Below are 56,337 nucleotides of genomic sequence, written 5' to 3' on the forward strand. Positions count from 1 at the left end.
AGGCCCCAGGTGGCGCGGCGGTCGCGACGGCGCATCTCCAGCACGTCGCGGAATCCGCGGGTGGTGATCAGGCCGACCTTCGCCCCCTTGCGCTCCAGCAGCGCGTTGGTGCCGACGGTGGTGCCGTGGACGATGCTGTCGAGGTCGGCGAGCGCCCCGAAGCCCTTCAGGCCCTCGAGGAAGCCCACGGCCTCGTCGCCGCGGTTCGAGGGGACCTTGCCGGTGCGGAACTCGCGCTTGGCCTCGTCGAAGTAGAACAGGTCGGTGAAGGTGCCGCCGACGTCGACGCCGACGATGGTTCCGACGCGGGGGGGGGATTGGGTCTCGGTCACGGGGTGCACCTTGTTCACGCGGCGGCTCCGGCGCGCAGGGCTCGGGTGGCGGAGGCGTCGACCTCGCCGGTTTCGGTCAGCGCGACGCCGTAGTCGGCGCGGGCCTGCTCAGGCGTGACGAAGCCCAGCGCCACGTCGCGGGCGACGGCCTTCGGGTCCCGGGCGAGGGGATCGCCCCAGCCGCCGCCGCCGGGCGTCTCGAGCCGGATGCGACGGCCGGCCTTCAGGCGAAGGTCGGTGATCTTGGAGACCATGGGCGGGGACTTTTCGCCGTCGTCGGTCTGCCAGAAGAAGGCGTTGACCTCGGCGGGCTTGCCGCCGGCGACGCCGAAGGGCGGGGCCTTGCCGCGCTCGCCCAGCAGCGAGACGTCGGCGTCGGTCAGGAGCTCGACCTCGTAGACGGCGCCCACGCCGCCCCGGTGCTCGCCCGCGCCGGCGGAGCCGTCGCGCAGCGCCCACCGGGTGAAGCAGACCGGGTAGGCGGCCTCCAGGATCTCCACCGGCGGGATGGTGGCGGTGGAGATCGGGTTGTTGGCATGGTTCAGCCCGTCCGAGGCGGGAGAGCCGCCGAGGCCCCCTCCGAAGAACGAGAACATCACCCAGCGCGAGCCGTCCTGACGGTGGCCGGCGATGGAGAGCGCGTTGATCGTGCCGAACGGGCCGCCCAGCGCGCGGTCCGGGTCGGCCTGCGCCAGCGCGCCGAAGACCACGCCGATCAGGCGCAGGATGGTCTCGGTATAGCCCGCCACGGGCTTGGGCGCATTGGCGCCGAGGATGGAGTTGTCGACGATCTCGAAGCTGATCGGGCGCAGGCAGCCGGCGTTGGCGGGCACGTCGGGGAAGACATGCTTCAGCGCCACGTAGCAGGCCGCGACCGTGGTCGAGCGGGAGATGTTGATCGGCCCCTGGCAAGCGGCCGAGGAGCGGGAGAAGTCCAGCCGCATCGTCTCGCCCGCGATGGTCGCGTCGAGGGCGACCGTCAGCGGCACGTCGGTGATGCCGTCGTTGTCCAGCACGTCCTCGAACGAATAGGTCCCGTCGGGGATCTTGGCGATGGAGGCGCGCATCAGCGCCTCGGCCCGGTCGGAGAAGGCCTCGAAGGCGGCGGCGATGGTCGCGTCGCCGTATTCGTCCAGCAGCGTCAGCAGGCGCTTCTCGCCGAGGTCGAGCGCGTTGAGCTGGCCGTTGAGGTCGCCCCAGTTCGACATCGGCAGGCGGGAGTTCGCCTCCAGCATCGCGATGATGTCGGTCTGCACCTCCCCCTTGCGGTAGAGTTTCACGGGAGGAAAGCGAACCCCTTCCTGGAAGCTCTCGACGGCTTTCGGGTTGTAGCCGCCCGGCACGTTGCCGCCGATGTCGAGCCAGTGGCCGACCGAGGCCATCCAGGCGAACAGGCGCCCCTCGCGGAAGATCGGGCGCACCAGCCGGAAATCGTTGAGGTGGGTGCCGCCGTCGTAGGGGTCGTTGAAGATGAAGACGTCGCCCTCGGCGAGGCCGCCTTCCTTCTCCACCTTCGCGATCACCGCGCGCACGGCGAAGGCCATGGCGCCGACGAAGATCGGCAGGCCGTTGGCGCCCTGCACCAGCGTGTCGCCGGTGACGGGGTCGTAGATGCCGTGGCAGGCGTCCTTGGCCTCGGCGATGGTGGGGTTGAAGGCGGAGCGGTAGAGGGTCGCGTCCATCTCGTCCACGATCTGCTCCAGCCGGCCCTTCAGGACGGCGAGGGTGACCGGGTCGAGGGCGATGGCGGCGTCGGTCACGCTTTGCTCTCCTGCGAATTGCGGGCGTCGGCCTCGGCGGCGAGCGCTTCGTAGGCCTCGCCGCGGGCCAGCATGTCGGGGGTGCCGATGACCTCGTTGAGGGCGTCGAAGTCGAACATCCGCTCGCGGAACGGCTGGTTGGAGCCATGGGCGGCGAGCGAGCCGTAGTAGTCGATCATCGTCTTGCCCACGGCGCGGACCACGCCGCCGGGGAAGATGGCGATGGAGAAGCCGATCTCGCCCAGCTCCTGCGCCGAGGAAATCGGGGTCTGGCCGCCCTCGACCATGTTGGCGAGCAGCGGGGCTTTCGCGCCCAGCTCGGCGACGATCTTTTCCAGTTCGGCGCGGGACCGGGGGGCCTCGACGAAGAGGACGTCGGCGCCGGCCTCGGCGTAGCGGGCGGCGCGCTCGATGGCGGCGTCCAGCCCCTCGACGGCGCGGGCGTCGGTGCGGGCGACGATCAGCGTCTCGGGCGAGACGCGGCTGTCCACCGCCGCCTTGATCTTGGAGATCATCTCGCCCGGCGAGGTGACGGACTTGTCGCGCAGGTGGCCGCAGCGTTTCGGAGTCGTCTGATCCTCGAGCTGGATGGCGGTGGCGCCAGCGCGCTCGAACAGGCGCACGGTGCGCTCGACGTTCATGGCGTTGCCGTAGCCGGTGTCGCCGTCCACGATCATCGGGATCGAGACGCGGTCGCGGACCAGCGAAATCACCTCGGCGACCTCGTTCATCGAGACCAGCCCGATGTCCGCCCGGCCCAGCCGCGTGTAGGCGATGCCGGCGCCGGAGAGATAGATCGCCTCGAAGCCTGCGGCCTGCGCGATCGAGGCCGAGAGCGCGTCGTAGACCCCCGGCGCGACGACGGCGCCTGACTGCTGGAGGCGGTCCCTGAGGCTCATGCGTTCGTTCCTCTTGCTTCGCCGCGTCCACGGGAACGCCCCGGGGCGGCGTGTTCGTCGGGGCCTGCCGGCCCCGACCGGCGGCGGGGGCCCGGCCCCCTGCCCGCCCGTCGCAGGCCGCCCTCAGAGTCCGAGGTAGGCCCGCTTCAGTTCCGGATCGTCGCGAAGGTCGGCCGCCGCGCCCGAGAGGACGACGTGGCCGTTCTCCAGGATGTAGGCGCGCGAGGCGACCTCGAGCGACTGCACCACGTTCTGCTCGACCAGCATGATCGGCAGGCCGTCGGCGGCCAGCGTCTGGATCAGGCCGAACATCTCCTCGACCAGCAGGGGCGAGAGGCCGAGCGAGGGCTCGTCCAGGATCAGCAGCTTCGGCTCGCTCATCAGGCCGCGGCCGATGGCCAGCATCTGCTGCTCCCCGCCCGAAAGGGTGCCGGCGGCCTGCTTCATGCGCTCCTTCAGGCGGGGGAAGGTGCGGAACACCCGCTCGATGTTGGTGTTCCGGCCGGTCTTCGAGCGGCGGTAGCCGCCCAGCGCCAGGTTCTCCAGCACCGTGAGGTTCGGGAAGATCTTGCGGCCCTCGGGGACGTGGACGAGGCCGGCCGTGACGATCTCCGACGGCTTGCGGCCGTGCAGGGGCGCGCCCTCGAACAGGATCTCGCCCGACCAGGGCTTCACCAGGCCCGAGAGGGTCATGTTCAGCGTGGTCTTGCCCACGCCATTGGAGCCGAGCACGGCCACCACCTCGCCCGAGCCGACCGAGAGGTTCAGGCCGCGCAGCACCTCGGTGCCGCCGTAGCCGGCGCGCAGATCGCGGACCTCAAGCATCGGCGCCTCCCGCGGCCTGCATCCGGGCGGCGGCGCCGTGGCCGAGATAGGCCTCGACCACCTGCGGATCGCGGGAGACCTGGAGGGGCGGGCCCTCGGCGATCATCTTTCCCTGCGCCAGGACGTAGACGTGTTCGCACAGGTTCATGACGGCCTGCATGATGTGCTCGATCATCAGGATGGTGACGCCCTCGTCCCGGATGGCGCGGATCACGGGCAGGATGTCCCGGATCTCGGAGGGGTTGAGGCCGGCGAGCACCTCGTCCAGCAGCAGCAGCTTCGGCTGGGTCGCCAGCGCCCGGGCGAGCTCCAGACGCTTGCGCCCCGCCACCGTCAGGCCGGCGGCGGCGCGGTCGAGGTCCCGCTCCAGCCCCACGCGGCGCCCGACCGCCTCGGCCTTGGCCATGGCGTCCGCGCGGGAGGGGTGGTGGAGGTGGGCGCCGACGGCGATGTTCTCGCGCACCGTGAGGCCCGCGAAGGGCTGCACGATCTGGAAGGTGCGGGCCATGCCGCGCCGCGCGCGCAGGTGCGGGGCCTCGGCGGTGACGTCCTCTCCGGCGAAGGTCACCGTGCCGGCGTCGGGCTTGAGGAACCCGGCCGCCATGGCGAAGAGCGTGGTCTTGCCCGCGCCGTTGGGGCCGATCAGTCCGGTGATTGCGCCCTCTGGCGCGGTCAGCGAGGCGTCGTCCACCGCCACCAGGCCCGAGAAGCGCTTGGTCAGTCCGTCGACCTTCAGCATCACGCGCCCTCCTCGGAACGAAGTGCCGTCTCGCCCTTGGGGCGGCGGCGGCCGGTCAGCCGCTCGCGCAGGCTCATCAGGCCGCCGGGCACGAAGGCGACGGTCAGGATCAGGATCGCGCCGAAGACCAGCAGGTCCACGCCCGGCACGCCGCCGGAGACCATCTTGGTGATCTCCCCCAGCCCCAGCAGCGCCACCGCGCCGACCAGCGGGCCGAACATGGTGCCCAGCCCCCCGACGATGGCGGCGAACAGCGCCTCGATCGAGATCCAGGCCCCGTAGGCGACATGGGCGTCGATGAAGAGGTAGTTCTGCGCATAGAGCACCCCCGCCAGCGCCGTGCAGCCGGCCGAGAGGGTGATCGCCCCCATCTTCACGCGGAACACGTCCACGCCCAGCGCCTGGGCCGCCTGCTCGTTCTCGCGGATCGCGATCAGGTAGGCGCCGAAGCGGGAGCGCTCGATCCAGCGGGCCAGCACCAGGGCCGCGCCGACGAAGAGGACGGCGAGCAGCGCGAACCAGCGGCGATCCTCGAACTGCAGGTTCAGGAACCCGTAGTCGAGCGGCAGCAGGATGCCCGCCGCGCCGCCGGTGATCTCGGAGGCGTTGGAGGCGATGCGCAGCACCTCGGCGAAGGCCAGCGTGATCAGCGCGAAGTAGGAGCCGCGCAGGCCCGAGCGGAAGCTGAGGAAGCCGATGCCCGCCCCGACCGCCGCGCCCAGCGCCACGCCCGCCAGCAGCCCCAGCCAGGCGTTCACCCCCAGCGAGGTCTGAAGGATCACGGTCGTGTAGGCGCCGGTCCCGAAGAAGGCCGCGTGGCCGAAGGAGCTCAGCCCCCCGAACCCGCCCAGGATGTTCCAGCCCTGGGCCGCCAGCGCGATGATCATCATGAAGATCAGCAGGTTCAGCAGCGTCCCCGGCAGGCCGGCGAAGGCCAGCGCCCCCAGGACGAGAACCGCGATCAGCGGGAGGAGGAGGTCGCGGGCGCTCACGTGCGGGCTCCGAACAGGCCGGTGGGGCGGAACAGCAGGACGAGGATGAAGATCACGAAGATCCCGATCTGCCCGAGGCTGTCGCCGAAGAAGAGGGAGCAGGCGGCCTCGACCACCCCGATCAGCAGGCCGCCCACCAGCGCGCCGACGATCGAGCCCATGCCCCCCAGCACCACGATGGTGAAGGCGACCAGCACGAAGGCGCCCCCGGTGGTGGGCGAGACGTAGAAGACCGGCATCAGAAGGGCCGCCGCGACCGCGAGACAGGCGCAGCCCAGCGCGAAGGTGACGGCGTAGACGTGGGAGACCTCGATCCCCACCAGCGCCGCGCCCAGCTTCTCCTTCGCCACCGCGCGGATGGCGCGGCCGACGTCGGTGCGCTCGAGGATCACCCACAGGACGAGGGCCGCGCCCAGCGCCACGAACAGGCCCACCACGCGGGGGAAGGACAGCAGCAGGGGGCCGAGTTCGACCACCGCGAAGGCGTAGGGCGTGTCGATGGTGCGCGTGTCGGAGGCGAAGGTCGCCAGCAGGCCGTTCTCGATGATGATCGACAGGCCCAGCGTCACCAGCAGGATCGAGTTGTCCGAGCCGTGGGAGGCCGGGCCGATGATCCAGCGCTGCGCGGCGTAGCCGATCAGGAACATCGCCGGCGCCAGGATCAGGATCGAGAGATACGGGTCCACGCCCCCATGCTCGAACAGCAGCCAGACGCCGAACATGGCGACGGTCAGCAGCGCGCCGTGGGCGAAGTTCACGATGTGCAGGACGCCGTAGATCAGCGTCAGGCCCAGCGCGATCAGCGCGTAGACGGCGCCGAGCATCAGACCGTTCAGCAGGGCCTCGGCGACGATGAGGGGCGAATACATGGGCGCTCGCGTCGGAGGAGGACGGGGCGGGCCGCGCGGCCCGGGGCGAATGAGGGCGCCGCCCGGGCCCGGCGGGTCCGGTCCGGCGGCGATCCGCGGCGCCGGCGGGCGGCGCGCGGAGCGGATGGGGGGTCGGGCGGCGCGCGGGCGGGGCCCCGCGCGCCGCGCCTTGCCCCGGGGCCGCCGGCACGCGGCCCCGGCGCGGGGTCAGGTCAGCCGTTGACCGGGAACACCGGCTCGGCCTGGGCCATCCCCTCGGGGTAGATGACCTTGATCTCGCCGTTCTGGACCTGGGTGTTGAGCGGCAGGGCGTTCTCGTTCTGCCCGTCGGCGCCGAACTTGGTCTTGCCGTAGGGCATCACGCCGGAGTCGAACTCCTGGCTCGCCAGCGCCTCGGTCACCGCGGCGCGGTCGGCCTTGCCGGCCATCTCGATGGCCTGGGCCAGCACCTTGATGACCGAGTAGTTGATCGGCGTGTTGTAGGCGTAGAACTTGCCCTGGTCCTCGACCGCCTTCTTCAGCGCGGCGTCGGTGGGGTTCGACGGGTCGCCCCAGTGGTTGCAGTCGAAGACGCCCTCGGCGGCCTCCGGATACTCCGACACGAACTGGTAGGACGAGGCCGCGCCGCCGAACACCGCGTAGATGCCCTTGGGCTTCACGCGCTGCTGCTGCATGGTCCGCGCCATCAGGACGAACTCGTTGTAGTAGTGCGAGGGGATCACCAGGTCCGGCTGCAGCGAGCGCAGGCGCAGCACCACGTTGGACATGTCGCGCGCGGGCGTGGGGTGGGAGATCGTCTCGACGACCTCGAAGCCCAGGCCCGGCAGCTTCTCCTGCATCACCTTGGCGAGGCCCGAGCCGAACAGGCCGTCCTCGTGCACCAGCGCCACGGTTTTGGCGGGCTTGCCGGCGGCGTCGTTCAGCTTCACCAGGTTCGCCAGCGCCACCTCGGTCGCCTGGGTGAAGTTCGGCCCGAGGCGGAAGGTGTTGGCCAACTCGCGCCCGGTGATCGAATCCGCCGTGGCGCTGTCGACCAGGAACGGCAGGTCGTAGCGCGAGGCCGCCTGCGTCGCGGTCAGCGTGATGCCCGAGGCGAAGCCGCCGCCGATGGCGACGACGCCCGCCTCGTTCAGCGCCTCGACCTCCTGCGCGCCGGCCTCGGCGTTCGACTTCGAGTCGCCCACCAGCAGCTCGATCTGGGCGCCGCCCAGCGCCTTGATGCCGCCGGCGGCGTTGATCTCGTCGACGGCGAACTGCGCGCCGATCGAGGCGAGGTCGCCGGCCTGGGCGAGGAAGCCCGACATCGGCTGAAGCAGGCCGATCTTCACGGCCGCGGGCTGCGCGCGCAGCACCGCGGGGGCGCCCAGGGTCGCGGCCGCGGCGGCGGCCACGCCGCCTTTCAGCACCGCGCGGCGGGTTTGTCCGGTCATCTTCGTCATGAGCTCACCTTCCTGCTGGCTTTCGCCATCTCTTGTCGGGGGATGGATCGGGGCGGTTGCGCGCAGGCCCCCCGGCCCGCCCGGTCCGCTTCTTGTTCAGGGTTTCGCGGCCTCGGCCTCGATCTCGGCCTCGGCGTCGGGCGCAGGCGCGGGCGTCGCGGCCGGGCGCCAGCGACCGTCCGCCGCGCCGCCGGTGCGCACCAGGTTCATCGACAGGTGGTAGCGGTCGGGACGGTAGAGCGCCTGGAGATGCTCCAGCGCCTCCTCCCCCGGCCCGAAGACCACGCGGGTCAGCGCCACCAGCGGCGAGCCGACCGAGACGTCGAGCGCCTCGGCCACCTCCGGCCCCGCGAGCACGGCCGAGATCTCCTGCGTCGCGCGCGCGGCGGCGAAGCCCGCCCGCTCGATCAGCGCCAGCAGGGGCTCGCGGTTCATCTCCTCGCGGCTCCAGTCGCGCCCGATCCGCTCGGGCACATGGGCGGTGAGGTGGGAGAAGGGCGCCCCGTCCACCAGGCGCACGCGGACCGAGCGCTGCGCCCGCTCGTCCGCCTCCAGCCCCAGCGCCTCGCGCACCGGCGCGGGCGGGGCCATGTAGTCGAAGGACAGCAGCCGCGCCTCGGTGGTGCGGCCCATCTCGATCAGGTTCGAGAAGACGTTGGAGACGTCGGCGATGGCCGCGCGCACCCGCGGCTCGGCCTCGCGCACGTAGGTGCCGGAGCCGGCGCGCTTGGTGATCAGCCCCTCCTCGGCCAGGCGCCCCAGCGCCCGGCGGATGGTGACCCGGCTGACCGCATGCTCCTCGGCCAGCGTCGGCTCCCCCGGCAGACGCGCGCCCGCCGCCAGCTCGCCCGACACGATCTGGTCGCGCAGCAGCAGGTAGACGCGCTGGGTCTTGAGGGGATCGGTGGCCTGTCGCAACGGGAGCCCTTCGCCTGTCCGAGCGCCTCCGCCGCCGGCCGGATCGGACCTGTCTGGCAGATGAGGCAAATCCTGTATGAAAGAGGTGACAGGTTCCGTCAACACTCTTATTGTCCGGACCCATCGACCGCTTCCGCGGGGCGTCCGCCCCGCCCGCCGTTCCCCGGGGCGCCCGCCCCACCTGCCGTTCCCCAGGGCGCCCGCCCCGCCTGCCAGAGGATCCCCGCCCGATGCCGCAGCCCCGATCCGGCGCGTTCCCCCATGTCCTCGCGCCGCTGGACCTGGGACCGCTGCGCATCCGCAACCGGATCGTCGTGCCCGCCCACACCACCAACTTCGGCGAGCATCACCTGCCCTCGCAGCGCCACCTCGACTACCACGTCGCCCGCGCGCGGGGCGGGGTGGGGGCGATCATCTTCGAATCGATCCGGGTGCACCTGAATTCGCTGGGCCGCCCGCAGGCCGTCCAGGGCTTCGACCCCGCCTGCATCGAGCCGTTCCGCCGGATCACCGCCGCCGTGCAGGCCGAGGGCGCGAAGATCCTGGGCCAGATCATCCACCTGGGCCGGCAGGTGGAGGGGGATTTCGAGCGCACCGTCTCCTGGGGCCCGTCGCCCCTCCCCTGGTCGGCGACGGCCCTGCCCCCGAAGGCCATGGACGAATGGGACATGGCCGAGGCGGTGGAGGCCCACGTGGCGACCGCGCGCAACCTCGTCGCCGCGGGCTTCGACGGGATCGAGCTGCAGATGGCCCACGGACACCTGCTGCCGCAGTTCATGTCTCCGCTGTCGAACCGGCGCACCGACGAATATGGCGGCAGCCTCGAGAACCGCCTGCGCTTCCCGATCCGGGTGCTGCGCGCGGTGCGCGAGGCGGTGGGTCCGGACATGTGCCTGGGCGTCCGCCTGTCGGGCGAGGAATGGCTGCCCGAGGGCCTGCACATCGAGGAGGCCGAGCGCGCCGCCGTCCTGCTCGCGCAGGCCGCGCGGGTGGACTTCTTCAACGTCTCCCACTCGGCCTATCACGCGTCGTATTCGCTCGCGACGCAGATGGCGGACATGGCGATGGATCCCGCCCCGTTCCGCACCCTGCCCGCCCGCATCCGCGCCGCCCTGCGCATCGAGGGCCACGCCGCGCCCGTCTTCGCCGTCTGCCGCTTCACCACGCTCGCCGAGGCGGAGGCCGCGATCGCCGACGGCACGGCCGACGCAGTCGCCATGGCGCGCGCCCACCTCGCCGAGCCCGCCATCGTCAAGAAGACGCTGGAGGGGCGCGAGGACGAGATCCGCCCCTGCATCGCCTGCAACCAGGGCTGCGCCCAGAACCTGGAGCGCAACCTGCCCCTGCGCTGCCTGGTGAACCCGATGGCGGGCCTCGAAGGCGAGTGGGCCGAGCCGGAGGAGCTGCCCGCCCCCACGCCCCGCCGCGTGCTGGTCGTCGGCGGCGGCTCCGCGGGGATGGAGGCCGCCCGCACCGCCGCCGCCCGCGGCCATGCCGTGACGCTGTGGGAGGCGGGCGAGCGCCTCGGCGGCCAGCTCCTGTGGACCGAGGCGATGCCGAAACGCGCCGCCTTCGCCCGCTTCCTCGACCACCAGCGCAAGGCGCTGGAACGGCTGGGCGTGCGGGTGGAGCTCAACCGCCGCGCCGACGCCGACGCGATCCGCGGCTTCGGGGCCGAGGCGATCCTGCTCGCCACCGGCGCGAGCCTCGCCGAGCCCGCCCTGCCCGGCGGCGGCGCCGTCGTCTCGCCCACCCGGGCGCTCTCCGACCCCGAGGCGCTGGGCCCGCGCATCGCCTTCGTGGACCTGACCGGGGAGTGGACGGCGATCTCGGTCATCGAGCGCCTGGCCGACCTCGGCAAGTCCGTCACGGTGCTGACCGCGCCGGCCGCCTTCGCCTGGCGGACCTCGATCTATTCCACCCTCGCCACCACGCAGCGCCTGCGCGAGGCCGGGGTGCGCATCCGCACCCTGCGCCGCGCGACCCGCTGGGACGGGGCGACGCTGACCGTCGAGGACCTGTCCTGCGGCGAGACCGAGACGCTGGAGGGGCTGAGCGCCGTCGTCGTCGCCGACCACGCCGCCTCCGACCCCGCGCTGTGGCGCGCGCTGAAATCCGAAGGCCTGCCCGTCGTCCAGATCGGCGACGCGCTCGCCCCGCGCACCGCGGTCGAGGCCGTCTACGCCGGCCACAAGGCCGCAAGGGAGATCGCATGACCTATCTCGTCACCGGGGCCGGCGGCTTCGTCGGCCTCAACCTGGTGGAGCATCTGCTGACCGAGGGGGCGCATGTCCGCGCCCTCAACGACCGCCCCCTGCCGCAGGCGGCGCTCGCCCGCTTCTGCGCCCTGCCCGGCAAGGTCGAGGTGATCCACGCCGACGTGCGCGACCGCGCGGCGATGGCGAAGGCGGTCGAGGGCGCGGCGGGCGTGGTCCACGCCGCCGCCATCACGCTGGGCCCCGCCGCCGCGTTGACGCCCGCGCGCACGGCGGTGGAGGTCAACACCCTCTCGACCGCGATCCTGCTCGACGAGGCGCGGCGCGCGGGCGTCGCGCGCTTCGTCTACCCCTCCTCGTCCGCCGTCTACGGCCTCGCCCCCTTCGCCGGCGTCCCCGTGACCGAGGACCGCGAGCCCACGCCCGCCGGCCTCTACGGCTTCACCAAGCTCGCCTCCGAGGCGCTGGTCGCCGAGGCCGCCCGCGACGGGCTGACCACGGTGCGCGCCCGCATCACCGCCCTCTTCGGCCCGTGGGAGCATGACACCGGCGTGCGGGAGACGCTCTCGCCCCCGTTCCAGACCGCCCGGCGCATCCTCGCCGGCCTGCCGGTGCGGATGTCGCCGGCGGGCGGTCGGGACTGGACCTCCGCCCGCGACGTGGCCCGGGCGCTCGCGATCCTGCTGCGGGCCGAGGCCCTGCCCCACGACGTCTACAACCTCTCGGCCTCCGCCACCTGGCGCCCCTGCCTTCTGGCCGAGGCGCTGGGGCGGCGGATGCCGGCGGAGTGGTCGATGACCGACGCGCCGACCGACGAGGGCGACCTCGCCTATCACGACGACCTGACCCGGACCCGCGCGCCGATCTCCGGCGCGCGCTTCGCGGCCGACTTCGGCTTCGATTTCATGAGCCCCGAGGCCGCGACCGAGGACTACGCCGAATGGCTCGAGGCGCTTGGCCCCGCCGCCTTCGGGGCGCTGCGCGGCGCTCAGCGGGCGGTGTAGCCGCCGTCGGCGAGCAGGTCGGTCCCGGTGACGAAGGCGGCGCCGGGGCCCACCAGGAACAGGGCGGCGGCCGCGATCTCCTCGGCCGAGCCCAGGCGTCCGAGGGGGTGGAGAGGGGCCAGCGCCGCCTCCGCCGCCTCCGCGCTCCCGGCCTGGGCGATCACCCGCCCGGTCATCACAGCCCCGGGCGACAGGCTGACCGCCCGGATGTTCTCGGCCGCATGGTCCAGCGCCAGCGTCCGGGTCAGCGAGATCAGCCCCGCCTTGGAGGCGGAGTAGACCGCCCGCCCCGGCGTCGCCACATGGCCGAGCTGGGAGGCGATGTTGAGGATCACCCCGCCGCCCCCGCGGCGGAACCACGGAACGACCGAGCGGCACATGAGATACGCCCCCGTCAGGTTCACCTCGAGCGAGCGCGCCCAGTCCGCGGGCGCGATCTGGGTGACGTCGCCCAGCGGCGTCGGCGCGGCGGCGTTGTTCACCAGGATGTCGAGCCGCCCGAAGGCCTCCCCCGCCCGCGCCACGGCCGCCTCCACCGCGCCCGCGTCGGCCACGTCGCAGGCGAGCGGCAGGACGGCGGGATCGTCGAAATCGGGCGCAACGAGGTCCAGCGCCGCCACGCGCGCCCCTGCGCCCACGAGCGCGGCCGTGATCGCCCGCCCGATGTCGCCGCCTGCGCCGGTCGCCACCGCCGCCTTGCCCGCCAGTTCGCCCGTCATCTCCGCCTCGCCTTTTCGTGCCGGACCCCCAATCTCCCCCCTGAGAAGGAGACCGCAATGACTTCCGTCGCCGCCCCCCGCACGTTGTTCGACAAGGTCTGGGATCCCCACGTCGTCGTCGAGCGCGAGGACGGCCAGTCGCTCCTGTGGATCGACCGGCATTTCGTGCACGAAGGCTCCCACCACGCCTTCGCCCGCCTGCGCGAGCGCGGCGCGACGGTGGCGCGGCCGGAGCTGACCATCGGCATCGCCGACCACTACGTGCCCACCCGCACCCGCGACCTCTCCGCCGCCCAGCCGCAGATCGCCGACATGGTCCGCAGGCTGGAGCGCAACGCCGCCGAACAGGGCGTGCGCCTGTTCGGCCTGAACGACCCCCGCCAGGGCATCGTCCACGTGATGGGCCCCGAGCAGGGGTTCACGTTGCCCGGCCTGACCATGGTCTGCGGCGACTCGCATACCTCCACCCACGGCGCCTTCGGCGCCATCGCCTTCGGCATCGGCGCCTCCGAGGTCGCGCATGTGCTGATGACCCAGACGCTGTGGCAGCGCCGCCCGAAGCGGATGCGGGTGCGCTTCGACGGCCGGCTCGCCCCCGGCATCACCGCCAAGGACATGGCGCTCGCCTTCATCGCGACCGTCGGGGCGGACGGCGCGCGGGGCCACGCCATCGAATACGCGGGCGAGGCGGTGCGGGCCCTGTCGATGGAAGGCCGGCTGACGCTGTGCAACCTGTCGATCGAATCCGGCGGCCGCTGCGGGATGGTGGCGCCGGACGAGACCACCTTCGCCTTCGTGAAGGGCCGCCCGCACGCCCCCTCGGGCACGCTGTTCGAGCAGGCGGTCGAGGCGTGGTCGGCGCTCCCCTCCGACGCCGACGCCGCCTTCGACCGGGAGGTCGCGATCGACGCCGCCGCCATCGCCCCCACCGTGACCTGGGGCGTCTCGCCCGAGGACGCGCTGCCTATCGACGGGGCGGTGCCGGACCCGGCGCGGATCGCGGACCCCTCCCGCGCCGCCCATGCGCGCGAGGCCATCGACTACATGGGCCTGCGGCCCGGCCAGCGGCTGCAGGAGGTGACGGTGGACCGGGTCTTCATCGGCTCATGCACCAACGCGCGGATCGAGGATCTGCGCGCCGCCGCCGCGGTGCTCGCGGGGCGGCGGGCGAAGGTGCCGGGGCTGGTCTCGCCCGGCTCGATGATCGTGAAGGCGCAGGCGGAGCAGGAGGGGCTGGACCGGATCTTCACCGACGCGGGGCTCGAGTGGGTCGCCTCGGGCTGCTCGATGTGCGTGGGCATGAACGGCGACGTCGCGGCGCCGGGGGAGCGCTGCGCCTCGACCACCAACCGCAACTTCAAGGGCCGGCAGGGGCCGGGTGCGCGCACCCACCTGATGAGCCCGGCCATGGTCGCCGCCGCCGCCGTCGCCGGCCGGCTGGCCGACGTGCGCGAGATCCTGGGGGAGACCGCCCTGTGACGCCCTTCACGACCCTGACCGCCCCCGCCTGCCCGCTGCCCCTGTCGAACGTGGACACCGACCAGCTGATCCCGGCCCGCTTCATGTCGCGGCCCCGCAGCGAGGGCTATGGAGATTTCCTCCTGCACGACCTGCGCCGGGACGAGGCCGGCGCGCTCGACCCCGCCTTTCCGCTCAACGCCCATCCGGGCGCGCGGGCGCTGGTGGCGCGGCGCAATTTCGGCTGCGGCTCCTCGCGCGAGGCGGCGGTCTACGCGCTGGTCGACTTCGGCTTCGCCTGCGTGATCGCGCCCAGCTTCGGGGACATCTTCGCCTCGAACGCCGTCAACAACGGCCTGGTCCCCGCCACGGTCAGCGAGGCGGAGGCCGAGGCGCTGCTGGCCGCCGCGGCGGCCGGGGCCGAGCTGACCGTCGACCTCGAAGCCCAGCAGATCCGCGGCGCGGGCGACCCCATCGCCTTCGCCATCGACCCGGTCTGGCGCACCAAGCTGCTGAACGGCTGGGACGACGTGGACCTGACCCTGTCGCGCGCCGCCGAGATCGCGGCCTTCGCCAGGGCCGACGCCGCCGCCCGCCCCTGGGCGCAGCTTTCGCCCGACTGAGCGGGCGGGCGCCCCGGCCCGCCTCCCGGCCCGGGCCGCCGCCCTGACCCGGGCCCCGGTCTCGGCCTGCGTCTCAGACCCCGGAGCCGGCGCCCCGCCGCCCTGCGGACCGGGCGGGCGAGGCCGATGCGCGCCTGTCGCCCTGTCCCGGTCGCCGCCCCCCGCCGAGGCGGCGGGATCGGCCCCCCCCGGCCATCGCGACCGGCGCCGGCCCGCGGCGCTCGGGCTCAGGCCTTCGGATAGAGCGGCGAGTCCGTCGCCGCGGCCGCGTCGACCAGCGCGCGCAGGGCGGGCAGGTCGCGCAGAACCTCGTCGTCGGTCCAGGGGGGCGTTGCGCAGGCCGGGGCCCCGCCCTCGAGGACGCCGGCCGCGCGCAGGTCGATGCGGCGGGCGACGGCCGCGATCTCGACGAAGCCGAAGGAGGCGCCGCTGCCCGAGATCCGGTGGGCGACCGCGCGCAGCACGTCCCAGACCTCGGCGGCCGGACGCGCGCCCTGGCGGCCGTCCTCGACCGCCGCCTCGATCTCGGCGGTCATCGCGCGCATGTTGACCACGAAGGATTCGATCAGCTTGCGCAGCTCCTGCCTCAGGCCCGCGTCGATCATGCGCCCTCCAGCTCCCTCCAGATGCCCCGCACCCGGTCCGGCAGGCACAGCGGGTCGAAGGGCTTCACGATCACGTCGCAGGCGCCGAGCGCGCGGAACCGCGCGACCTCCGCCGCCTGCGCCTTCGCCGTCATGAACACGACCGGGATCGCGGCCAGCGCCGGCGTCGCCTGCAGCCGCGCCAGCACCGCGGGCCCGTCGAGCCCCGGCATCATCACGTCGAGCAGCACGAGGTCGGGGGCGAACCCCTCCAGCCTCGCCAGCGCGGTGGGGCCGTCGGGGAAGACCTGCACCTCGAACCCGCCCAGGCGCACGAGCGTCAACTCGCAGATCCGGCGCAGGTCGGGCTCGTCCTCGACGCAGGCGATGCGCCGCAGGTCACGGGCGATCATCGGCGGCCTCCTCCAGCGGGCGGTCGGGGGCGGGCGGACCCGCGCGGCGGGCGGCCCGGCGCTGCAGCAGGCGGGTCAGCGCGGCGGTCAGCGCCGAGGGGTCGATCGCCGACTTCAGGAAGGCCGCGTCCACCCGCGCGCGCAGGGCGGCGCGGGCCTCCTCGACGGAATAGACCAGCACCAGCGGCGCCTCGGGCCGGGCGCTGCGGATCGTGGCCACCAGGCTCTCCCCCCGGCCGTCGGGCATGCGCAGGTCGAGGATCACCGCGTCGTAGACCGAGCGCTCGAGCATCGCGCGCGCCGCGGTGCAGCTCGCCGCCCGCTCGGTCGCGGCCACGCCCTCCAGCGCGCGGGCGAGCAGGCGCGCCTGGTCGTCGTCGTCCTCGACCACCAGCACCCGCGCCCCCTCCCCCAGACGGTCGGCGATGGCGCGGCGCAGGCGCACGGGATCGACCCGGCCCGCGGGCCATTCCAGCACCTCCACCGGCCGGGGCAGCGCCGGGCCGCCGGCCTGCGGGTCGAGCGGGGCGGGCGCGAACAGGATCGCGGGGATCGCGGCGCCGGGGTCGAGCGCGCGCAGCGCCTCGACGATGCGCCGGCAGTCCTCCCCCGCCGCCGTCCCGTCGAGGACCACCGCGGCGGGATCGAGACGGGAGAGGCGCGCGATCGCCGCCTCCGCGTCGTCGGTCGGCTCGGGGCGCAGGCCCATCGCCTCGACCGCGGCGACCAGGGCCGCGCGGTGGTCGGGGTCGCGCGCGAAGATCATCGCCGGCTGCGGCGGCGCGGCGGGCGCGCCCTGCCCCTCCGCCTCGGCGTCGAGCGCCGGCAGGCGGAAGGCGAAGATCGAGCCGCCCCCGGGCGGGCACTCGAAGCCGATCTCGCCGCCATGCGCCTCGACGATGGCGCGCGCGATGCTGAGCCCGAGGCCCGTGCCCCCGCGCGCCCGGCTGTCGGAGCCGTCGGCCTGGGCGAAGCGGCTGAAGATGCGGTCGCGGAAATGGGGCGGCACGCCGGGCCCCTCGTCGGCCACCGCCACGCGCCAGGCGCCGTCCTCGCGCGCCACCGAGACGCGCACCGCGCCGCCGGCGTCGGAGTGCTTGATCGCGTTGGAGATCAGGTTGGCCAGCACCTGCGAGATGCGCCCCGGATCGGCCAGCGCCTCGGCCGGGCCGGGGGGCTCGGCGGGCTCGGCGACCAGGCGCACGCCCCGCTCGGCGGCCATCGAGGCGGTCTCGGCGACCGTCGCCTCGACCAGCGCGCGCAGGTCCAGGCGGCGACGGTCGTAGGGCATGCCGCCGGCGGCGATCTTCTCGATGTCGAGGATGTCGTTGATCAGGCGGATCAGCCGCTCCCCGTTGGCCTGGGCCATGTCGAGCATCTCGGTCGCGGCCTCGGGCAGCTCCCCCGCCACGCCGGCACGCAGCAGCGACAGCGAGCCCTTGATCGAGGCGAGCGGGGTGCGCAGCTCATGGCTGACGGTGGAGATGAACTCGGCCTTCATCCGCTCGGTCCGCCGCTCCTCGGAGAGGTCGGCGATCTGGCCGGTGAAGGTCGGCTCCCCGTCCACGCGATGGGCGGTGACGACCAGGCGCACGGGGAACCGCTCCCCGTCCGCGCGCACCGCCTCGCGCTCCTGCGAGCGGCCCAGGATCCGCCCCGCCCCGGTCAGGGCGTAGGCCCTGAGATAGGCGTCGTGGGCGGAGCGGTGCGGCTCGGGCGCGAGGATCGAGACGTTGCGGCCCAGGAGCTCCTCCCGCCGGTAGCGGAACATCTCCAGCAGGGCGCGGTTCGCGTAGCGGACCCGGCCGCGGGCGTCGATCGAGACGATGCCGTTCGCCGCCCCGTCCATCACCGCGGCGAGGCGCGCCTCGCGGGCGCGCAGCTCCTCCTGCCGGTCGCGGGCGCGGATCGCCATCTCGCGGAAGGCCGCGGCGGTGAGGCGCACCTCCTGCACGCCCTCGGCGGGCCAGTCCACGGCCTCGGGGTCGACGCCGGCCGTCATCGCCTCCCCCGCGGCGGCGAGCCGGCGCAGCGGCCGGGCGAGGCGCCGGCCCAGCGCCAGCGCCAGGGCCCCGGCCAGCGCGGTCGCGCCCAGGCCCGCCAGCAGCGCGTCGCGCCGCGCGGCGGCCATCAACGCCTCCACCGGCTCGGACGACCGCTCCCACGCCAGCATGTAGTCGCGCGGGGGGGCCATGTCGGCGATGCGCAGGGGCGCGGCGACGACCAGCGTGCGGCGGCCGGCGGCTTCGAGGGCGTAGGTCGGCGGGAAGGCGGCGGCCTCGGCCAGGCTCTCGGCGATGCCGGGAAGATCCTTCCAGGCTGCGCCCGGCGTCTCGGCGGCCATCGCGTCCTCTCGGGCGGGATCGAGGGTCGCCGCGTAGCGGCCCTGGGCGTCCACGATCCGGGGGGCGGACGCCGGCGCCTCGGCCGCGCTGATCGCGAGCAGGGTTCGGCGCAGGTCGACGTTGAGCACGATCCAGCCCTGCACCCGCCCGTCGGGGTCCAGCGCCGGGGCGACGGCGCGCAGCGTGGGGATGCGGCGCGGGTCGATCGCCCCATGCTCCCGGTTCATCTCGATCGGCGTGGCGAAGGGAGGGGCCGCGCCGCGCGCGCCGGCGGTCAGCATGTAGCCCCGCGCGCTCTTGGCCTGCAGCTCTTCGGGCGGGGTGCGGCGCAGCTCCCCGTCGATGCGGTCGAGGCGCACGACCTCCCGCCGCTCGGGCCCGCCGTCGATGTAGCGGACCTGGAACACGTCCCGCTCCGCCCGCAGGGTCGATTCGAAGATCGTGGCCAGCCGGTCGATCCATTGCCGGCGGGTGGAGCCGTCCTGCAGGTCGACGCCCGTGGCGCCCGACCGCTGCAGCCCCGCCAGCGGCGGCATCCGCGAGAGCGCGTCGGCCAGGCGCAGATAGGCCGCGACGCGCGACGACAGCAAGCGGGACTGCACCTCCAGCTCCGCCGCGCTGCGCTCCAGCGCCTGGTCGCGCAGGCGGGTCTGAAGACCCGCCGACAGCAGCACGGCGGCGAAGATCACCGACAGGCTGACCGCGGCCATCACGATGACCGCGAGGCGAGGTTCGCTGCGCGAGGCGAGACGCATTCCGTTCTCCGTCCGGTCCCCGCGGCGCGGGCGCGTCCGGGGCGGCGGCGATCCTTTCCCAACAAGGCGAAGAGATCGTAAACGCGCGCCCCCCTCGCGCCGGAATTCCGCACGCCCCCGCGCCCGCCGCCGGCTTGCGGCCGGGGCCCGGCCCTGCGAGCGTGGCGCGACGCCGGCGCGCGGCGCGACGAAGGCGGAGGCCCCCATGAAGATCCCCCTGCTCGGAGGCGTCGGCCTGTTCGTCCTGCCGCTGATGCTGGGGCTGGCGTTCTTCGCCGCCTCGCTGACGCCCTCGCTGATACCGCGGGACTGGGCGTTCCAGGGGGCGCTGGGGGGGCTGCTGACCGGGGTGGGCTACCTGCTGGGACGCGCTCTGCAGCTGCTATGGCTGGGCCTGGGCCTGCCGCCGGCGCGCGGGCGCGCCGGGCGCGCGGGGGCCTGGGCGGCGACGCTCGTGACCCTCGGCGGCTGGCTCTTCGCGGTGGGGCGCAGCACGGCCTGGCAGAACTCGATCCGCGAGCGGCTGGCGATGGACCCCGTCGAGGCGACCCAGTGGGCGCCGATGCTGGCGCTGGCGGCGGGGGTCTTCGCGCTGTGCTTCGTGCTGGGGCTGGTCGCGCTGTGGCTGTTCACGCTGCTGCGCGCGCGGCTCGACCGGGTGATGCCCCGGCGCACGGCCAACCTGCTGGGCGCGCTGGGGGCGGGCGGGCTGCTGTTCGTGCTGACCATCGACGGGCTGGTGCCCGAGGCGATCCGCACGCTCGACGACGCCTATGCCGACGCGCAGTTCCTGTTCGCCGACGCGCCCCCCGGCCCGCAGGATCCGAACAAGGCGGGGGGCTCCGGCTCGCTGGTCGACTGGCGGCTGATGGGCCAGCCCGGGCGCAACTTCGTGCTCGACGGGCCGGACGCCGCGGCGATCTCGGCGCTGACCGGGCGCCCCGCGCGCGAGCCGATCCGCGTCTACGTCGGCCGCGCCCAGGACGACGACCCGGAGGCGCGCGCCCGCCTCGCGCTCGCCGAACTGGAGCGGCTGGGCGCCTTCGAGCGCGAGGTGCTGGTGGTGGCCTCCCCGACCGGCACCGGCTGGCTCGACCCCGCCTCCCACGACCCGATGGAGTATCTGCTGGACGGGGACGTGGCGACGGTGGCGGTGCAGTATTCCTACATGCAGTCCCCCATGGCCCTGATCTTCGAGACCGAGACCGGGCTCGACCAGGCCGACGCGACGGTGCGCACGATCTACCGCTACTGGCGCGAGCTGCCGAAGGAGACGCGCCCGCGCCTCTACATCCACGGGCTGAGCCTGGGGGCCTGGTCCTCGATGCACGCCGTCGACCTGTTCGAGATCTTCGGCGACCCGATCCAGGGCGCCTTCTGGGCCGGCCCGCCGTTCCTGTCGCGGATGTGGCGGCAGGTGGTGGCGCGGCGCGACCCGGCCTCGCCCTACGTCTCGCCGGTGGTGGCGGACGGGGCGCTGGTGAGGTTCTTCTCGCAATACGGCGGGCTCGAGCGGGCGAGCGCGCCGTGGTCGCCGATCCGCATCGTCTACCTCCAGCACGCCTCGGACGCGATCGTGTTCTACGAGCCCGCCTCGCTGTGGCGCCCGCCGCAGTGGATGCGCGAGCCGCCGGCGCCGGACGTCTCGCCCAAGATGCGCTTCCTGCCCATCGTCACCCAGTTCCAGCTCGCGCTCGACATGATGCTGGCGCTGGGGACGCCCTCGGGCTTCGGGCACAACTACGCCGCGGCCGAATACATCGACGGATGGCGCGCCCTGACCGCGCCCGAGGGCTGGAGCGAGGCGCAGGTCGAGGCGCTGAAGGCCCTGTGCCGGGGCGAGCCGGGCGAGGGCTGCGCGAACTGAGCGCCGGCGCGGCGCGCGGGCCATGGCGCCCCTCGCCCCCCGCCCCTATCCTCCCGCCAAAGACCATAAGGGAGGGAAAGCATGTCCCACGTGATCGTGGCGGGCGGAGCGGGCGTGGTGGGCGCCGCCGCCGTCGAGGCCTTCGCGCGCGCCGGCTGGCGGGTGACCGCGCTGTGCCGCCGACCGCCGCCGGCCCTGCCGGGGGTGGAGCACCTGGCCCTCGACCTGACCGACCGCGCGGCCTGCGAGGCGGCGCTCGCGCGCCTGGGCGACGTCACCCATGCCGTCTACGCCGCCCTGCACGAGCTGCCGGGACTGGTGGCGGGCTGGCTCGACCCCGGCCAGATCGAGACCAACCGGGCGATGTTCGCGAACTTCCTCGATCCGCTGACCGCCGCCGCGGGCGGGCTGCGCCACGTCTCGGTCCTGCAGGGGGCGAAGGCCTACGGCGGCCACGTCCACCCGCCCGTGCCGGTCCCCGCGAAGGAGCGCTGGCCCCGCGACGACCATCCCAACTTCTACTGGGAGCAGGAGGATCACCTGCGCGCCGCCGCCGCCCGGGCGCGCGCGAAGGGCGGCGGCGCGCCCTGGACCTTCACCATCCTGCGCCCGCAGGTGGTGTTCGGGGGCGCCGTGGGCTCGGCCATGAACATCGCCCCGGTGCTGGGCGCCTACGCCGCGATCTGCGCCGAGGAGGGGCGCCCCTTCGCCTATCCCGGCGGCCCCGCCTGGCTGTGGGAGGCCGCGGACGCCCGCCTCGTCGCCAAGGCGCTGCTCTGGGCGGCCGAGGCCCCCTCGGCCGCGGACGAGACCTTCAACGTCGCGAACGGGGACGTCGCGGACTGGACCGCGCTCTGGCCCTCGATCGCCCGCGCGCTGGGCCAGGCGCCGGCCGAGCCCGAGCCCCTGTCGCTGGCCGCGTGGCTGCCGACGAAGGCGGAGGTCTGGGACCGGATCCGCGCCCGCCACGACCTGCGCGCCCCCGCCCTGCCCGCGCTGCTGGGGGAGTCGCATCACTACGCCGACCGCATCCTGGCCCATGGCGCGGCCGCGCCCCGCGCCCCGAACCTCCTGAGCACCATCAAGATCCGCCAGGCCGGCTTCGCCGAGTGCCAGGACACCGAGGACATGTTCGCCGACTGGTTCGAGCGGCTGCGCGCCGACCGCATCCTGCCGCCCCTGCCCTGAGCGGCGCCCGGAACGAGACCCGGAACGAAACCGGCCCCGCGGCGCGCGCCGCGGGGCCGGTGATCGGTCGAAGAGGCGTCGGAGGCGCAGGGCCCCGCCCGGCCCCCTCACTCGGCGGCGGCGAGCTCCATGGCCATGCCGTAGCTCGAGCCGCCCTGGTGGTAGACGTCGGGATGGGTCTGCAGCTCGCCGTCCTCGTCCGGGAAGCGGGTGAAGTAGCGCATCATCACCGGGACTCCCCAAGCGTCCATGTCGAAGGTGCGCGAGCCGTTGGCGTGTTCGTGCACCTCGGTCACGTCGACGCCCAGCACCCAGGCCGCGACCTCGTCCCAGCGCTCGACCCGCACGCAGCCGCTGCTCAGCGCGCGCATCTCGCGCTCGAACAGCTTGGGCTGGTTGGTGCCGTGGAGGTAGATGATCATCCCCGGCTCCAGCCGGATCGCCAGCAGGCCCAGCGGGTTGTTGCGCCCCGGCGGCCAGGTGCGGTCCTCGTACTTGCCGGTGGCGATCATCGAGGGGGTCGGCCGCCAGGTAGGCCGGAAGCGGACCACCGAGGTCTCGGTCGTCATCTCCGGCGTGCGGTCGCCGGCGTGGTCGCGGCCCACGATCACGCGGCTGCGCATCACCGGCTCGCCGTCCTCGAAGGCGATCAGCTCGAACGAGGGGATGTTGACCAGGATCGCCTTGCCCTGCGCGGGCACCTGCAGGGGGATGCCGTGGCGGTCCATCAGCTGCTGGTAGGTCTCGGGCGCCTGCTTGGCGGCGACCTCGGAGACGGTCTCCTCGGGCTGGACCACCGCGTCCTGCGCGGGAACGGGCGCGTCCTGCGCGGGAACGGACGCGGCGGAGGCGATCGGCGCGGGGCCGTTCGCCGAGGCGGTGGCGCCGGGCTGCGGTCCGGCGCAGCCGGCGAGCGCGCCGACGACGACAAGCAGGCCGAGCGCGCGGGCCGCGGCGCGGCTCCACGTCCCAGCGGCGCGCGGCGCGCCGCCGCGCGGGGCGCGGGGCCGGTTCAGGCTCGTGCGGGCGAAGACCATTCGGGAAATCCTCGTCTTGATCCAGAAGTCAGGGCGGAGTTTTCCCTCCGGCATCTTGCTGCTGTGCAACAATGATAGCTCGCGCCCCGGCGTTCGGCCCGTCATTCTTCCACGTCCCGGAAGGACTTCCGCAAGCCGGAAGCCGACGCCGATCCGCTCCGCCCCGATCAGCTCTGCGTGAACCCGTCGCGAGCGGCCGCATGGATCGACCGAAGCGCGTCCATCATAGCGCGCCCGGCGTTAGTTTTCGAGGCGGCGATCCGGAAAAGGCCGCGCACCGGACGCGGCCCCCGCTCAGCGCCCCAGCGCGGTTCGCCAGGCCGAGAGGAAATCCTTGCGCTTGAGCTCGTCGAGGTAGGTCAGCAGGCCGGGCGTCAGGCGGATCGGCAGGAACGTGCCCAGGCGGTTCTGGATCTGGCGCTCGACCTGGGAGGACGGCGACGGCGACCGGATCACGGGCAGCAGGATCGTGCGCTCGGCGATGATCCGCTGGCCCTCCTCCGAGAGCAGGAAGCCGATGAACCGGGTCGCCGGCTCCACCTGCCGCGCGCCCTTGGGCACGAAGGCGGTGCGGGTCATCACCAGGTTGTAGTCGTCGAAGAAGTGCAGGCCGAGGTGGGGCTCCGTCTCCGCCTGCGCGGCGGCGTAGGAGCCGATGGCGTTGAAGGCGAAGGCCAGCTCCCCCCGCGCCGTCGCCTCGACCATCTCGGAGGTGCAGCAGAAGGTGCGCACGTCGGCCCGGCCCAGGATCTCGAACAGCCGCAGCAGCTGGGGGCCCTGGAGGCTGTCCTGCGCGGCGTAGAGATAGCCCACGCCCGAGAGGGCGATGTCGTAGGCGCCGATGCGGCCGCGGAACCGCGCCTCGTTCTCGCGCACGAAGGTCGCCAGGTCCCGGTGGCTCGACGGCAGCTCCGCCTTCGAGATGGCGGTCGTGTCGTAGATCATCACCGCCGGCTCGAAGGTGAAGCCGAAGAGCTCCGAGCGCCACTCCGCCCAGGCGGGCGGCGCCGCCTGCGGGGGAAGCTGGATGCGCCGCGCGAGCCCGCGGTTGACCAGGTCGACCTGCAGATCCATCGCCGAGGAGATCACCACGTCCGGCGGAACCTTCGCGCCGAGGCTCAGCATCGAGCGGTGGAGCGAGAGGGTCTGGAACTCCACGTAGTCCACCGTCACGCCGGGGTTGCGCGCCTCGAACGCCTCGATCAGCGGGCGCATGGCCGGGGCGTCGGTGGCGCTGTGGACGGTCAGCGTCTGGGCCCGCGCGGGGCCCGCCGCGGGCCACGCCGCCAGCGCCAGCAGCAGCGCCGCGAGCACGCGCCTGAAGATCAGGGTCACGTCCAGCCCTCCCAGCTTCGAGCGGCCCAGCCGCAGCTCCGCCCCGTGGCCGTCGGCCACCGCCTTGACGATCGAGAGGCCCAGGCCCGAGCCCGTGCTCGTCTCCGACAGCGAGGTGAAGCGCTCGGTGGCCCGGTGCAGGTCCGCCTCGGCGATGCCGGGGCCGGCGTCCTCGACGCTGAGGCGCAGGTCGGGGCCCGCCCCCTCCAGCGTGATGGCGATGGCGTTGTCGGGCGGACCGTGGCGCACGGCGTTCTCGATCAGGTTGCGCAGCGCCTCGCGGATCGAGACGCCGTCCCCCTCGATCACGTCCTCGCCCTCGGCGATGCCGTCGCCGACGAAGGACAGCGAGATCCGCCGCATCCGGCTGTCGCGCAGGCTTTCGGCGAGGATGTCGCGCACCAGCGGCTTCAGCGCCAGCGGCCGCAGGCTGGAGCGGTCGGAGCGGTGGATGACCATGGCGTTGGCCAGCAGCTGGTTGGTCAGCCGCACCGTGCGCGCCGCCTGCCGGTCGGCCTTCAGCACGCGCGAGCGCATCTGCTCGGGATCCGCCGCGTCCACCGCGAGCGAGAGGTGCCCCTGCAGGGCCGAGAGCGAGGTGCGCGTCTGGTGGGCGACGTCGGCGATGAAGGTCTCGGTCAGGGTGCGGGAACGGCGCAGGCTGCGGATGAAGTCGTTGATCGCGTCGAACAACCCGCGGATCTCCCGCGGGGGGGCGCCCTTCACCAGGCTCAGGTCCGACGGGTCGCGCTGGGCGAGGTCGGAGGCGATCCGGCGCAGCGGCGACAGCGAGGTGCGGATCGCCACCCACACGAAGCCGAGCCCGATCAGCGACAGCACCCCCAGCCCCGCCAGCCCGACGCCGAAGAACGAGAGCTGCTGTGCGCGCCGCCATTCCACGGTCTGCCCGATCTGCACCGCCACCCACTGCCGCCCGTCCGAGCCGGCGAGCTGGCGGCCCTGGATCACGAAGCGGAACGCCGCGCCGCGATAGTCCCGGTCGAAGAAGACCGGGCTCGCGGAGGGCGAGAGCGCGGGAGGCGCGGGCAGGTCGTGGGCGCCGGTGATCTCGCGCCGGCCGGGGATGTAGATGCGGTACTGCACCCGGTCGACGGGGTTGAGCGACAGGATCTCCATCGCCGAGGTCGGCAGGTCCACCGTCACCCCGTCCGGCCCCTCCGACACCCGCTCGAGGATCGAGAGCGCGGCGCCGGCCAGCAGCAGGTCGTGGGTGCGGTTGGCGGCGTTGCGCGAATAGCTCCACAGCAGCGCCGAGATCAGGACCAGGAGGATCGCGAAGCCCGCCGCCATCGACACCAGCAGCCGGCGCTGGAGCGAATGGCCCGCCGCCTCGATCCCCGCCGGGCCGGGCCCCTCCGGCCCGGTCCCCGTCGCCTCGGACCCCGCCGCGTCGGTCCCCGCCGCTTCAGTCATCGTCCGAGAGATAGGCGATGTAGCCCAGCCCCCGCGCGGTCTTGATGACCAGCGGCGTGCCCTCGAGCTTGCGGCGCAGGCGGGTGACGAGCTGCTCGACCGCGTTCAGGCTCGGCGCCTCCTCGAAGGTGTAGAGGCGGTCGGCCACGTCCTCCTTGGTCAGCATCCGGCCCATGTTGTCGATCATGATCTCGAGGAGCTGGATCTCGCGGGCGCGCATCTGGGCGTCGCGGCCGTCGATGGTGGCGCGCTTGGCCGCCCGGTCGAAGACCAGCGGGCCGGCGGCGAAGACGTTGCTCGCCGCCCCCGCCCGGCGCCGCGCCAGCACCCGGCAGCGGGCCGACAGCTCGCGGAAGTCGACGGGCTTGATCATGTAGTCGTCGGCCCCCGCATCCAGCCCGATCACCCGGTCGTCGATCTGGCTGCGCGCGGTCAGGATGATCACCGGCGTCTCGTCCGCGCGGTTGCGCAGCGAGCGCAGGACCTCGTAGCCGCTGCGCCCCGGCAGGTTCACGTCCAGCAGGACGATGTCGAACTTGAAGTGGCGCAGAAGCTCGTTCGCCTCGTCGCCGTCGCGCTCGCGGTCGACGGAATGCCCCTCGGCGCGGAGGCGATCGATGATCGTCTCGGCCAGGTCGTCGTTGTCTTCCACCAGCAGCATTCTCATGCGCCGAAATTAGCAGCGGGGGGGCGCCCCGGAAAGCGGAGGGTGACGTCGGCGCCCCCGAGTCAGCGTCCGGTCAGCTTCACGTCAGGGAACGATCAGCCTGCGCGGCGATACACGGGAACGCCGGGGGAGGACCCGGAGAAAATCCGCTTGGGAGGATATCCATGTCGTTCGCACGCCTCGGCGCGGCCGCTTTCGCCGCCGCCGCCGTCTTCGCCGCGCCCGCCGTCGCCCAGAGCCAGATCGACGATCCCGAATGCGTCGCGCCCGCCAACCCCGGCGGCGGCTTCGACCTGACCTGCCGCGTCGCGCAGACCGGCCTCGCGCCCCACGTGTCCGAGCCGATCCAGGTGACCTTCATGCCCGGCGGCATCGGGGCCGTGGCCTACAACATGTTCAACACCACCCGCACCGACGACGGCTCGGCCATCGTGGCCTTCTCGACCGGGTCGCTGCTCAACATCATCACCGGCAAGTACGGCTCCTTCACCGAGAAGGACGTGCGCTGGGTGGGCACCGCGGGCGCCGACTTCGGCGCGGTGGTGGTGCGCGCGGACAGCGAGTACCAGGACCTCAAGCAGCTGATGGACGACTTCTCGGCCGACCCGGCCTCGGTCGTCGTCGGCGCGGGCGGCTCGGTCGGCTCGCAGGACTGGATGAAGGGCGCGCTGCTGCTGCGCGAGGCCGGCGCCTCGCCGATGGCCATGCGCTACGTGGCCTTCGACGGCGGCGGCGACGCCATCGCGGCCCTGCTGGGCGGCTCGATCGAGGTCTACATGGGCGACGTGGGCGAGATGGTCTCGCATCTCGAGTCCGGCCAGATGCGCATCCTCGCGGTGATGTCGCCCGAGCGCCTGGAGCCCCCCTTCGCCGAGATCCCCACCGCGATCGAGCTGGGCTACGACGTCGAGTGGACGATCCTGCGCGGCTTCTACATGGGCGGCGGGGTCTCGGACGCCGAGTACCAGACCTGGGTCGACGCCTTCCAGGCCGCCTACGCGACCCCCGAGTTCGCCGCCGTCCAGAAGGAGCGGGGCCTGCTGCCGCTCAACCTCGCGGGCGCCGAGCTCCAGGCCTCGATCGAAGAGCGGGTCCAGACCCTGCGCGAGATCGCGGCCGAGGCGGGCCTGATCAGCAACTGATCCCGGCCGCCCGCCTCCCGGCCCGTCTCCGCCCCAGGGAGACGGGCCGGTTCCCTCTCGACGCCGCCCCATGTAACGAGGAGACCGTCATGGTCGACCGCCTGTTCGCGGGGGTGCTGCTGATCGCGACGCTGGCCTATGCGGTCATCGCCTTCACCGCCATCAAAGCCCCCTTCCAATACGATCCGCTCGGCCCCGAAAGCTGGCCGCGGATCCTGTCGCTGGTCGCGATCGCCTGCCTGCTGGTGATCCTGTGGAAGCCCGACGCCACCGAGATGGGCGTCGCGAAGCGGACCTGGTTCCGTCTCGCCGCCACGGTGATCCTGCTGACCGCCTACTCCGAGCTCTACGAGCCGCTGGGCTTCGTGCTCTCCACCTTCCTGTTCGGCGCGGCGCTGTGCGCGATGCTGGGCGGCGGCGTCGTGCGCTCGCTCGCCTTCGGCGCGGCCGCGGGGGTCGCGGGCTACCTGCTGTGCGCGGTCGTGCTCGATCTCAACCTGCCCGAGGGCGAGCTGATCGAGATGCTGACCGAGCCCTCCGTCGAAAAAGGAGCGTCGTGATGGACGCCGTGCTTTCCGGCCTCGCGACGGGCTTCGGCGTCGCGCTCGATCCGTTCAACCTGTTCCTGGTCCTCGCGGGCTGCTTCGCGGGCACGCTGATCGGCGCCCTGCCGGGCCTGGGCCCGATCAACGGCGTCGCGATCCTGCTGCCCATCGCCTACGGCCTGGGCTTCGGGCCCGAGTCCGCGCTGATCCTGCTGGCCGGCATCTACTACGGCGCCGAGTACGGCGGGCGCATCTCCTCGATCCTGCTCAACGTGCCGGGCGACGCGGGCGCGGTGATGACCACGCTCGACGGCAACCCGATGGCGCGCGCGGGGCTGGCGGGACGGGCGCTGTCGCTCTCGGCCGTCGCCTCCTTCGTGGGCGGCACCTTCGCGGTGGTGCTGATGTCGCTGTTCGCGCCGATGCTGGCGAGCTTCGCGGTCACCTTCTCGCCCGCCGACTACGTGGCGCTGATGGTCTTCGCCTTCGCCTCCCTCGCCTCGCTTGTGGGCAAGAGCACGGTGAAGACGCTGCTGGGCGCCGCCATCGGCCTGATGCTGGCCACCATCGGCATCGACGCCAACACCGGCGTCGCGCGCTACACCTTCGGCGTGCCCGACCTGCTGGCGGGGATCGACTTCCTGATCGTCGTGGTGGGCCTGTTCGGCATGGCCGAGCTGCTGACGCTGGTCGAGCACCAGGTCTCGGGCAAGCTCAAGTCCCTGCCCGTGGACAAGAGCTTCGTGCGCATGGCCGACCTCGCGAAGTGCAAGTGGACCATCGCGCGGGCCTCGGTGATCGGCTTCTTCATCGGCATCCTGCCGGGCACCGGCGCCTCGGTCGCCTCGGCCGTGGCCTACGGGACCGAGAAGCGGATCTCGGACACGGAGAAGACTTTCGGGACCGGCGACGTGCGCGGGCTGGCCGCGCCCGAGGCCGCCAACAACGCCGCCGCGGGCGGGGCGATGGTGCCGATGCTGACGCTGGGCATCCCGGGGTCGGGGACCACCGCGATCCTGCTGGGCGCGCTGCTGATGTTCAACATCCAGCCCGGCCCGATGATGTTCACCCAGCGGCCCGAGGTGGCCTGGGGCCTGATCGCGTCGATGTACATCGGCAACGTCGCGCTGCTGGTCATCAACCTGCCGCTGGTGGGCCTGTTCGCCCGGATGCTGACGATCCCGCAGCACTACCTGACGCCGCTGATCGCGATCCTGGCCTTCATCGGCATCTACACGATCGTGGGCAACCCGTTCGACCTGCTGCTGATCACCGGCCTCGGCGTCTTCGGGTGGTTCCTGCGCAAGCTCGACTTCTCGCTCGCGCCCGTGATCCTGGGCTTCGTGCTGGGCAGCCTGTTCGAGAACAACCTGCGCCGGGCGCTGTCGATCTCCGGCGGCGACTGGGGGATCCTGGTCGCCGACTGGAAGAGCCTGATCCTCTACGCGCTGGCCGTGGCGGTGGTGGCCGCCCCGATCTGGCTGGCCCGCCGGGCGCGCCGGATGGAAGGCGACGCCGCCGACGGCCGGGGCTGAGGCGATGGCGAGCGACCTTCGGACGCCGGCGTCGACGCTGGCGGCCGGACTGGCGGGGGCGGCTCTGGCCGCCCTCGCCGGCGTTCCGGCCGGCGCGCTGATCGGAAGCACGCTCGCCGTCGTCGCGCTGGCGGCGAGCGGGCGCTCCGTCGGCCTGCCGAACCGCCTGCGCGACGTGGCCTTCGCGACCATCGGCGTCTCGCTCGGCTCGGGCGTGGACGAGCGGCTGGTCGACCAGTTCGGCGCCTGGGCCGTCAGCCTCTCGATCCTGACGATCTCGCTGGTCGCGACGCTGGCCGCGGGCCGGCTGATCCTGACCCGCGGCTTCGGGCTGGATGCGCGCACCGCGACGCTCGCGAGCTCCCCCGGCACGATGTCGAACGCCATCGCCATGGCGGCCGAGGGGCATGGCGACGCGACGGCGGTGATGTTCCTGCAGGTGATGCGCCTGCTGGTCCTGGTGCTGGCGGTGCCGCCGCTGGCGGTGGCGCTGGGCGGATCGGCGCAGGGCGCGGACCTGGCCGGCGCGACGATGCCGCCCGCGGCCTTCGCGCTGCTGCTGGCCGCGGCGCTGGCGCTCGGCTTCGTGGGCGCGCGCGCGGGCCTGCCGGCGGCGTGCCTCCTCGCCGGCATGGTCGTCAGCGCCGCCGGCCACGCCACCGGGCTGGTCCACGGGGCGGCGCCGGCCTGGGCGATCTTCGCGGCCTTCGCGACGACGGGCGCGGCGCTGAGCGCGAGGATGAGCAAGGTGACCGCCGCCCAGGCCCGGCGCCATGCGCTGGCGGGCCTGGCGATCGTGACGGCGACGCTGGTCCTGTCGCTGGGCTTCGCTCTGCTCGCGCAGGCGGCGACCGGCCTCGCCTTCGCGCAGGTCTGGATCGCCTACGCTCCCGGCGGGGTCGAGGCGATGGCCGCCATCGGCCTGTCGCTGGGCTACGACCCCGCCTACGTCGCCGTGCACCATTTCGTGCGGATCTTCGTGCTGGTCCTGATCGTCCCGGTCGCGCTGCGCCTCTGACGCCCCCCTGCCCTGCCGGCGCCGCGCCCGAGCGCGCGGCGCCGGTCCCCGCGAATGCGCCCCCGCGAATGTTCCATTGCTTTGCCGCCCCGCAAGCGTCAGCGTCTCCTCCACCGTTCAGCCGCCGAGGGAGATGCGCATGACCGCCGAGACCAAGCCGATCGCCGGCCTGAACGCGGCGATCTTCGGCGGCTGCATGATCGCGTTCCTGGGGTTCGGCTTCGCCGCCACCTTCGGCGTGTTCCTCGGCCCGATGTCCGCCGACCTCGGCTGGGGGCGCGAGACCTTCTCGCTCTCGGTGGCGGTGCAGGCCCTGGTCTGGGGCTTCTCGCAGCCCGTGGCGGGGGCGGTCGCCGACCGCTACGGCACCGCCCGGGTGCTCGCCTTCGGCGCGGTCTGCGCCGGCGTCGGCTTCGCGCTGCGCGGGCTGACGACCGATCCCACGGCCTTCATCCTGACCGGCGTTCTCGTCGGCGCGGGCACCGGCGCGGCCTCCTTCCCCATCGTGATCGGCGCGCTGGGCAAGATCGTGCGGGCCGAGCGCCGCAGCTTCATCCTGGGCCTGGGCACCGCGGCGGCCTCGCTGGGGATGTTCGTGGCGGCGCCCTCGGCCACGGCGATGATCGCCTCGGCCGGATGGCAGACCGCGCTGATCGCCATCGGCGCGAGCTTCGCGCTGATCCTGCCCTTCCTGTTCCTGATCGCCCGCGTCTCCCGCCCCACCGCCTCGGGGTCGAGCGCCGGCGACTTCGGCCAGGCGCTTTCGGCCGCGTTCACCGACCGCAGCTACCTGTGCCTGTTCTTCGGCTTCTTCGTCTGCGGCTTCCACGTGGCCTTCATCCAGACCCACCTGCCCGCCTACGTGGTCGACCTGGGGCTGGCCGCCTCGATCGGCGCCTGGTCGCTGTCGCTGATCGGCCTGTTCAACATCGCCGGGTCGTTCCTGTCGGGCTGGTCCGGGCAGGCCTATTCCAAGCGCGCGGTGCTGAGCGGCATCTACGTCGCGCGGGCCATCGTGATCACGATCTTCATCCTCGTCCCGATCTCGGAGACGAGCGTGCTGGTCTTCTCGGCGGTGATGGGCCTGCTGTGGCTGTCGACCGTGCCCCTGACCATGGGCCTGGTGGCGCAGACGCAGGGTCTGAAGTTCCTCTCGACGCTCGCGGGCCTGGTGTTCCTGAGCCACCAGACCGGCAGCTTCCTCGGCGCCTGGCTGGGCGGCCGCATCTACGACGCCGCCCAGGACTACACCCCGATGTGGTGGACCGCCGTGGCCCTCGGCCTGCTCGCCGCGCTGATCCACCTGCCGATCCGCGAGGAGCCCGGCCCGCTGGCGCGGGCGGAGATGGCGTCGGAGGCGTGACGGGACATCGAACCCTCCCTCACTCGGCGAGCCCGTCGAACGCACGCCGCCAAGGGAACCCCGGTCCCGGGGACAGGCCCAGGGCGCCAGAGCCGAACTCTGGCTCATTCGCGCCTTTCGATCCGCGCGGAATGCAACCGGTCGGAGGAGGCGCGATCCGCCTTGCGGACATCAGGGCCGCGCGCCCTGCGGAGGCTCGCCCAGCCCGGCCGCCGACGAGCGGCGGCCGGAATGGAGAGGGCGAGCGGGCGGATCAGGCCCAGCCGAGGGCCGCGAGGGACTCGGCGTCGTTCCAGATCTTGGTCATGTGGGTGATCTTCCCGCCCGCGAATTCCATCGCGTAGACGTAGTCGGCCGCCGCCGCGCGGCCCGTCGGGGGAACCGGGCCGCCCTCGCCGGTGTGGGTCCCGTGGAACACCGCGAAGGCCAGGACCACGTCCCGGTCCGCGTCCGCCGCAAAGCCCTTCAGCTCGTAGCGGCCGTCCGGCAGCGGGACCAGGAGGCCCTTCATCCACTCCGCATAGGCCTCGAGCGTATGGGTGTCGGCCAGCGCCCGAGACTGGCAGGAGAAGCTCGCCTCCGGGCTGCAGAACGGCGCGCAGGCCGCCCAGCCTCCGCCGGTCTCGCAGGCTTCGAAAAAGGCGCGGGCGGTCTCGGTCATGGTCATCTGCAGGGTCATCGGAAAAAGCCTCCTGTGTGAGGCCGGCCTCCGGGTCGTGGGCCCGGGTCCGGCGCCGCCCGATCCCCGGGCCGCAGAAACAAGGTAGGCTCCCCGCTTTCCCCAACGTATCCTCCAGATGCAGCACGAGATGCAGGGGCGCGGCCTCCTGCATCTGCAGGAGGGGGAGTCATGGCGGACGACGAGGCGAGGGACGTCGCGCTGACGCGGCGCGAGGAGGAGGTCGCGCGCGCCTATGCCCTGGGCGCCAGCTACAAGGAGATCGCCCGCGATCTCGGCGTCTCGCCCACCACGGTGCGCTCCCACCTGCGCACGGTCTATGGAAAGCTCGGCGTCACCTCGAAGATCGAGCTGGCCCGCTCGCTGGACGACGACGCCGCGCGGGGACCCCGGGACGCCAGCGACATGGCCGCCGAACTGGCGCTGGAGCTCGACGAGGCCGCCCGGCGCGAGCGCAGCCTGGCGCGGGTCCTGCGCATCATCAGCGAACAGGACGACTCCCCCGACCACGTCATCGACGCCGTGCTCGACCACGCGCTGGAGATCTGCGAGGCGGAGTTCGGGATCCTGTTCGAACACTTGGGCGGGACCCGCTTCCGGGAGCTGCGCTCGCGCAACATCCCCCGGCCCTTCGCCGACTGGCTGGCCGAGCAGGGCGTCTTCGAGGTCGGGCCCGAGACCGGGATCGGCCGCGTCGCCACGGGCCTGCAGGCGATCAACCTGCCCGACGTGCGCGCCGACGACGCCTATCGCGAGGGCGCCCCGCTGCGGATCGCGACCGCCGAGCTGGGCCGCGCCCGCTCCTTCGCGGCGATCCCGATGCTCTCGCGCGGGCGGCTGATCGGGGTGTTCTCGGTCTACCGCACCCGGATCCACCCCTTCGGCGACCGCACGCTGGAGCTGGCCCAGGTCTTCGCCGACCAGGCCGCCATCGCCATCGAGACCGCGAACCGCTTCCGCGAGCTGGAGATCCGCCTCGCGCGCGAGCGGACCAACCGCGAGATCCTGGAGATCATCCGCCGCACCCGCGACGACGAGCGGCCGGTGTTCGAGGCGATCGTGCGCAGCGCCGTGGCGCTGTGCGGGGTGCGCTTCTGCATGTTCTGGCGCTACGACGGCGCGCAGGTCCACTACTGCGCCAGCGCCGGCTTCTCGGCCGAGTTCATGGCCGACTACACGGCCGACTATCCGATGCCCCCGCGCCCCGGCGGCCTGGTCGCCGAGACGATCCGCACCGGGCGCACCGTGCGCCTGCCGCATGCGCAGGACGCCGCGGTCTATTACGACGCCGAGGTCGCCGCGCAGCACGACTACGACCACATGATCGGCGTGCCGGTCGAGACCGAGGACGGCCTGTGGGGCGTCCTCGTGCTGGCCTGGCCGACCGGCGCCGTGCCCCAGGACGGCCAGGTCGAGCAGCTCGAGACCTTCGCCACCCAGGCGGTCATCGCCATCGAGAACGCGGCCCGCGCGCGCGAGCTGGCGCGCCTGAACGCCGAGCTGGGCGACCGCGTCGAGGCGCAGGGCGGCGAGATCGCGCGGATGGCGCGCCTGAAGCGCTTCCTGTCCCCGGCGGTGGCCGAGGCGCTGGCCCGCTCGGGCGGCGAGGACCTGCCGGCCAGCCACCGCTCGCTGATCGCGACGCTGTTCTGCGACATCCGCGGCTTCACCGCCTTCTGCGAGCGGGCCGAGCCCGAGGAGACGATCGAGGTCCTGCAGACCTACCACCGGGAGATGGGCCGCCTGATCTCGGCCCATCGCGCGGGCGTCGACAAGCGGATGGGCGACGGCATCATGGTGGTGTTCAACGACCCCTTCCCGACCGAGGATCCCGCCGGCGCCGCGGTGCGGCTGGCGCTGGCGATGCGCGAACGGATGACGGAGCTGTGCGGCGGCTGGAAGCGCCTGGGCCACCGGCTGGGCTTCGGGGTGGGCGTCTCGCTGGGCTACGCCACGATCGGGGTCGTCGGCTCCGAGGGCCGCTATGACTACACGGCCTCGGGCACGGCGGTGAACCTCGCCGCGCGCCTGTGCGACCGCGCCGAGGACGGCGAGATCCTGCTCAGCCCCCGCGCCGCCACCGCCGTCGAGGACGCCTTCGCCGTCGAGTCGAGCGGCGAGCTGACCCTCAAGGGCATCCGCGAACCTGTCGAGGTCTTCCGACTGGTCGGCGCCTGACGGCCGCGCGCCGGACGCCCCCTCCCGCATCCCGCCGTCCGCCAAGCGCACCGGCGACGGCCCGGTCCAGGGGCTCCGCTCCGGTCGATCGACCGAGGCGGTCGGGCGACCGCGCCGAGGGCCGCTCCTGGCGGGGGTCGCGCATGGGACGGAGAGGGAGGCCGGGTCTAGACGTCTGCGGCTCGCGGAGGCGTCGCGGTCCGGACGAAGACCGCCAGCGCCGCGATCGCCAGCGCCATCATGCCGCCGCCGAGGATGAAGGACACGCCGACGCCGTCGACGCGATCCGCGATCGTCCCGGCCAGCGGGGGCGCCAGCATCATCTGCACGTAGTAGATGGAATAGAACACGCCCGTGCCGAACGCCCGCGACTCGGGCGGCAGGATCCGGCCGGGCATCGCCACGACCGGCCCAGGCGCCAGCCCCACGATCACGCCCCCGACCAGGAGCGCGCCGAGCATCAGCGGGATCGGCAGCACCAGAAGCGCGGGGTACAGCACGGTCCCGACCCCGAGACTGACGAGGATGATCGTGCCGGGCCGCCCCGTCCGGTCCGCGAGCCAACCGCCCAGCGGAACCCCCACCGTCGCGGCCAGGATGTAGAGGCTGGTGGCCGATCCGGCCGCCGGCAGGGCAAAGCCCCGCTCGACGAGCACCAGCGTGCCGAAGCCGAACAGCATCGCGAAGGCGGCGTTGTAGAGCCCCCAGACCAGCGCCGCGCAGACCAGCGGCCCCCAGGGCAGCGCCGCCACGACGATCTTCGCCCCGCCCGGCGCCGCATCCGGCGACCGGCGATAGACCGCCGCGAACAGCGCCAGCGCCGCGACCGTCAGCGCCGTCAGCGCATTCCACGCGAGGCTCAGCCCGCCGACCGTCGCCAGCGCGGGCAGGATCAGCAGGCTCAGCGCGATCCCCAGCGGCCAGGAGCTGATGAAGATCGCCAGCGCCGTCGAAAGGCCGCTCTTGGCGAACCAGTCGACCACCAGCTTGGTCATCACGACGTTGATCACCACGCCCCCGACGCCGGAGACGACGCGCCCGGCGATCGCCGCCTCGAGCGTCGTGGCCTGCGCGACCATCACGCCGCCCGCGATCATCAGCGCGAGGCTCGCGATCACCGTGCGCTTGTCCCCGAAGCGCGTCGCCACCGCGCCGCCGCCCACGGCGACCACGATCCCCGGCCCGAGGTAGAGGCCGATCAGCAGGCCCACGTCCGCCAGCGTGACGGCGAGGCTCTCGATGATCAGGGGCGAGAGCGCCGCGACCGACTGGAACTGGAAGGCCATGACGGTCCGCGCGAAGAACAGCACGAACAGGATGATCCAGCGGATCTGCATGTCAGGGCCCCCCGGCCTGCGTGCGCCGGCCATCCGCTTCATCGCGCGCCGACGACGTCGCATGCGCAAGCTTGAACACTTCCTTAACGTAAGCGCAAACGGAAACCGGCGGGCGCGCCCGCCGGGCTGCGCCGGGCACGGGCCGCGCCGCCGAAGCGCCTCCATCGCTTGCCGCGGCGCCGGACAAGGCCGCCCGCCGCCTTCGCGGCGCCCTCGACGCCTCGCGGGCGCGCGAGGGATTTCCCTTGCGGCAGAGCCTCGGCTGACGAAACTGTTTCCACATCGTGGAAGGACCTCCATGCGCCGCAAGACCCTGACGGACCGTTTCCGCGCCCTGCACGTCCCGGGGCGCCCGCTGGTGATGCCCAACCCCTGGGACCTGGGCTCGGCGAAGCTGATGGCCGGGCTCGGCGCGCAGGCGCTGGCGACCACCTCGGCCGGGCACGGGTTCACGCTGGGGCTCGGCGACGGCGGGCAGGTCACGCGCGACATGGCCCTCCAGCACGCCGCGGCGCTGTGCGCCGCCGTCGACCTGCCCGTGAACGGCGACTTCGAGAACGGCTACGGCGACGATCCCGACACCGTCGCCGAGACGGTGCGGCTGGCGGCCGAGGCCGGGCTCGCCGGCGTCTCGATCGAGGACACCGCCGTCCCCGCGACGACCGCCTACCCGTTCGACCTGGCCCTCGCGCGGATCGAGGCCGCGGTCGCCGCGGCCCGCGAGGTCGGGATCGTGCTGACCGCCCGCGCCGACGGCTGCATCTTCGGCAGCTACGATCCCGCCGAGGCCCTGCGCCGCTGCGAGGCCTTCGCCCGCGCCGGCGCCGACGTGCTCTACGCGCCGCTGCTCGACGCCGAGGCGACCCGCGCGCTGGTCGCGACCGGCGTCCCGGTCAACCTGCTGGCCGCCGGCGCCATGCGCGACCTGACCGCCGCGCAGATGGCCGCGCTCGGCGTCGCGCGCATCTCCATCGGCGGCGGGCTCGCGCGGGTCGCTCAGCAGGCGATCCTCGATGGAACCCGAGCCATGCTCGAGCGAGGCGACTTCACGCTCCTGAAAGGCGGGGCGAAGGCGACGGAGGTCGAGGCCCTGCTGAAGACTTGACGGAGGCGCGGACGCCGCGGCTTTGGGCGACGCGATCGGCCGGCTGTTGGGCTACGGCGGGGGCGTGAGGCGCGAAGCAGACACTCGCCCCGGGATGGCCGTTCGACGGCCTCGGAACGCCTGCGGCCGGTGAAGCGTGGGGGACGCGCCTCCGACCTTCGCTCGCCTATGGGCCTCGGTCGTTTCACGCGGCCGTCGGCACCATTCGCCGAGCATCGTATGAATCCGGCTCGATTCCGGTTGCGGTCGAATGCCAGGCGCGCGCTGGACCGGCGCCGAACGAAAAAAGCGCGCCGACGGCGCGCTCTTCGTAACCCCTTGGGATTTTTGGTGAGCCGTGCAGGATTCGAACCTGCGACCCGCTGATTAAAAGTCAGACATACCTAGCATCACCCCATATCCTCCAGATTCCTACACGCTACCAGGGTACCCCATATATGTCTGATATCGCGTCATTTCTTCCAGGTTCATCGCCACCCTGCCCTCCCATCGGCTCCCCTCTCCTTCTCTGCAGTGTGGTTGCTGCGTGGTTGCTGTTTGAGCCAGGCCGCAATATGCTTCTACGCATTGCCGGGAAAGCCAGATGCCGAAACTGACCAAAAAAGTAGTGGAAACCCTGGAGCCGATCGAGGGGCGTCCGACGTTCGCTTGGGACAGCCAGCTGAGCGGCTTCGGCGTGAAAGCGCTGCCGAGCGGCGGCCGAAAGTACGTCGTCAAATACCGTGCGGGAGGCGGTGGGCGCGGTGCGCAGCAGCGCTGGCTTACGCTCGGGACGCACGGCGTCATCACGTGCGAGCAGGCTCGCGCGATGGCGCAGCAGGCACTGGCCGCGGTCTCGCGAGGCGAAGACCCCCAGGCTGAAAAGGCGAAGCGGCGAGCGACGCCGACGATGCGCGATCTGTGGGCGCGCTTCGCGGCCGAGCAGCTGCCGCGCAAGAAACCGTCCACGGCGCTCGAGTACGAAAGCCAGTGGCGGGACATCATCGAGCCTGCCTTCGGCTCGCACCGCGTCGACGCCCTGACCCGCAGCGAAGTCGACCGGCTGCACAAGCGCATGAGCGACACGCCCTACCGCGCCAACCGCACCCTGGCCCTCATGTCCCGGCTGATGAACCTAGCGGAAGCCTGGGAATGGCGCCCTGCCGGCGACAACCCATGCCGGCACGTCGAAAAGTTCAAGGAAGAGGCGCGCGAGCGCTACCTGACCGCCGAGGAGCTGTCGCGGCTTGGCTCGGCGCTGAGCAGCATGGTCGCGGAAGGGGATATCTGGCCGGAAGTCGCGGCCGCCGTGCGGCTTCTGCTGCTGACCGGAGCCAGGCTTAACGAGATCCTGACTGCGCGGTGGGAATGGGTGAACATCGAACGGCGGGTGATCGAGTTGCCGGACAGCAAGACCGGTCGAAAGCCGCTTTACCTCAGCGCAGCGGCGTTGGCCGAGCTCGAAGCGCTGAAGGCCGCGACCCGCGACACGGACAGCCCGTTCCTTCTTCCGGGGCGAACCAAGGGCAAGCCGCTCAACAACCTGTCGAAACCTTGGAAGCGCATTTGCGAACGCGCCGCAATATCGGGGGTCAGGTTGCACGACCTCCGACACACCGCCGCCAGCATCGCGGTTGGGAGCGGCGCCACGCTGCCCGTCATCGGGAGACTGCTTGGGCACCGGCAAGCCCAGACGACGCAGCGCTACGCGCATGTCGATGCAGATCCGACCCTTGCAGTGGCAGACCAGCTTGGCGAAGTCCTGACGTCTGCCTTGCGGACCAGGCAAGATGCTGGCTGGCGGCCGTGAGGACTGTTTAGCGGCCGCGCCAACATCTACCACTTGAATGCCAGAATGATGCACGCAGCGTGATAAGCAAACCCGAGAACGCGCGAGACCCCTGTTGCGCGCCGATAGGGGGTCCTGGCACCACGCCGTTTGACAGTCGCACATCCCGAGCCGCCTAGGGTTTCGAGCCGCCCATGATCAGAGCTGGATTAACTGCGCGAGTTGCATTCCAATAGAGATCGTCGAGTCAGCAATGATTTCGCAGACTTCACATTGAGGCGTGCGCCATGCGATCATTCGGGCTCTGGAGCATCATGGCCTTAGAGCGTGACCCCGAAAGAGTTGAACGGCTTCAGTAGTTTGTGATTCCGCCTGGTTGCCAGACGAGACGGGAGCCCGAATGCCTTGGACCGAAGCTGCTCGCCGGGGGCATGACCGGCGACGTCCGCGCTACGCAAGCGATGAGAGCGACAGGGAATGAGCGCTGATCGCGCCGCTCCTGCCTCCGGACCGACCGCAGGGTCGCCCCCGCAAGACGGACCTGCGCGAGGTGGTGAACGCGACCCCCTACATGGCCTCGACGGGCTGCCAGTGGCGCATGCTGCCCAGCGACCTGCCGCCGCCCTCGACGGTGCAGCGATACTTCTATGACTGGCGGGACCGCGGCCTGTGGCGGGGGATCAGCAACACCCCGGTCATGGCCGCGCGCGAGTTGGGGGGCCGCGAGGCCAGTCCCACCACCGCGGTGATCGACAGCCAGTCTGTGAAAACCACAGAGAGCGGAGGAGCTTGCGGCTTCGACGCCGGCAAGCGGATCAAGGGCCGCAAGCGCCATGCGATGACCGACACGCTGGGCCCGCTGGTCGGGCTGGTCGTCCATCACGCCGGGGTGCAGGGCCGCGACGGCGCGCCCGAAGTGCTAAGGTCCATCCGTACCCGCTGCCCCTGCCCGCGCCATGTCTACGCCGATGGCGGCTACGCCGGCCCGAAGCTCCGCGCCGCCCTGCGCGGAGCCGGCGAGTGGACGATCAAGGTCGTCAAGCGGTCCGATGCTGCCAAGGGCTTCGAGGCCTTCCCGCGTCGCTGGGTGATCGAGCGCACCTTCGCCTGGCTTGGACGATGCCGCCGATTGGCCAAGGACTGGGAGCGCGACACCGCATCCGCCGAGGCTTGGGTCTTCGTCGCCAACATCCGCCTGCTCACCCGACGCCTCGCAAGATACTGCCTTGCCTCGTAGACTTCTGAGTCCGGCACTTAGCAAGCGCCAATCTATTAATGCCGACTACGTCGGCCAGACATTCTCTGCTTTGCCGCTCGGCCTTTTGAAGGTGCTAAGTTCGCGGTTACTGCTGTCGTTTATACATGCATCGTAGACGCTACGGCGTTTGGCGTCGCCCCAGCGATACGGTCGCGCATTGAAGTGCTTTCCTTCAGAATGATACTCCCAGGTAAGGACACGAACGCGCGCGCCTCTCGTATCGACCCGAGGCTCTGGTTTGAATGTTAAGAGCGTATCAGACCTTTTATTCTTCGCATTTAGATAGTGATAATGATACCCCCAATGGCCGTGGATCTCTCTCATAAGCTTGTCTTTAAGGCCAGGAATGGTGACGAATAGCGTATAGAGCACCCGCCCGAGGCGAGGTGCCAGGACAAACACCTTCACCGGCTGCAGGCTTCCCCGAAGGACCGGTATGGGCCGATAGTATATGCGCTCTGTACCAAGGCAATAGCTGAGGTTCTGATCAGCGCTTTCCAGAGGCTCTGGTTCGTCTTGTAGGCCGAGCTCTCTAAGTTGACCCAGGAGGGCCGAGATGTTTGCGTCAAGCGCTCTCCGAAGTAGGATCGTTTCCGCTTCCTGGCGCTCCGGAGTATTATTTTCAGGCTCTACGGAATCTTCGTGCCGAAACCGTGCGGCCGCAGCGAAGCGCAATTCGGCAATTTCCTGAACAAGCAGTTTGATGTACTGATCAGACAGCGCATCATGGATCCTATTAGTTGATGACGATTCGCGATCAATCACGCACTTCTCCAAGATGGCTCATTCGACTCCGCTCACCTCCCAAGGCCATGGTTTGCTTGTGCCACCCGAGCCGATCTCAGTTTGAGCTTGCAGCCCGCAAGAACTGGCGCAGGTCAGTAACGCGGAGCCATGGTCGCCGCACATGTACCATTCGGTGACAGTTCGCGCAGAGCAGCACCAGGTCGCTTAGCTTCGTCGTATCGCCAGGGCGTAGCTTGCTGACGGGAACCGTGTGGTGGCACTCGATGAAGCCCTCGCCGCGCTCGCCGTAGATCGCGGCAAAATCGAAGCCGCAGGCCTCGCAAAACAGCCGTCCGTGCTTCTTCTCAAAGTCAGCCTTCTTGCGTGCCACGATCTTGCGATTGCGCTCGCGGCTGCGGTGCATCCGCGTGACGACACGCCCCTCCTCGGCCTCGGCTATGTCGGGCTCGACCTCGACTAAGCTTCGCGAGGTTTCCGGGTCGCTCGCGGCGATGCCGGCGCGGATCGCCGCGGCCGTCTCGGCGAGCCGTTTCGGGTCGCCCGCGAATTCCACCCAGAGCTCAGCTTCCAACTTGTTGCCCCGCTTGAGGCCGCTTTGCCCGCGGCTCGTGTAGTCCGGGTCATGCGCGCGAAAGTTGAGCAGCTTCATCGACACGCCATTGGCGTTCCGGAACGTGTCAGACCCCGCGAGCCCCAGCGCAGTTGCAATCGCGCTTATGTCCTTCGCCAGCTGCATGATCTCGGGCTTGCCGGGGTCATGGCTCACGGAGGGATGTTGGACGTAGTGGTCCAGCGCGAGGATCAGCTCGTCACGGGTCCAGGTCGGATTGCGCTTTGTTTCCTGAGCCATTGGGCCAAGATGGCGCAGTCAGCGCGCTCCGATCAAGCGCTTGTTAAGCTACATGAGCGGTGCCGCAAGGCGCTCTGCTTAGGATGCGCGCTGCGAAGTCTCGCGATCATCACCCCGCAGTGCTCCTGGACTGCCGCTTCGACCTCCGCCCGGCTCCATCCGCCGCTCTGGCCGAACTGACCTAGCGAGCCGTCGCGAAGGACCACAACGGCGAGGTCATCGCCCCAGACGAGAATATGGGATGGCGCGTCAGAGAACACCTCAGGAGGCTTGCTGACGATGGCTCGAAGGTCTGCGGGCATGGCGAGGCGTCCAGTCTGCCACAAGGAAGCATGCCGCTATCAGAGTCGGAAAAGGTTAACATAAGGTTGAACTTATCAGCAGATGGTATTGTTGGAGAGGGACCGAGACCGCTGCCGCAGCTGCCGGCATCCGCGCTCCCATCGCGATATCTACACCTTGACATTGAGCGTGCGCAGTTCTGAACTGCCTCCATGGGGACATTCACGAATATCAAGTCATTGCGAGGGATGGGGATTTTCGCCGACAGGGGCATGCAATCGCCTCCCCTTGCATTTCGGCGATACAACCTCGTCTACGGTTTCAACGGATCAGGCAAAAGTACGCTATCGCGTCTGTTCTCCAGCCTCCAAGCGGGTGAAGTGCACTCGAAGCTGCCAGAAGGCGGGACGTTCGAAGTCACGCTAGGCGATGGCAAGGTCTATGGGTTGCCGTCAAACCTGACAGGCCTCGAGCAGCGCGTGCTCGTCTTCAACTCCGACTACATCGAGAGAAACCTCCAGTGGGCAGCGGGGCGAGCCGAGCCGGTCTTCTACATCGGGGCCGAGCAGGCAGATGCCGCCAGGAAGCTGACAGAGGTAGAGGGCGATATAGCGAAGGCGGAAACATCCAGAGAAATTGCAGACGCCTACGCGAAAGCCTCCGCAAAGGCCTTCGCCACATTCAAAAGAGACCGCGCCAAGGACGTCGCACGACATCTCCATCTAGGTGGTCGAAGGTACGAGGCACCCGCATTCGCTAGCGACTATGAGACGTGGAAGGATGACACCAATCCCAAGTTGTCCGACGACGAGCTAAAGGCGGCAGAAGATACGTGCCGGCTGGACGAGCCGATGGCACGCCTTGTCCCAATAGAGTTCGACACCGTGTCAGTCGGGGCCATTTATCAGGAAATTGCCGAGTTGTGCGTCCAGTCGTTAGCGACGATTACGCTCGACGAGGTGAACCGCTTTCCGGACATTCTGCTCTGGTTGAAGCATGGGCGCGAGTTCCACGAAGCCCACGGGCTGACCGACTGCCTCTTTTGCGGGAACGAAATTTCCCCTGACCGGCGGGCACTACTCGCCGCCGCGATGGACGACCGAGTCGACCGATTCATCGCGCGGCTTGCTGCGGCCGACGAGCGTATGAGAGTCCTCACTGAAACCGCGGTGCGGTTGCAAACAATCCTCCCTGATACCGGAGAACTGGCGGCGGAATATCAGGCGGCCTACAAAGCCGCCCGCGACAGCGTTGCGAAGAATGCGCACAATCTCGTGCAGCAACTGGAGCCACTGTGGAAAGTCCTTTCGTCAAAGCGTGAACGTCCTGCGGCGCCAGCCGATATGACCACAATTGTTCCAAGAGAGGCGGTACTTGTAGCTGCGAACGATCTCAATAGACGGCTTGAGGAACTCAACGGCCTCATCGCCGCGCACAACGATGCAGCGTCGGAGTTCGCCGAGCGCAAGAAAGCGGCGGAAACCTCAATCCGCCGTCATTTTGTTGCAGACTGCCGTGACGATTATGTCAAGATCGCGAAGGAAGCCAACGACGCCGCGGCAAACCTCGTTGCCGCTACGGAAACACTGGCAGATCGGAAGGAAGCCGCTCGTGAACTGCGCCATCAGATAAGGGCTCATGGGCCGGCCGCGAGCGCAATAAACAAGCTCATTGCTGCGTACCTCGGGCACAACGAGCTAGCGATAAATCCCGTCGAGGAGGGGTATGAGCTTCATAGGCATGGGACGCCCATCGAGGGGGTTCCGAGCGAAGGCGAAAAGACTGCTATCGCAATCTCCTACTTCCTCTCCTCGATCGAAGCAGACAATCGAAAGCTTAAGGACGTCATTGTCGTCGTCGACGACCCAGTCTCAAGTCTCGATTCCAAAGCGCTGAACTTCGCCTGCTCCCTTGTGCGAAGCCGATTAGACAAGGCCGCGCAAGTCTTTGTCATGACCCACAACCTACAGTGCATGAATGAGTTTCGGAAGGGCTGGAAGTCGAGGGCGCGACCTCGCGACGGCAAAGATCCGACAGCGACATATTTGTTCATCGACGTGGCGATCCCAGAGGGGCAAGCGCGACGATCCTCGCAGATCGTAGAGATGTCGAAGTTGCTTCGGGAGTACGATTCCGAGTACCATTTCCTATTCAGCCATGTAATTCGCTTCGTCGGCCAAGGAGATGCCTACGATGATCATGGCTACATGATGCCAAATGTGCTCCGGCGAGTGCTGGATGTCTTTCTGGCCTTCAGGTGCCCGGGAGGGTCCGGCTTGACCAGCCAACTTGAAAAACTCTGCAAGGACCATCCGGATTTAGACAAGGATCGCCTATCCGCACTGGAGCGGCTCGCCCAAACAGAATCCCATTCTGACAACTTGGACGACCTTTTGTCCTTTTCAACAATGACCCTCGAAGAGACGCGCGATGCAGCGCGCGCCTTATTGGCGATGATGGAGCAGGTGGACCCGAAGCACCTCAAGAACTTGACGCGCGTTTGCAGTTAACTGCCGATGCGATCAGGGCCACTCAAACCAAAGCTCGTTGATCAGAACTCATGGGCCCAGGCTTGGCGTCCCAGGGTCATGATGCGCCATTGCTGCTCGGCGAGCTGGGGACCTCGTGACGTGAACCGCCCCGCCTTTCCCGGAGGCCCGAACTGTCAAGGATCGAAAGGCTCGAGCGCCCGCACTGCACCGCGGCATACCGCACCACTGATGCTCGACCAGGCAGGCTGGCACATGTCCGCCCGGCTCGTCGTGCCGGACAACATCACCTTGCTGCCCCTGCCGCCCCGCTCGCCCGAGCTGAACCCGGTCGAGAACGTCTGGCAGTTCATCGGCGACAACTGGCTGTCGAACCGGATCTTCTGCTCCTACGAGGACATCCTCGATCACTGCTGCGAAGCGTGGAACAAGCTCGCCGACCAGCCATGGCGCATCTTGACCCTGGGACGCCGAGCCTGGGCCCATGAGTTCTGATCAACGAGCTTTGGTATCACGCGGCTGAAACTCGCCGCAGGCCTCGTGCTCCTGCACCAGCGGCCAGCGATCGCGGTCACGGTCGGTGAGCGGGCGCGGACCGGGTGCTGGGGGGTAGCGATGGCACGGGGCAACATCTAGGCCGTCGGCATCTTCAAAAATGATGCCTAGGAACTTGCACCGTCCGCAGGTGTTCGCCGCGATCATCTCCCCGCCCTCCTACCTTTTCCTGCTCCGCGCCTCTTTCGCGTTCTCCCTCCAGAACTCGGTCTTCTGGTCCCAATGCGCACGAAACCTCTCGACTTCTAGCTTCATGCTCCGGAACTCCACCTGGGCGTCAGCCAAAGCGTCTTCACCCAGCGTGCCGAGGTCTTCGGGGAGTCGAGCAACCCGATCTCGGATTTCAATCCACTCTTCTCGCCCAGCCTCGGCTTCCTTCTTCGCCCCGTCCATTATGCTGCTAGTCAACATTCCCCGTTCCGCGCACGCAAACGTGGCTTCCCGCTCAGCCAAATCGACCAATTCCGGAGCGCCGAGCATGGATACGTTCAGCTCTTCGCGCGCCAGCTTTGTGCTCATGGAAAGCTCTCGCCCCACGGCCAACGCGGATTGCCTGCGAGCACGAGAGGCGTTCCATGCGGCCCAAGCCGACACGATCAAAGCTAATACGGCGATAATCGGGCTTAGAACATACACCCAGCTTGGCACCATTCCCCGTCCTCCTATTTGGGCCGTCGCGCGCGCTCCTTCTCTGGACCAAGTCAGGCCCCGGGAATATCCGTTGTTTCAGGGACCGCGCACAGTTCGAGGATCCGGTCGCAAAGCACGCTGAGCGGTCCGAATACGGGAACCATCCCAAGGTCACTCGTTTCTCCGTACCTGAGGTGGAGAAGGCCCGCATCGCGTCATCAGGGCAGCATGGCGAAGAGAACGCTTGTGAAATGGGCGTTCCGGAGATCATTTTTCGCGTGAGAGCAGCTGATCAAGTTCTACCCCTTCGAGTGGAGGATATACGGGCACAGTGCCGGCTAAAGAGCGCTTCACTGGAAAATCCCATTGCTCAAGTTCGTCTCTTCCGGCGGCACCTGATTTCTTCCAGCCAACCGTTCTGAAAGGCCCTTCCCTTGCATTAGCGGCCAGCGCGACAGAGCGCCGGAAAGTTTCGGACTCCAGTAGATGATCTGGGTCGATCAGCGTTTCTACGACTTTATCGGAGCTCGCGGTGTCTTCTTGGAGAAGCGCGCGCACGATGTGCATGCCCTCCATGTAGTCGCGCCACACAGTCGAAACAAAATCCCGATCTTTCAGGCCGCCCAAATTCTCTAGTCGAATTCGCGCAAGCGCCTGTACATGAGTGGCTCCGCATTTGACAGGCGCGTCGCCTCCTCCTGCTCGCTCATACTCGTAAAGTGAAAGAAGTGCACCTTGTAGATGGAAGGCGCAAAATAGTGCGTCTCGTTTACTACGAATAATCGTCTCGATATTATCTATCTCTGATAGAATAATCTCGCGCTCACTATAATCCTTGATGAATTCGCTGCACGCTGAAATCGCGGTGCTGATCTCCTTCACCTCTTTCGATTTGCCGTCGTCTCTGGCCTCCCGTCGCATCCGTTTCAGCTTGCCGAGCGCACGAACAGCCTGCAGCAGTCGGCACGCCTCCAACTGCTCGTCGTCTTTAGCGCTGGGGAACAGGGCGTACGGCACTAAGAGGTAAGCCACGAGCAACCGGTGGCCGTCGCTCCTCTCCGCATTCAGCGCGGCTGAGAACTGCGGGATGTCCACCGTCATCTTACTGTGTGGACCCGGTGAGCGCGTGTACCTCTTCGCCACGGCGAATCACTCCTTAAGTCATTGAAGATATTCAGTTGCGACTCTGCGCCAGTGAAAAGCCCCGGAACTGGGTCCGGGATACGTGCTCTTACGACCCCTCCTAATGCCCTTTCGGCTGCCTCGTAGACGAACTGCCCCCGGAGAAGTTTCCCCGCTTTTCTGCGAAGAAGTCAACTTCAATAATGGCCCATGTTCCAACGCATGGAGGCAGAAATGACGGGACGCATTCGGATTATTAAGAGACGGTCGAGCCATAATGGCTCACAGGGTCGCGGTGAGCTCGAATATATGGGTGCCCATATTGCGCGAAATGTCGAGCGGAGGTGGAGGAGCATTGCGAGAGCGATGGATCGGGATAGTAGCTGTCACGATAAGTTCTATTCGGTGGCGGCCTGCCGCGATAACAGCCCTTGCGGCAACCTAGGTTGCCCGAAGTGCCGCCAAGGCGACCAGCTCAAGATGTTGGCGCGCTACGCCCCGTGCTTCGTCAGCGCATGCGACAAGGGTGATCTGATTGGGTCGCCGTTGGGCTACGCGGTCACGGTCGTGCCGGGATACGGGCTCGTGCCGATCGGCGACCTGGAGCACATCGACCTGGTGAACTTCCGGAACCGCATCGCGCGACAGGTTCGCACCCACGCCTCTCCCGGGGCGGTCGGCCTGTTCGTCGTGGACGTCAGCAAGAACATCCAGTCCGAGGTGGATGCCGAAGACCATTGGCAGCTGCATGTCCACGGCATCCTCATGGAGGAACCCGATGAATGAGCGCAAGCTGAAGGCGACACTGAAACGCCACCCTCGTTGCGGTTCACGACCTCTGGTGGTGCAGCCGCTCGTCGAGCCCATCGGGTACCTGGCTTACATGGCCAAACCCAACTTCAGCCGGCGCACCAGCTACATAGACGGGAAGGGGCGACGGAACACGCGTATCGAGCCCCTATCCATCTTGGAAGAGCTGGAGCTCGCTCGGTGGCTATGCCGGTATCGGGTGGAGCAGCGTGTGTTCAGCATCGGAAACCTGAACGGCTTCATGTCGTAGCTCGGCTGAAAAAAGTGCTGTGTGGCAACGGTTTGGCTTGAATGAATGGCCGAACTGCACATGGCCGCCAACCACCTCTGATCGAAAAAACTGAAAGCAGTCAGGCCGTTAGCATGTAGGCGCGGCGACGGCCTGACTGTGCCTGAATTCCTGCCACAAGGAGAAGGTCCATGACCGACCGGTCAAGCTGGGCAACCATGCCCGGCGCGGAAACAGCGGCCAACGTCCGGCACCTCGAGACGGACGAATGGTTCCTCAGAATGAAGATCCCTCAGCCGAACGACGAGTGGCGCGAGGTGATGATCCCCTTTAGTCTTCTGCACGACCAGCGAGCGCTCGGCGGATTCCTTTCGAAACATGGCTGGCGCCTTCCTGCCGACAAGGAGGCGCGGCGCGCGATCCTCGACGAAGTGCAGTCCACCACCCCCTCCGTCACCATCGGGCTGACGGAGAAGCCCGGCTGGCACGGCCCGACCTACGTCACTGACGGCGGCTCCATCGGGCCCGAGGAGGAGGACCAGATCATCCTGATCCGAGACCAGGGGCGCGCTGCGGAATCGGCGCAGCTCGGCTCCCGGGAAGAGTGGCGGCGCGATGTCGCCGAGCTGGCGGCAGCCTCGACACTCGCGATCCTCGCGGTAAGCCTGTCGCTGGCGCCGCCGATCCTGCGCTTCACCGAGGTCGAGAGCGGCATGCTCCACATCTTCGGACCCTCTGGCACGGGCAAGACCACGATCGCCAAGGTGGCCGCCAGCGTGTGGCGTGGCGGCAGGGATGCGCTGGACACCTGGAACACCACTCAGGCCGGCTTCGAGGAGCTCCTGCTCCAGCACAACGACGGCTTCGCCTGCCTGGACGAGATCACGTTAGGGTCCTCGGATCGGCGCGCGCTCCGTCAATTGATCCAGGGGAGCTCTTACAGACTGACGGCCGGCAGGACACGAAGGCGTTCGCGTGACTACACCGGCGGCGGGAGCCAGGCCTCGTATCGATTTCTCGGCCTGAGCACAGGGGAGGCGTCTGCGGCTGAAATCGCCGCCGCGGTCGGCGAAGAGCGGTTGCAAGGCGAGGAGGCGCGCTTCATCGATCTGCCGATCGGCGACGACGAGATGGGGGTCTTCGACCGCCTCGGAGCCATTGAGCAGGAGCAGACGCCAGAGGCGGCGGCCAGGGTCGCGGCGGTGCTCAACGAAGCGGTCTGCACGCGCTTCGGCACGGCCGGACCCGCATTCGTCCGGCATATCGTCGATGACATCGAACAAGCGGAAGCGGAGACGCGCCGGCTGGTCGAAAAATTCATGACCAAGATGGACATCCCGGCCAGCGGCTGGGAGCGGCGGATCGGGTTGAAGTTCGCGCTGGCATATGCAGCAGGCATCATTGCCATCGAAGCCGGCGTCTTGCCTTGGTCGAACCAGGACGTTGGGTTCGCCGTCCGCAAGGGCTATCGCCGCGCCCGAGCCTCGATCGAGACCGAGGACGACCGCCTCGCCCGCGCACTGGAAGGCCTCCGGGCGTTGGTCAGAAGCGGAGGGGTGATCGACCTCAGCAAGCGAAAGAGCCGCCCCGGTATCGAGGAGGTGAACGCGGCCTTGGTTCTCCGTCGCAAAGTCGACGGCGAGATCCAGATCCTGATCGCGGCGCCCGCCTTCAGTGAACTGGCCGATCGGCACACGACCCGAGCGCTGCTCCAGCGGCTCTGCGCGGCGGGGATCTACGAGAAGCCGACGGGACCGGAGCGGCTCCGGACCAAGCAGGTGACGCCGCTCAAGGGCGCAGAGCGCAGATCCTTCGTGATCTTCACGGGCGCCCTCCTCAGGTTCGAGCTCTCATGAAGCGCAACACGACGGAGCAGCCGGTCCACCGGCCCGACCAACACGCGCGTCGTGAGAGCCGACGTGCCGCACGAAACAACAAGCAGCGAGATATGAACATGCCCAATTCAGATGAAGGCGACCCCGAGACACCGCCGTTCTTCACAGAAAAGGAGGTGGCGTGGCGCTGGAACATGTCGGTCAAGAAGGTACAGGCGTGGCGCGTACACGGCGGCGGGCCCGACTACCACAAGTTCGGCACTCTGGTCCGATATTCAGAGGCCGACTTGGTGAAGTTCGAGGCGTCGTGCGCCCGGTCGCACACCTCTGACTCTTCGTGACGCCGCCGACGCGTTTCGCCCGCCGCGAGTTCTCTTCGCGGCGGGCAAGCTATGTCATCTGTCGCGTCACCCGCAGGACCGCCTTCTTCTCAATGGCATGTTCCGTGGGATACGGGCGGGCGGGCTCGCTGCGGAACCGACACCGCGCCACGGTCCAATGGCCCATGCCGGCGCTGTCGAACAGCCGGATCTGACAGGCGCTGACCGACCGGATCACCGTCCAGTGCTCGACGGTGCCGATGATGTAAGCGGCGTGCCCCTGTTCTCCAGCGAGCTCGGACCGCATCGTTGCGGCGGCCTCCGCAAAGAGCAGAGACCGGTTGCCGGCGAACGGGCGGTCGGTCGAGATGGAAAGACCCAGCTCGGAGTCGACCCACTCGCAAGCCGCCGCCGCCAGCTTGCGCAACCTCTTCGGCGGAACTCCATCGGTCATCGCCTTCTGCAGTTTGCCGTCGTCGGCCAGGATGTCGATGAGCGTGCCGAACAGGTCTTGGCTCGCCGGAAGCGTCATGCGGGACCGCCCGTCTACGATCAGGCGCACCGCGTTGACGATGGCGTAGACGCCGCACAGCCCATCGAGCCGCCCTTGCTGGAGTGGGCGTAGGGGCGGGACCATCCTGGGCCCCGCAGCCGGTCAATATTCCTCCGCGCGCATCACGGTCAGCACGCGGAGGGTGAGAAGGGGATCCGACGGATCGGGGGAGCCGGCGGTCATGGTCCGATCATAGTAATCAATCTTCCAGATCACCCGGATGCCGTCGACCTCGATGGCGGCGCAGTCGTGCTCGCCCCAGGGGTCGTTGTCTTCGGTGAAGTCGTTGAACGCGCCGACGGCCTCAAAGATGCGCGCGACCAGAGGGGCCGGCAGCATGCCGATGCCGCGGGTGGCGAGAACCTGGCCGCCGACGCAGCGCTTGCGGAGGGCGTCGTTCAGTTCGCGCACACGCAAGCGCTTCGCGTCCTCGCTCTCGATATTCTTGTTTTGTTCCAGATCTGGCAAATGGGGTCCCTTCGCTGCCGACATGGCTGCGGTCCTTTCGTGTTGATGCTGATGGGTGGGGTGGCCGGATGGCCTGGGTCAGAGGAGCTGAATGAGGCGGCGCTGAGCGTCGCGGTCGCCCTCGATGTAGCCCTCGGTCGTCTTGATGGAGCGGTGCCCTGCCAGCTCCTGCACGTCGCGCAGGGAGCCGCCGGCTCGGTGCACGGTGCGCGCCGCTCGCGTGACGAAGGTTCGCCGGCCCGAGTGCGAGGAGCAGCCGGTCAGCCCGGCGTCGTCATAGAGGCGGCGGAACCAGTTCACGACCGACTTGGGGGTCATGGCGTCGCCGCGCTCCGACGCGATGACCGGCCCGTGTCTGGGCTTGCCCTGCTCCGCGTGGAGGTCGACGAGGGCGCGTTTGAGCTCTCGGTGCAGCGGCACGCGCCGGCCGCTGCCCATTTTGGCCGCCGAGGGCGGCAGTTCGAGCGCGTCCCCGACCTTGCCGGTCGGCGACAGCACCATGCGCCAGGTCAGCGATGCGATCTCGCAAGCCCTCAGGCCGGCATGAACGCTGAGCAGGACCATGGCTTCATCTCGCACGGCGTGTCGTCGCTTGCGCGCGACGCGCAACGCCGCGCGCACATCCTCCTTTCGGAGAACCTTCGCGGGTTGTCCTTGCATTGAAGTGGCTTTCGATTTTTGTGAAGTTTCAGCCAGGCTGTCGCTACACAATACTAAAAAGCAAGCGATTAGTCAATATTATGATTTCTTGCCTGAAATAATCTAATGATAAGCGCGGCCCTTCATTGTCATTTTGAGAGATTGGTGCACCTTTTATAGACGTGACGATCTGGCGCCCTCGGGAAGCGAGGCGGGGTAGGTGCCGTTCGTTGCGCTCGGTCCCAAGTTCGGCTCCGCGGACCAAAGCTGCCGAACCGCCAACGGCCGCTTCCGAGCACGTTCCAGAAATGGTCGTTTTTGACCGCGCCAGAAACCCCATCCTAAAATCGGGACAGCGCGTTAGAGGATGATCCGCTCGACCTCATCGAGCGTGACCTCATCCCCGGTGCGGTCGTAGAGCTTCGTCGTCCGCGGGCTTTCGTGGGCGGCGATGGCCTGGGCCATCTCCAGGGTTCCGCCGTTGGCGAGATAGGCGGTGATGCCGGTGGCCCGGAAGGTGTGGTTGCAGATCGCCTGTCCGATCCCGGCGTCCTTCGCCCGCCGCCGCACCAGGTCGAGCGCATTGCGCGCCAGCAGCGGGCGGTCCGAGAGCCGCCCTGTCCGCCCGACCGCCGCGCGGAACAACGGCGTGCGGGGCTCATCCGCGATCCCGGCCACCTCGACGTATCCGTGCAGCCAGGCTTCGAGGTTGTGGTGCGCCGGCAGCTCGTGGTGCTTGCCGCCCTTCTCGTGCAGCCGCACCCACCACCGCCGCCCGACCGGGTGGAAGTCGCGCACTTGCATCGCCACCGCCGCGCCGACACGGGCGAAGCTGTAGATCAGCAGCCCGATGAAGGCCCGGTCCCGCAACCCGACGAGCGTCGTGGCGTCGATGCTCTCCAGCAGCAGCCGCGCGTCCGCGCGCTCCAGCACCGGCGTCTTGCCGCGCTTCACGACATGCTTCGGCCCGCGCACGGAGGCGGCCGGGTTGACCGGCACTACCTGCCCCACCACCAGCCAGTCGAAGAGCATCCGTACGGCCGCCAGACGCTGCTTCGCCGTCGCCGGCGCATGAGATCGCCCGAGGGCCTCCATCCAGGCCGCCACATGAACCGGCTGCACCTCGCGTAGAGAGACGACGCCGCCAGCCTCCAGAAAGCCGCAGAACTCGGCCGCAGCGCGCGCATAGGCCTTGCGGGTGTTGGGGTTGCGAATCGTGACCGTGAAGAAGTCCAGGAAGCGCTGCTCGGCCGTCGGACCGGCGGCGGCGACCAGAGCAGGCGAGCGGTCGGAAAGCAGGATCAGCTCCGTCATTTCGCCCTCGCCTCGATCGCGGGACGACACATCTCTTCCATGTCGGCCACGGCAGCATCAAGACGTCGGTTGATGTCGTCGTCCGGCTCGCCCGCATCCCAGATGCGCGCTTCGCGTACTTGTCGGCGGTGGTCTTCTTCACGGACAACCTCCTCACGCAACGCGCGGGCGGGCACTGCTCCCCTGGCACGACGTGCTTCGTTCTGGGCCAATCGGGCCAGCACGTTAGCCGCTGAGACGATTTCGGCCTCAACGTCACGGAACGTTTGGAAAGGGTTGTCGGCGTCCGCGCCGAAAAGCGCGCGAAACCGATATCTCTTGGCGTGGAGGCCCGACAGCAGCGCGCGATTATCTTGCAACCGCGCGAGCGGAACGAAGTAGGCGTCGAGCTGACGTGCGAGGTCTTCTTCCTCCCCCTCCTCCCGCGGCCGTGCATCGGCTTCGCCTCCGAAGCCGCCCGGGTTGCGCACCCAATGAAAGACGTCCCGAGTCTCGTAGAAGGCCGCCAGGACTTCCTCAGCGAGTTCTGCCTTGCGGCGACCGCGCATCTCGTCTCGCCACGCGCCCAAGCCACGATAGGCGATCCACGCGACGATGATCGCGGCGCCAGCCGTCGCGATATCGGTCAGGATCGAAAAGACGTCGGCGGCGATGCCGACAATGGCAAGCGTTCGTTCCATTCGCAAATAATATCATATAAAGGACATTATCAGATAGTATTTTGTCGCGTTGAGCAGATGGCGCTGTGTCCTCCCAAGGATGCTACAGTTCCGACATGTGCAGGGAAGCGATCGAACGCGAGGTGGCCAGGTTCAGGGCCGCGATGGACGAAGTCCATGCCGACCTCGGCGACTTCTTCCAGACATTTCCTCGCGGCTGCTGCGGCGACGTTGCAGAGCTTCTCGCCGCGCACCTGAAGGACGCCGGCTTGGGAACCTTCGCTTACGTCTCGGGCAGGCGAGAGGGAGGCTCTCATGCCTGGCTGGAACGCGACGGCCTGATCGCCGACGCCACGCCCGACCAGTTCGAAGACGGCCTGCGCCGACCGTTGGTCACGACCGACTCCACATGGCACGACAGCTTTTCGGACAGAAACCCAATCATTGAGGACGGAGATTTTCGCGTGCTGTGCGGCGAAGAAAATCTGATACGCTTGGAGTCCGCCTATGATCAGCTTCGGAAGTTCATGGATCAGCTACAGAAGTAGTAGTCGTTCGCTTCCGCAGGCAGGACAAACGCACGAATTTGGTGCACCAATGATGTAGAGAGGGTCGGCCTGAAGCCCAAATTCGCAATTGACTTTCTGCGACGAGCGGCGGTTTTCACAGCCGTGTGCAATTTGAGTGCCGGAACCCTGTGACTATTTCACTCATTTTTTAAGATCAATGCTCAGAAAGCTCGTAGCACTGCCATCGCGCGACGCGTGTCTTTCAAAACGACCTTCTATGACCGAGAAACCGCCAGGTTAGCACGGTCAACGACTAACGCACCCGTGGTAAACAAAGGTCGCGACATGCGTATCACAGAGCTCGTGATCGCCCCTAAACACCTTCATTTCATCCGGGCTAGCCTCCCACATCCAAAATATTACCTCTTTGTACTCCACCCCCATGGATGACATATATTTGGCTAGCTCGACATATAACTCGTCGGACAATGGGACCGCGCTTCCATCGGCCAAGGATATTTGATGGAATCCTAATTCTGCCTGAGAATCCCAAACCGTCCTCGCGACGCCACCCATGAAAACGAGCGGGCAGGCGGAGTAACAATTGGCATATATTGTTGTTTCAAACCCTCTTTCGCGAATTAGCATTCCTGCCCGCAGAGCATCGAGCACAGATCCCCCAGCAGAGCCCAAAGCAATTTGATTAAGCTCCTTGTTTTCCTCTACTGCATTCCTAAATTTCTCAAAAAAACCATTCTCTATGTCTCCTATCACATACAGCGTCTCTCCATCGTCGGATATTTTGTAGATTGACGATTTATCGTCTCTATTTTTATCTATAAAATAAGTATCTTGAAGTCCCGGTTCAATTGCGCACTCTAAATTCCATATCGCCCTTTTCGCGTCCGGCAGTGTTGCCCGCATCTGATTGGCGGTGGTAATCCAGTTTTGCAATGACACCGCCGACCACCATAGCTCATCGTCGCTTGCACTACTTATTGTCGGATAGGGCGGCTCGAAGACGCTTACCCGGCCTTTCAACCCCAGCATTCGGCCGACTATGGCGCAGCGATGCATCCTTATGTCCGCGTTATTTAGGGCTGTGCCTCCACTGATCCAGCCGGTCCGCTCTTTCGCGGCTTCATAGTATTTGTCCGCCAGACGGCCAACGCGCTCAATAGCTATCGGCCACGAAGTCGCAATTGCACCTTCGACACTTGATATAACAAATATAAATGCGAGTAGCGATTCTGGAATAAACTTCATTGATTCTGTTCTCTATTTTGAGCACGCCTATTGCTGCGTCCAGGTGACAGTTGCCTTGTCTGCCGCTTTCAGCCTTGAAGCTCCTCGCCGGACACAAGGCTTGTACACAGCAGCCCCCTTCATCGGGTCCGACCCAGCCCATCAAATGCCGAGAATGCGGAGCTAGTAAAGATGCCATGGTTCGTTGATGCTCATGCATCCAGCTCGCATTATTCAGAAAATTTAATCCTTGTGCGCCCCAAAGTTAGGGGCGCAGGTTGTGTGCCCTCCCTCGCCTCAGGGAGAACTGAATCAGGCCGCGGCGGTTACTTCAATGCCGGGTTCTTCAACGGCATTCGCCCTGAGCAGTCAAATTGCCATCTCAAAGCGTGCGTCCGCTTCGCGCCCCAAGTCTGCCGTTCCCGTACTCTCATGAGCACCACGAAACCTACCGCAAACCTTAATCCCATTGCAGGTCCGGGGTGCGCAGAAACCCGCATTAAGAATGACCTGTGTTATGTCGTTTGGCTCGTGCACCTGTTCGGGCGTCTTTATTTAACAAATTCTGAACGTGCTGCTGCAATGTCCTCCGCTCAACAGCACGGATGTTTTCTTCTAATTTCACGACATACTGATGCCAATCGCGCATAAACGCCTTCCGTGGGGACTCGATAAGCGCCTCTATTGCCTCGGCCAATAGATCGTGTCCGCGGATCCATGAACTGATTTGGACAA

General features: G+C 69.2%; 49 protein-coding genes, 1 tRNA gene and 2 pseudogenes (2 of these 52 running past the window's edge). 22 read left to right on the top strand and 30 right to left on the bottom strand.

Annotated features, from left to right (window positions below):
- From P2H44_RS07325 to P2H44_RS07365, 9 genes are all read right to left on the bottom strand, one after another.
- Positions 1-350: the beginning of a hydantoinase/oxoprolinase family protein gene (locus tag P2H44_RS07325; RefSeq protein WP_275762818.1), read on the bottom strand. It extends 1,744 nt beyond the left edge of the window; only the first 350 of its 2,094 coding nucleotides appear in the window; it begins with the start codon at positions 348-350; the stop codon falls past the left edge of the window.
- Positions 347-2,092, bottom strand: coding sequence for a hydantoinase B/oxoprolinase family protein (locus P2H44_RS07330; protein ID WP_275762819.1), 1,746 nt, complete (start codon positions 2,090-2,092; stop codon positions 347-349). The genes P2H44_RS07325 and P2H44_RS07330 overlap by 4 nt, the downstream gene beginning before the upstream one ends.
- Positions 2,089-2,991 (bottom strand): isocitrate lyase/PEP mutase family protein, encoded by a 903-nt coding sequence (locus P2H44_RS07335; protein WP_275762820.1) that lies wholly within the window; start codon positions 2,989-2,991, stop codon positions 2,089-2,091. The genes P2H44_RS07330 and P2H44_RS07335 overlap by 4 nt, the downstream gene beginning before the upstream one ends.
- Positions 2,992-3,114: 123 nt before the next feature.
- On the bottom strand, positions 3,115-3,816 hold the full coding sequence (locus tag P2H44_RS07340; protein WP_275762821.1) for an ABC transporter ATP-binding protein: 702 nt from the start codon (positions 3,814-3,816) through the stop codon (positions 3,115-3,117).
- Positions 3,809-4,555 (bottom strand): ABC transporter ATP-binding protein, encoded by a 747-nt coding sequence (locus tag P2H44_RS07345; protein ID WP_275762822.1) that lies wholly within the window; start codon positions 4,553-4,555, stop codon positions 3,809-3,811. The genes P2H44_RS07340 and P2H44_RS07345 overlap by 8 nt, the downstream gene beginning before the upstream one ends.
- Positions 4,555-5,547: a branched-chain amino acid ABC transporter permease gene (locus P2H44_RS07350; RefSeq protein WP_275762823.1), complete on the bottom strand. Its 993-nt coding sequence runs from the start codon at positions 5,545-5,547 to the stop codon at positions 4,555-4,557. Before P2H44_RS07350 ends, P2H44_RS07345 begins: the two co-directional genes overlap by 1 nt.
- On the bottom strand, positions 5,544-6,416 hold the full coding sequence (locus tag P2H44_RS07355) for a branched-chain amino acid ABC transporter permease (RefSeq protein WP_275762824.1): 873 nt from the start codon (positions 6,414-6,416) through the stop codon (positions 5,544-5,546). The genes P2H44_RS07350 and P2H44_RS07355 overlap by 4 nt, the downstream gene beginning before the upstream one ends.
- Before the next feature lie 212 nt (positions 6,417-6,628).
- Positions 6,629-7,855 carry an ABC transporter substrate-binding protein gene (locus tag P2H44_RS07360; protein ID WP_275762825.1) on the bottom strand — a complete coding sequence of 409 codons (1,227 nt, stop codon included), beginning with the start codon at positions 7,853-7,855 and terminating at the stop codon, positions 6,629-6,631.
- A gap of 96 nt (positions 7,856-7,951) precedes the next feature.
- On the bottom strand, positions 7,952-8,773 hold the full coding sequence (locus P2H44_RS07365) for a GntR family transcriptional regulator (protein WP_275762826.1): 822 nt from the start codon (positions 8,771-8,773) through the stop codon (positions 7,952-7,954).
- Between the two features lie 230 nt (positions 8,774-9,003).
- Between P2H44_RS07365 and P2H44_RS07370 the strand changes: the two genes are divergently transcribed.
- Both P2H44_RS07370 and P2H44_RS07375 read left to right on the top strand, forming a co-directional pair.
- Entirely contained in the window at positions 9,004-10,989 is a 1,986-nt protein-coding gene (locus P2H44_RS07370) for an oxidoreductase (RefSeq protein WP_275762827.1), read from the top strand.
- Positions 10,986-11,993 carry an NAD-dependent epimerase/dehydratase family protein gene (locus P2H44_RS07375; protein WP_275762828.1) on the top strand — a complete coding sequence of 336 codons (1,008 nt, stop codon included), beginning with the start codon at positions 10,986-10,988 and terminating at the stop codon, positions 11,991-11,993. Before P2H44_RS07370 ends, P2H44_RS07375 begins: the two co-directional genes overlap by 4 nt.
- On the opposite strand, the gene P2H44_RS07380 is transcribed toward P2H44_RS07375, so the two are convergent.
- Positions 11,978-12,712: an SDR family NAD(P)-dependent oxidoreductase gene (locus P2H44_RS07380; RefSeq protein ID WP_275762829.1), complete on the bottom strand. Its 735-nt coding sequence runs from the start codon at positions 12,710-12,712 to the stop codon at positions 11,978-11,980. The genes P2H44_RS07375 and P2H44_RS07380 overlap by 16 nt on opposite strands.
- 57 nt (positions 12,713-12,769) lie before the next feature.
- Here P2H44_RS07380 and leuC point away from each other — a divergent pair, with 57 nt between their 5' ends.
- Positions 12,770-14,191 carry a 3-isopropylmalate dehydratase large subunit gene (leuC, locus tag P2H44_RS07385; RefSeq protein WP_275762830.1) on the top strand — a complete coding sequence of 474 codons (1,422 nt, stop codon included), beginning with the start codon at positions 12,770-12,772 and terminating at the stop codon, positions 14,189-14,191.
- On the top strand, positions 14,188-14,793 hold the full coding sequence (gene leuD / locus P2H44_RS07390; protein ID WP_275762831.1) for a 3-isopropylmalate dehydratase small subunit: 606 nt from the start codon (positions 14,188-14,190) through the stop codon (positions 14,791-14,793). Before leuC ends, leuD begins: the two co-directional genes overlap by 4 nt.
- Before the next feature lie 227 nt (positions 14,794-15,020).
- Here the strand turns inward: leuD and P2H44_RS07395 are convergent, their stop codons facing one another.
- From P2H44_RS07395 to P2H44_RS07405, 3 genes are read right to left on the bottom strand one after another with little or no spacing between them, the layout of a single operon-like run.
- Positions 15,021-15,398 carry an Hpt domain-containing protein gene (locus P2H44_RS07395; protein ID WP_275762832.1) on the bottom strand — a complete coding sequence of 126 codons (378 nt, stop codon included), beginning with the start codon at positions 15,396-15,398 and terminating at the stop codon, positions 15,021-15,023.
- Positions 15,395-15,790, bottom strand: a complete 396-nt coding sequence (locus P2H44_RS07400) for a response regulator (RefSeq protein WP_275762833.1) — start codon at positions 15,788-15,790, stop codon at positions 15,395-15,397. The genes P2H44_RS07395 and P2H44_RS07400 overlap by 4 nt, the downstream gene beginning before the upstream one ends.
- On the bottom strand, positions 15,777-18,890 hold the full coding sequence (locus tag P2H44_RS07405) for an ATP-binding protein (RefSeq protein WP_275762834.1): 3,114 nt from the start codon (positions 18,888-18,890) through the stop codon (positions 15,777-15,779). The genes P2H44_RS07400 and P2H44_RS07405 overlap by 14 nt, the downstream gene beginning before the upstream one ends.
- Positions 18,891-19,095: 205 nt before the next feature.
- Here P2H44_RS07405 and P2H44_RS07410 point away from each other — a divergent pair, with 205 nt between their 5' ends.
- Together P2H44_RS07410 and P2H44_RS07415 are read left to right on the top strand one after the other, a co-directional pair.
- Positions 19,096-20,757 (top strand): alpha/beta hydrolase, encoded by a 1,662-nt coding sequence (locus P2H44_RS07410; protein ID WP_275762835.1) that lies wholly within the window; start codon positions 19,096-19,098, stop codon positions 20,755-20,757.
- Between the two features lie 81 nt (positions 20,758-20,838).
- Entirely contained in the window at positions 20,839-21,945 is a 1,107-nt protein-coding gene (locus tag P2H44_RS07415) for an NAD-dependent epimerase/dehydratase family protein (RefSeq protein WP_275762836.1), read from the top strand.
- A 107-nt stretch (positions 21,946-22,052) separates the two neighbouring features.
- Here the strand turns inward: P2H44_RS07415 and P2H44_RS07420 are convergent, their stop codons facing one another.
- The 3 genes from P2H44_RS07420 to P2H44_RS07430 all read right to left on the bottom strand — a co-directional run bounded on the left by P2H44_RS07420 (position 22,053) and on the right by P2H44_RS07430 (position 26,412).
- Positions 22,053-22,982, bottom strand: coding sequence for a L,D-transpeptidase family protein (locus tag P2H44_RS07420; protein WP_275762837.1), 930 nt, complete (start codon positions 22,980-22,982; stop codon positions 22,053-22,055).
- Positions 22,983-23,276: 294 nt separating this feature from the next.
- Positions 23,277-25,751, bottom strand: coding sequence for a sensor histidine kinase (locus tag P2H44_RS07425; protein WP_275762838.1), 2,475 nt, complete (start codon positions 25,749-25,751; stop codon positions 23,277-23,279).
- Positions 25,744-26,412: a response regulator transcription factor gene (locus P2H44_RS07430; protein ID WP_275762839.1), complete on the bottom strand. Its 669-nt coding sequence runs from the start codon at positions 26,410-26,412 to the stop codon at positions 25,744-25,746. Before P2H44_RS07430 ends, P2H44_RS07425 begins: the two co-directional genes overlap by 8 nt.
- Before the next feature lie 170 nt (positions 26,413-26,582).
- Between P2H44_RS07430 and P2H44_RS07435 the strand changes: the two genes are divergently transcribed.
- The 5 genes from P2H44_RS07435 (at position 26,583) to P2H44_RS07455 (ending at position 32,021) form a co-directional block, all read left to right on the top strand.
- Positions 26,583-27,560, top strand: a complete 978-nt coding sequence (locus P2H44_RS07435; protein WP_275762840.1) for a Bug family tripartite tricarboxylate transporter substrate binding protein — start codon at positions 26,583-26,585, stop codon at positions 27,558-27,560.
- Between the two features lie 89 nt (positions 27,561-27,649).
- The gene (locus tag P2H44_RS07440) at positions 27,650-28,120 is read left to right on the top strand and encodes a tripartite tricarboxylate transporter TctB family protein (protein WP_275762841.1); all 471 of its coding nucleotides are present in this window, start codon (positions 27,650-27,652) and stop codon (positions 28,118-28,120) included.
- Positions 28,120-29,640: a tripartite tricarboxylate transporter permease gene (locus P2H44_RS07445; RefSeq protein ID WP_275762842.1), complete on the top strand. Its 1,521-nt coding sequence runs from the start codon at positions 28,120-28,122 to the stop codon at positions 29,638-29,640. The genes P2H44_RS07440 and P2H44_RS07445 overlap by 1 nt, the downstream gene beginning before the upstream one ends.
- Before the next feature lie 4 nt (positions 29,641-29,644).
- On the top strand, positions 29,645-30,658 hold the full coding sequence (locus tag P2H44_RS07450) for an AbrB family transcriptional regulator (protein ID WP_275762843.1): 1,014 nt from the start codon (positions 29,645-29,647) through the stop codon (positions 30,656-30,658).
- A 139-nt stretch (positions 30,659-30,797) separates the two neighbouring features.
- Positions 30,798-32,021: an MFS transporter gene (locus tag P2H44_RS07455; protein WP_275762844.1), complete on the top strand. Its 1,224-nt coding sequence runs from the start codon at positions 30,798-30,800 to the stop codon at positions 32,019-32,021.
- A 253-nt stretch (positions 32,022-32,274) separates the two neighbouring features.
- On the opposite strand, the gene P2H44_RS07460 is transcribed toward P2H44_RS07455, so the two are convergent.
- The gene (locus tag P2H44_RS07460) at positions 32,275-32,700 is read right to left on the bottom strand and encodes an ester cyclase (protein WP_275762845.1); all 426 of its coding nucleotides are present in this window, start codon (positions 32,698-32,700) and stop codon (positions 32,275-32,277) included.
- A gap of 171 nt (positions 32,701-32,871) precedes the next feature.
- On the opposite strand from P2H44_RS07460, the gene P2H44_RS07465 reads away from it, so the two are divergent.
- Complete coding sequence (locus P2H44_RS07465; protein ID WP_275762846.1) at positions 32,872-34,878, top strand: GAF domain-containing protein; 2,007 nt, start codon at positions 32,872-32,874, stop codon at positions 34,876-34,878.
- Positions 34,879-35,045: 167 nt separating this feature from the next.
- On the opposite strand, the gene P2H44_RS07470 is transcribed toward P2H44_RS07465, so the two are convergent.
- A complete protein-coding gene (locus P2H44_RS07470; RefSeq protein WP_275762847.1) occupies positions 35,046-36,215 on the bottom strand; it encodes an MFS transporter in 1,170 nt (389 codons plus the stop codon).
- 298 nt (positions 36,216-36,513) lie between these two features.
- Between P2H44_RS07470 and P2H44_RS07475 the strand changes: the two genes are divergently transcribed.
- Complete coding sequence (locus tag P2H44_RS07475) at positions 36,514-37,320, top strand: isocitrate lyase/PEP mutase family protein (RefSeq protein WP_275762848.1); 807 nt, start codon at positions 36,514-36,516, stop codon at positions 37,318-37,320.
- 328 nt (positions 37,321-37,648) lie between these two features.
- Here P2H44_RS07475 and P2H44_RS07480 read toward each other — a convergent pair.
- Positions 37,649-37,715, bottom strand: a tRNA-Lys gene (locus P2H44_RS07480).
- Between the two features lie 188 nt (positions 37,716-37,903).
- Here P2H44_RS07480 and P2H44_RS07485 point away from each other — a divergent pair.
- Together P2H44_RS07485 and P2H44_RS07490 are read left to right on the top strand one after the other, a co-directional pair.
- A complete protein-coding gene (locus P2H44_RS07485; RefSeq protein WP_275762849.1) occupies positions 37,904-39,109 on the top strand; it encodes a site-specific integrase in 1,206 nt (401 codons plus the stop codon).
- A gap of 379 nt (positions 39,110-39,488) precedes the next feature.
- Positions 39,489-40,325 (top strand): annotated as a pseudogene (locus tag P2H44_RS07490) (IS5 family transposase).
- Positions 40,326-40,370: 45 nt separating this feature from the next.
- Here P2H44_RS07490 and P2H44_RS07495 read toward each other — a convergent pair.
- Together P2H44_RS07495 and P2H44_RS07500 are read right to left on the bottom strand one after the other, a co-directional pair.
- Positions 40,371-41,111: a hypothetical protein gene (locus P2H44_RS07495; protein ID WP_275762850.1), complete on the bottom strand. Its 741-nt coding sequence runs from the start codon at positions 41,109-41,111 to the stop codon at positions 40,371-40,373.
- A gap of 76 nt (positions 41,112-41,187) precedes the next feature.
- A complete protein-coding gene (locus tag P2H44_RS07500) occupies positions 41,188-41,943 on the bottom strand; it encodes an HNH endonuclease (protein WP_275762851.1) in 756 nt (251 codons plus the stop codon).
- A gap of 494 nt (positions 41,944-42,437) precedes the next feature.
- Between P2H44_RS07500 and P2H44_RS07505 the strand changes: the two genes are divergently transcribed.
- Both P2H44_RS07505 and P2H44_RS07510 read left to right on the top strand, forming a co-directional pair.
- On the top strand, positions 42,438-44,735 hold the full coding sequence (locus P2H44_RS07505; protein WP_275762852.1) for an AAA family ATPase: 2,298 nt from the start codon (positions 42,438-42,440) through the stop codon (positions 44,733-44,735).
- 186 nt (positions 44,736-44,921) lie between these two features.
- Positions 44,922-45,209: pseudogene (locus P2H44_RS07510) on the top strand (transposase); the annotation flags it as partial.
- Between the two features lie 219 nt (positions 45,210-45,428).
- On the opposite strand, the gene P2H44_RS07515 reads toward P2H44_RS07510, so the two are convergent.
- Entirely contained in the window at positions 45,429-45,788 is a 360-nt protein-coding gene (locus tag P2H44_RS07515) for a hypothetical protein (protein WP_275762853.1), read from the bottom strand.
- A gap of 378 nt (positions 45,789-46,166) precedes the next feature.
- The gene (locus P2H44_RS07520) at positions 46,167-47,000 is read right to left on the bottom strand and encodes a hypothetical protein (protein ID WP_275762854.1); all 834 of its coding nucleotides are present in this window, start codon (positions 46,998-47,000) and stop codon (positions 46,167-46,169) included.
- 387 nt (positions 47,001-47,387) lie between these two features.
- Between P2H44_RS07520 and P2H44_RS07525 the strand changes: the two genes are divergently transcribed.
- From P2H44_RS07525 to P2H44_RS07540, 4 genes are all read left to right on the top strand, one after another.
- The gene (locus tag P2H44_RS07525) at positions 47,388-47,807 is read left to right on the top strand and encodes a hypothetical protein (RefSeq protein WP_275762855.1); all 420 of its coding nucleotides are present in this window, start codon (positions 47,388-47,390) and stop codon (positions 47,805-47,807) included.
- Complete coding sequence (locus P2H44_RS07530) at positions 47,800-48,081, top strand: hypothetical protein (RefSeq protein WP_275762856.1); 282 nt, start codon at positions 47,800-47,802, stop codon at positions 48,079-48,081. The genes P2H44_RS07525 and P2H44_RS07530 overlap by 8 nt, the downstream gene beginning before the upstream one ends.
- A gap of 170 nt (positions 48,082-48,251) precedes the next feature.
- Positions 48,252-49,916 carry a DUF927 domain-containing protein gene (locus P2H44_RS07535; RefSeq protein WP_275762858.1) on the top strand — a complete coding sequence of 555 codons (1,665 nt, stop codon included), beginning with the start codon at positions 48,252-48,254 and terminating at the stop codon, positions 49,914-49,916.
- Entirely contained in the window at positions 49,913-50,236 is a 324-nt protein-coding gene (locus tag P2H44_RS07540; RefSeq protein ID WP_275762859.1) for a hypothetical protein, read from the top strand. Before P2H44_RS07535 ends, P2H44_RS07540 begins: the two co-directional genes overlap by 4 nt.
- A 49-nt stretch (positions 50,237-50,285) precedes the next feature.
- Here the strand turns inward: P2H44_RS07540 and P2H44_RS07545 are convergent, their stop codons facing one another.
- From P2H44_RS07545 to P2H44_RS07565, 5 genes are all read right to left on the bottom strand, one after another.
- The gene (locus P2H44_RS07545) at positions 50,286-50,852 is read right to left on the bottom strand and encodes a hypothetical protein (RefSeq protein WP_275762860.1); all 567 of its coding nucleotides are present in this window, start codon (positions 50,850-50,852) and stop codon (positions 50,286-50,288) included.
- Positions 50,853-50,870: 18 nt separating this feature from the next.
- Complete coding sequence (locus P2H44_RS07550; protein ID WP_275762861.1) at positions 50,871-51,260, bottom strand: DUF3768 domain-containing protein; 390 nt, start codon at positions 51,258-51,260, stop codon at positions 50,871-50,873.
- A 54-nt stretch (positions 51,261-51,314) separates the two neighbouring features.
- Entirely contained in the window at positions 51,315-51,896 is a 582-nt protein-coding gene (locus P2H44_RS07555; protein WP_275762862.1) for a tyrosine-type recombinase/integrase, read from the bottom strand.
- Positions 51,897-52,235: 339 nt separating this feature from the next.
- Positions 52,236-53,189, bottom strand: a complete 954-nt coding sequence (locus tag P2H44_RS07560) for a tyrosine-type recombinase/integrase (RefSeq protein WP_275762863.1) — start codon at positions 53,187-53,189, stop codon at positions 52,236-52,238.
- Positions 53,186-53,869, bottom strand: a complete 684-nt coding sequence (locus P2H44_RS07565; RefSeq protein ID WP_275762864.1) for a hypothetical protein — start codon at positions 53,867-53,869, stop codon at positions 53,186-53,188. The genes P2H44_RS07560 and P2H44_RS07565 overlap by 4 nt, the downstream gene beginning before the upstream one ends.
- A 95-nt stretch (positions 53,870-53,964) precedes the next feature.
- On the opposite strand from P2H44_RS07565, the gene P2H44_RS07570 reads away from it, so the two are divergent.
- On the top strand, positions 53,965-54,396 hold the full coding sequence (locus P2H44_RS07570) for a hypothetical protein (RefSeq protein ID WP_275762865.1): 432 nt from the start codon (positions 53,965-53,967) through the stop codon (positions 54,394-54,396).
- Between the two features lie 267 nt (positions 54,397-54,663).
- On the opposite strand, the gene P2H44_RS07575 is transcribed toward P2H44_RS07570, so the two are convergent.
- Positions 54,664-55,623, bottom strand: coding sequence for a COG3904 family protein (locus P2H44_RS07575; RefSeq protein ID WP_275762866.1), 960 nt, complete (start codon positions 55,621-55,623; stop codon positions 54,664-54,666).
- 478 nt (positions 55,624-56,101) lie between these two features.
- Positions 56,102-56,337, bottom strand: the end of a protein-coding gene (locus tag P2H44_RS07580) for a hypothetical protein (protein ID WP_275762867.1). The gene runs 493 nt beyond the window's last position; 236 of the gene's 729 nt are visible here — the last part of the coding sequence; its start codon lies beyond the right edge, outside the window; its stop codon occupies positions 56,102-56,104.

The sequence above is a fragment of the Albimonas marina genome (assembly GCF_029223255.1).
Taxonomy (GTDB): domain Bacteria; phylum Pseudomonadota; class Alphaproteobacteria; order Rhodobacterales; family Rhodobacteraceae; genus Albimonas.

Bases quoted from the DNA above. Each gene is read 5' to 3' on its own strand.
- P2H44_RS07335 (WP_275762820.1), bottom strand. From the start codon at position 2,991: ATGAGCCTCAGGGACCGCCTCCAGCAGTCAGGCGCCGTCGTCGCGCCG.
- P2H44_RS07340 (WP_275762821.1), bottom strand. From the start codon at position 3,816: ATGCTTGAGGTCCGCGATCTGCGCGCCGGCTACGGCGGCACCGAGGTG.
- P2H44_RS07345 (WP_275762822.1), bottom strand. From the start codon at position 4,555: ATGCTGAAGGTCGACGGACTGACCAAGCGCTTCTCGGGCCTGGTGGCG.
- P2H44_RS07355 (WP_275762824.1), bottom strand. From the start codon at position 6,416: ATGTATTCGCCCCTCATCGTCGCCGAGGCCCTGCTGAACGGTCTGATG.
- P2H44_RS07360 (WP_275762825.1), bottom strand. From the start codon at position 7,855: ATGACGAAGATGACCGGACAAACCCGCCGCGCGGTGCTGAAAGGCGGC.
- P2H44_RS07370 (WP_275762827.1), top strand. From the start codon at position 9,004: ATGCCGCAGCCCCGATCCGGCGCGTTCCCCCATGTCCTCGCGCCGCTG.
- P2H44_RS07375 (WP_275762828.1), top strand. From the start codon at position 10,986: ATGACCTATCTCGTCACCGGGGCCGGCGGCTTCGTCGGCCTCAACCTG.
- P2H44_RS07380 (WP_275762829.1), bottom strand. From the start codon at position 12,712: ATGACGGGCGAACTGGCGGGCAAGGCGGCGGTGGCGACCGGCGCAGGC.
- leuC (WP_275762830.1), top strand. From the start codon at position 12,770: ATGACTTCCGTCGCCGCCCCCCGCACGTTGTTCGACAAGGTCTGGGAT.
- P2H44_RS07395 (WP_275762832.1), bottom strand. From the start codon at position 15,398: ATGATCGACGCGGGCCTGAGGCAGGAGCTGCGCAAGCTGATCGAATCC.
- P2H44_RS07400 (WP_275762833.1), bottom strand. From the start codon at position 15,790: ATGATCGCCCGTGACCTGCGGCGCATCGCCTGCGTCGAGGACGAGCCC.
- P2H44_RS07405 (WP_275762834.1), bottom strand. From the start codon at position 18,890: ATGCGTCTCGCCTCGCGCAGCGAACCTCGCCTCGCGGTCATCGTGATG.
- P2H44_RS07410 (WP_275762835.1), top strand. From the start codon at position 19,096: ATGAAGATCCCCCTGCTCGGAGGCGTCGGCCTGTTCGTCCTGCCGCTG.
- P2H44_RS07415 (WP_275762836.1), top strand. From the start codon at position 20,839: ATGTCCCACGTGATCGTGGCGGGCGGAGCGGGCGTGGTGGGCGCCGCC.
- P2H44_RS07420 (WP_275762837.1), bottom strand. From the start codon at position 22,982: ATGGTCTTCGCCCGCACGAGCCTGAACCGGCCCCGCGCCCCGCGCGGC.
- P2H44_RS07425 (WP_275762838.1), bottom strand. From the start codon at position 25,751: ATGACTGAAGCGGCGGGGACCGACGCGGCGGGGTCCGAGGCGACGGGG.
- P2H44_RS07430 (WP_275762839.1), bottom strand. From the start codon at position 26,412: ATGCTGCTGGTGGAAGACAACGACGACCTGGCCGAGACGATCATCGAT.
- P2H44_RS07435 (WP_275762840.1), top strand. From the start codon at position 26,583: ATGTCGTTCGCACGCCTCGGCGCGGCCGCTTTCGCCGCCGCCGCCGTC.
- P2H44_RS07440 (WP_275762841.1), top strand. From the start codon at position 27,650: ATGGTCGACCGCCTGTTCGCGGGGGTGCTGCTGATCGCGACGCTGGCC.
- P2H44_RS07445 (WP_275762842.1), top strand. From the start codon at position 28,120: ATGGACGCCGTGCTTTCCGGCCTCGCGACGGGCTTCGGCGTCGCGCTC.
- P2H44_RS07450 (WP_275762843.1), top strand. From the start codon at position 29,645: ATGGCGAGCGACCTTCGGACGCCGGCGTCGACGCTGGCGGCCGGACTG.
- P2H44_RS07455 (WP_275762844.1), top strand. From the start codon at position 30,798: ATGACCGCCGAGACCAAGCCGATCGCCGGCCTGAACGCGGCGATCTTC.
- P2H44_RS07460 (WP_275762845.1), bottom strand. From the start codon at position 32,700: ATGACCCTGCAGATGACCATGACCGAGACCGCCCGCGCCTTTTTCGAA.
- P2H44_RS07465 (WP_275762846.1), top strand. From the start codon at position 32,872: ATGGCGGACGACGAGGCGAGGGACGTCGCGCTGACGCGGCGCGAGGAG.
- P2H44_RS07470 (WP_275762847.1), bottom strand. From the start codon at position 36,215: ATGCAGATCCGCTGGATCATCCTGTTCGTGCTGTTCTTCGCGCGGACC.
- P2H44_RS07475 (WP_275762848.1), top strand. From the start codon at position 36,514: ATGCGCCGCAAGACCCTGACGGACCGTTTCCGCGCCCTGCACGTCCCG.
- P2H44_RS07485 (WP_275762849.1), top strand. From the start codon at position 37,904: ATGCCGAAACTGACCAAAAAAGTAGTGGAAACCCTGGAGCCGATCGAG.
- P2H44_RS07500 (WP_275762851.1), bottom strand. From the start codon at position 41,943: ATGGCTCAGGAAACAAAGCGCAATCCGACCTGGACCCGTGACGAGCTG.
- P2H44_RS07505 (WP_275762852.1), top strand. From the start codon at position 42,438: ATGGGGACATTCACGAATATCAAGTCATTGCGAGGGATGGGGATTTTC.
- P2H44_RS07515 (WP_275762853.1), bottom strand. From the start codon at position 45,788: ATGAGCACAAAGCTGGCGCGCGAAGAGCTGAACGTATCCATGCTCGGC.
- P2H44_RS07520 (WP_275762854.1), bottom strand. From the start codon at position 47,000: ATGACGGTGGACATCCCGCAGTTCTCAGCCGCGCTGAATGCGGAGAGG.
- P2H44_RS07525 (WP_275762855.1), top strand. From the start codon at position 47,388: ATGGATCGGGATAGTAGCTGTCACGATAAGTTCTATTCGGTGGCGGCC.
- P2H44_RS07530 (WP_275762856.1), top strand. From the start codon at position 47,800: ATGAATGAGCGCAAGCTGAAGGCGACACTGAAACGCCACCCTCGTTGC.
- P2H44_RS07535 (WP_275762858.1), top strand. From the start codon at position 48,252: ATGACCGACCGGTCAAGCTGGGCAACCATGCCCGGCGCGGAAACAGCG.
- P2H44_RS07540 (WP_275762859.1), top strand. From the start codon at position 49,913: ATGAAGCGCAACACGACGGAGCAGCCGGTCCACCGGCCCGACCAACAC.
- P2H44_RS07545 (WP_275762860.1), bottom strand. From the start codon at position 50,852: ATGGTCCCGCCCCTACGCCCACTCCAGCAAGGGCGGCTCGATGGGCTG.
- P2H44_RS07550 (WP_275762861.1), bottom strand. From the start codon at position 51,260: ATGTCGGCAGCGAAGGGACCCCATTTGCCAGATCTGGAACAAAACAAG.
- P2H44_RS07555 (WP_275762862.1), bottom strand. From the start codon at position 51,896: ATGCAAGGACAACCCGCGAAGGTTCTCCGAAAGGAGGATGTGCGCGCG.
- P2H44_RS07560 (WP_275762863.1), bottom strand. From the start codon at position 53,189: ATGACGGAGCTGATCCTGCTTTCCGACCGCTCGCCTGCTCTGGTCGCC.
- P2H44_RS07565 (WP_275762864.1), bottom strand. From the start codon at position 53,869: ATGGAACGAACGCTTGCCATTGTCGGCATCGCCGCCGACGTCTTTTCG.
- P2H44_RS07570 (WP_275762865.1), top strand. From the start codon at position 53,965: ATGTGCAGGGAAGCGATCGAACGCGAGGTGGCCAGGTTCAGGGCCGCG.
- P2H44_RS07575 (WP_275762866.1), bottom strand. From the start codon at position 55,623: ATGAAGTTTATTCCAGAATCGCTACTCGCATTTATATTTGTTATATCA.